We start from the raw sequence: 57671 nt of genomic DNA, 5'->3' as shown, positions 1-57671 counted from the left end.
TTTGCACCGACCGGCCCCCGGGCGTCGGGAAACAGCTGATGGGTGTGGCCGGTCACCAGCGCGTCAATGCCGTCAATCACCGCCAGCGGCACCGCGGCGTCTTCCGTATCGGTGCTGCCGTCTTCCTGGCCGATGCCGGTGTGGCACAGCGCGATGATGATGTCGGCGCCGGCGGCTTTCATTTGCGGTACCCAGGCGCGGGCGGCTTCGACAATGCCCCGGGCGCGCAGCTTGCCGCCCAGTTTCTGGCGGTCCCAGCGGGTGATTTGTGGCGGGGTAAAGCCGATCACGCCGATTTTCAGCGTCTGGCTGTTGCCAGCGGCGTCGGTGAGCTGCCTGGTAAGGATGGTATAGGGGGCGACCAGAAGCGTGTCTTCGGTCGGGCTGGCGCCCTTGCGGGTGGCGATGTTGCAGGACAGTGCCGGAAACGCCGCGCCTGTCAGCGTCGCCTGCAAAAACGGAATGCCATAGTTGAATTCGTGATTGCCCAGCGTCAGCGCGTCATACTCAAGCGTGTTCATCGCCGACATCATCGGATGGCGACGCTGCGCATCCGGCGTCACCTGGGTGGCGAAATAATCCGCCATCGGCGTGCCTTCGAGAAAATCACCGTTGTCGAGCAGAATCGAATTATTGCAGTCTTGGCGCAGCTTGCGGATCAGCGTTCCGGCCAGCGCGAGGCTGAAAGGATTGCCGTAACGGTCCTCGTAATAATTGTAAGGACAGATGTTGTGGTGCAGGTCTGTGGTGGCCAGCACCCTCAGTTTGATCTGAGTGCCGGTGGCTTTGAGTATCAGTTCAGGCTGGTTCAACACTTATAATCCATTCAGAATGAAATGTGCGTCCACTGGGTACTCGGCTGACAGGGTAACTTGACTTCATGGCGGCATTATTGACTGCGTTAAGTTTTGTTACCAGACCCTTTAAGATAAAAATGAAACAAGGCACGCGTCAAGGTTGTATCTGAGGCTGGCTTGTCACCCGGTTGTAATTCATGCGATTGCATGCAGCTATGCGACCCCCAGTCCGGAGTAAACAATGCGCAATGCGGAAACAGTGACTTTTGGCGGTTCAGGTTTGGACCGTGCCGCTGAAAAGAGAAATGAAACCAAAGTGTTGTGGCGTGACAGCCGCACCAGGGTAGTGGTGATGTGGCGGGGAAAACCAGCGCTGCACGGCACCGGGCTTTGCCTGGTTCCGGTGACAAATCCGGCGCTGGACGCGATGGAAGAATCAGCGTTATTTTTAGGCATCGACGCGGAGGGACCGCTGTTTGCGGCGGATATTTCCGGCTGGCAGCCGGAAAGTTTACCTAAGGTCAGCGATGCGTTCACGGATCTGAGCGAAATCCACCATCCGTCGCTGCCTGAAGGTGCGGTTTTCCGCGAATTGCGCCAGGTGATGGCGGCGCTGAGCCCGCGGGACGCGGAACTGAGCGCCACCGCGTCTGCGATGTTTTCCTGGCACAGGACGCACCGGTTCTGCGCCAGGTGCGGTGCGGGCTCAGAAATGGAGGACGGTGGCTGGCGACGGGGCTGCGCCGCGTGTGGCGGTCAGCATTTCCCCCGCACGGATCCGGTGGTGATTATGTTGATCACCCATGGCAATGACGTGTTGCTCGGGCGTTCTCCGGCTTGGCCGGAGGGCATGTATTCGCTGTTGGCGGGATTCGTGGAGCCGGGCGAGCCGATTGAAGCCGCGGTGCGGCGCGAAGTGCGGGAAGAGGCGGGCATTGCGGTCGGCGCGGTGCGCTATCTGGCCAGCCAGCCCTGGCCGTTCCCCAATTCGCTGATGTTTGGCATGGCCGGTGAGGCACTGAGCCGCGAAATCGTGCTGGATGACGAGCTTGAAGATGCGCTTTGGCTCAGCCGGGAGCAGATGCTGGAGGTTGTGGCGGGGCGTCATCCCCGGCTCAAGCCGCCGCGCCCGGGGGCGATTGCAGGGTTTTTGATACGAAATTGGCTTGCGGATTCACTGGATTGATCAAATAAACACATTTAGCCACTATGCGTTTGTAATGTATCAGCCCAACCCTGCCGCTGGCGGGCAGACAGTTCAGGAGTCGCAATGAAACTTTCCACCCGTGTCGATATCGAAGCACCGATTGAATATGTGTTTTCAGTGCTGACCGACTTTGCCAGCCTGGAACGCCAGGCCATGCGCCGCGGGATAGAAGTGACCCGGACAGATACGGCGCCGGCGCGGGGCGCAGCCTGGGATGTGGTGCTGGATTACCGGGGTAAAACGCGGGCGATATCGGCCCGTGTTGTGGAATTCGAAACGCCGGAACATTTGCTGGTGCGTTCCGAAACCAGCGGGGTGCAGATTCTGTTGTCGGTGGAATTGCTGACCCTGAGCCGCAGTCACACAAGGATGATGCTGGCGCTGGACATGCGGGCACAGACATTGCCGGCGCGGGTATTGTTGCAGTCGATGAAATTCGGCAAGAACAAGCTCACGCGCAAACTGTCGACGCGGGTGGGTTCCTGGGGGAAAGACATCGAAGGCCGTTTTTGCGCCGGGCAGACACAGCTGACCTGAAGCGGCGGTTGATGTTGATTCGCTTCTGACGTCGCAGACGTCTGACGCGACTGATGCGGCATGCAACAAAAGGCCGGGCCGTCACAGAAGAACGGGCGGCTACAAAACCGGGCCGCCACACTCGACACCGGCAGCCGGATCCGGCCGCCGGCACGCGCGCCTCCAAAAAAGACACGGTGCGTCCGGGAGCGGCGGCGCGACAGGCGCGACGCCGGGTGTCTTACCTGGTCGCTCAGCCGCGGCGCGGATCGGCCGGGTAGACGCCGAGAACGGAGATTTCCTCGGTGAAATAGGCCAGCTCTTCCATCGCCAGTTTTACCGAAGGGTCCTCCGGGTGGCCTTCGATATCGGCATAAAACTGAGTCGCGGTGAAAGAGCCGTTCACCATATAGCTTTCCAGCTTGGTCATATTGACGCCGTTGGTGGCAAAGCCGCCCATGGCTTTGAACAGCGCGGCAGGGATGTTGCGCACCCGGAACACAAACGAGGTGACCATGCCGTGATCGCCGCGCCGGGCGTGGTTGGCGTCGCGGGACATGATCAGGAAACGGGTGGTGTTGCGGTCATGGTCTTCAATATGGCGCGCCAGGGTGTCGAGCCCGTAGAGTTCGCCGGCCAGATCCCCGGCCAGCGCTGCCTGCGCTGGCACCGCGTTTTCGGCAACGATTTTGGCGGACCCGGCCGTGTCCACGCCGGTGACCGGTTCGATATTATTGTCGCGCAGGAAGCTGCGGCACTGGCCCAGCAGCACGGTGTGGCTGAGGGCGGAGCGCACCTCTTTCAGCGGGGTGCCGGGCACCGCCAGCAGGTTGATATGCACGCGCACAAAGGTCTCATCGATGATGTGCAACCCGGAATTGGGCAGCAGCTGATGGATATCTGCTACGCGGCCATAGGTGGAGTTTTCCACCGGCAGCATTGCCAGATCGGCCTGATTGTTGCGCACTGCGGCGATGGCGTCTTCAAAAGTGCGGCAGGGCAGCGCTTCCAGGTCGGGCCGGGTTTCGTGGCAGGCCTGATGGGAATAGGCGCCGGGTTCGCCCTGAAATGCGATGCGTGCAGTCATTTTTGCGTCCGTTTTATAAATTTCGCGCCAAAGTCGGCTGCTTGCGGGTGTTATACCTTGATAAGCGGCGGGGGAAACGGGTAGATGTCGCCAAAATTCTACACGGTACAGGAACGCGACATGTTCGACACAATGACTCTTACAAAGATTCTCGGCGCCTTCTGTGGCGCCCTGCTGCTTTTCCTATTCGCCAACTGGGCCGGGACCACCCTGTACACGGTTGGCGCCGGTGAACACTCCTATCACAATGAAGAAGTGGCCCAGGGCTATGTCATTGAAGTGGAAGAAACCGAAGCCAGCGAAGCTGAAGTTGAAGAGCAAATCGACTTTGCAGCCCTGGTGGCCGAAGCTGATGCGCTGAAAGGCTCCAAAGTTTTCGCAAAATGTAAGGCCTGTCATTCGCTGGAAGCGGGCAAGAACACCACCGGTCCGACCCTGTTTGGCGTTGTTGGCCGCGACATCGGTTCGGTTGCCGGCTACAGCTACTCCGCCGCGGTGGAAGAGCTTGAAGGTCTCTGGGGTGAAGAAGAGCTGAACGGGTTCCTCGAAAAACCAAAATCCTATTTGCCGGGCACCAAAATGGGTTTTGGCGGTCTGAAGAAAGTCAGTGACCGCGCCAACCTGGTGGCCTATCTGGCGACCATCGGCGGCTGATCGCGTCATTTCCGATTTGAAATTAAAGGCCACCTGTTTCCCGCAGGTGGTCTTTTTTATTGCGCGGTCGCCCTGCGCACGAACTGTTTACCGCTGAATTGTGACAATGGCGCTTGATTGTACCCAGGCGGGCGCACTAGCTTTGAGCAAAGCCATCCGGGCCATGCCCGGCCAGAAAAGAGCCGCAGCAGGAGAGCCGAAGATGTTTAAAAACAGCAGCAAAACCGCAATTTGTGTGATCGCATTTGGGCTTGGCGGTCTCAGCGCCGGCGCTGTGGCGGCGGAAGAGATCATCAAGAGCTACGGGATTTCAACCTTTGGCGAGATGAAATACGCCGCCGATATGAAGTATCTGGACTATGTGAACCCCTATGCGCCCAAGGGCGGCGAAATTTCCACCTGGTCCGGCGGCACGTTTGACAGTTTTAACCCCTATTCCACCAAGGGGCGTGCCGGGGTGTTTTCTTCGGCGTTTTTTGAAAGCATTCTGACCAACGCGGCGGATGAGATCGGCAGCGCCTATTGTTTCCTTTGCACCACGCTGGAATATCCGGAAAACAAAGACTGGGTGATTTTCAACCTGCGTGAGGATGTGACGTTTTCTGATGGCTCTCCGCTGACGGCGGAGGACGTGGTATTCACCTATGATCTGTTCATTGAACAGGGGTTGCCGAGCTATCGCGCGGTGCTGAGCCAGGACGTGCTGAACGCCGAGGTGCTGGACACCTACCGGGTTAAGTTCACTTTCTCACCCGATGCGCCGCGCCGGGGGCTGATTGAAAGCCCGGGCGGTTTGCCGGTGATGTCGAAAGCGTGGTTTGAGCGCACCGGGGCGCGGCTGGATGAAAGCCGTCTGGAGCCGGCGGTGGGCTCGGGGCCCTATGTGCTCGACAGTTATGACATCAACCAGTCGATCACCTACCGGCGCAATCCGGACTACTGGGGCGAAGAGCATCCCTTTTCTATCGGGCGCAATAATTTCGACACCATCCGCTTTGAGTACTTCGGCGATTCAATTGCCGCTTTTGAGGCATTCAAAGCCGGGGCCTACAGTTTCCGCAATGAAAATTCCTCCAAGACCTGGGCCACGGGTTATGAATTCCCCGCCATAAAAGACGGCAGTTTTGCCAAGGTCGCTTTGCCAGATGGCACCATGGCGCCAGGGCAGAGTTTTGTCTTTAACCTGCAGCGCGAAAAATTTCAGGACCCGAAGGTGCGCGAAGCGCTGGCGCTGATGTTCAACTATGAATGGTCCAATGAGACGCTGTTTTACGGGCTGTATGACCGGATCAATTCTTTCTGGGAAAATGGTCCCGGCGAGGCCGTCGGCGTGGCCGAGGGCGCGGAGTTGGCGTTGTTGGAAAGCATTGAGGACCTGTTGCCCGAAGGGGTGATTGGCAGTGAGCCGGTGATGGCGCCCGCATCGGGTGCGCGCCAGCTCGACCGCAAGAACCTGCGCCGGGCCTCTGCGCTGCTGGATGAGGCCGGCTGGCTGGTTGGCGATGACGGGATGCGCCGCAAGAATGGCAAGCTGCTGTCGGTGGAGTTCCTTGAGGACAGCCCCACCTTTGACCGGGTGATCAACCCCTATGTGGACAATCTGCAGGCGCTGGGGGTGAACGCGATACTGAACCGGGTCGATCCCGCCCAGGCCACCAAACGGACCCGGGAAAAAGATTTTGATATGGTGGTGGACCAGTTCCCGATGGGTTTTGAACCGGGCTCGGGGCTGAAACAGTATTTTGGCAGCAAGGGTGCGGAGCAGTCAGTGTTCAACTCGGCCTCACTCAAGAGCCCTGCGGTGGATGCGCTGATTGAGGTGGTACAGAATGCCGAAACCAAAGAAGCGCTGAACGTGGCGATCCGGGCACTGGACCGGGTGTTGCGGGCGGAACGCTTCTGGGTGCCGCAGTGGTACAAGAACGTGCACACCGTGTCTTATCTCGACATCTATGCCTACCCGGACCCGCTGCCGCCCTATGCGCTTGGCACCTTTGATTTCTGGTGGGTGGATCCGGTCAAAGAGGCCGCTTTGCGTGCCGCTGGTAAACTGTAACTACCATGGGAGCTTATATTCTTCGCCGATTGTTGCTGGTCATCCCGACATTGCTGGGGGTGATGATTATCAACTTTGCCCTGGTGCAGTTTGTGCCTGGCGGCCCGATTGAGCAGATCATCGCCCAGCTTGAGGGCGAGGGCGATGTGTTTGAAGGCGTCACCGGTGGTGGCTCGGAAACATTCGAGAGCAATACCGAGAGCAGCTATATCGGCGCGCGCGGCTTGCCGGAGGAGTTTCTGAAAGAGCTGGAGCGCGAGTTCGGCTTTGACAAACCTCCGGTGGAGCGGTTCCTCAACATGATGTGGAACTATATCCGCTTTGATTTTGGTGACAGTTATTTCCGCTCGATCTCGGTGCGCGATCTGGTGATTGAAAAAATGCCGGTGTCGATCACGCTGGGTCTGTGGTCGACGCTGATCGCCTATCTGGTGTCGATCCCGCTGGGCATCCGCAAAGCGGTGAAGGACGGCAGCCGTTTTGACAGTATCACCAGCAGCGTGATTATCGTCGCCTATGCCATTCCCGGTTTCCTGTTCGCGATCCTGCTGATCGTGGTGCTGGCCGGGGGATCTTACTGGCAGATCTTCCCGCTGCGCGGCCTGACCTCGACCAACTGGGACAGCCTGCCGCTGTGGGGCAAAATTACCGATTATCTCTGGCATATCGCTTTGCCGGTGCTGGCCTCGCTGCCGGCGGCTTTTGCGACGCTGACGCTGCTGACCAAGAACTCGTTTTTGGACGAGATCCGCAAACACTATGTGGTGACGGCGCGGGCCAAGGGGCTGAGCGAGAATAAGGTGCTTTATGGCCATGTGTTCCGCAACGCGATGCTGATCGTGATTGCTGGTTTTCCGGGGCTGTTCCTCGGGGTGTTGTTTGGCTCCTCCTTGCTGATTGAGCTGATTTTCTCGTTGGACGGTCTGGGGCGGCTTGGCTTTGAAGCGGCGGTGGCGCGGGATTATCCTGTGGTGTTTGGCACCCTGTTTTTCTTTGGTCTGATCGGGCTGCTGGTCGGCATTCTGTCGGACCTGATGTATGTGTTTGTCGATCCGAGGATCGATTTTGAAGGGAGGGGCAGTTGATGCGCCTGTCACCTCTGAACCAGCGCCGCTGGCGCAATTTCTGTCGCAACCGCCGCGCGGTGTGGTCGGCGATGATCTTTGGCGCGCTGTTTTTCCTCAGCCTGTTTGCCGAATTCATCGCCAATGACAAACCGATCCTGGTGAATTACCGCGGCGAATACCGGATGCCGATTTTTAACTTCTATCCGGAAACCGCGTTTGGCGGCGATTTCAGGACCGAGGCGGTGTACCGCGACGCGGAGGTGAAATGCCTGATCGTGTCCGGCGGGCTGGACAGTTGTTTTGACGATCCGGAAGGCGTCATCGAGGATGCCGCAGACGGGGTGGTCGCCGGCGAAGCTATCGAAAAGGGCTGGGCGATCTGGCCGCTGATCCCCTATTCTTTTGACACCATTTCGGACGTGCGCGGCGTGGCACCATCGCCCCCCGGCAAGCAGCATTATCTCGGCACTGATGATACCAAACGTGACGTGGTGGCGCGGATCATCTACGGTTTCCGTCTGTCGATCCTGTTCACTATCGTGGTGACGCTCTGTACCAGCCTGGTCGGCATCTCCGCCGGTGCGGTACAGGGCTATTTTGGCGGCTGGATTGATCTGATGTTTCAGCGCTTTCTGGAGATCTGGGGCGCGGTGCCCTCGCTCTATGTCATCATCATTCTGTTTGCCATTCTGGGGCGGTCGCTGACGCTCTTGACCTTTATCATCATCCTGTTTGGCTGGCCGGCGCTGGTCGGCGTGGTGCGGGCGGAGTTCCTGCGGGCGCGCAATTTTGAATATGTGCGTGCGGCCCAGGCCCTGGGCGTAAGTGACCGGGTGATCATGTTCCGCCATATGTTGCCCAATGCGATGGTGGCGACGCTGACCATGCTGCCTTTTATCGTTACCGGCACCATCGGCACGCTCGCCTCACTTGATTTTCTCGGCTACGGGCTGCCTTCGTCGTATCCGTCGCTGGGCGAGCTGACGTTGCAGGCGAAACAGAACCTGCAGGCGCCCTGGCTTGGGTTTGCCGCTTTCACCACCTACGCGGTGATGCTGTCGCTGCTGGTGTTTATCTTTGAAGGTGTGCGGGATGCCTTTGACCCGAGAAAGACGTTTCAATGAACATCGCTCTGTCTGAAAACACCGTCCTGCAGGTCAGCGATCTGAATGTGTCTTTCCGCCAGGAGGGTGTAGAAGCGCCAGCAGTGCGCAACGTGTCCTTTCATATTGAGCGCGGCGAGACCGTGGCTTTGGTCGGGGAAAGCGGCTCTGGAAAATCGGTGACGGCGCTCTCGACCGTCGGGCTGTTGCCTGACAGCGCCCGTGTCACCGGATCGACCCGCTGGATGGGCCAGGAAATGATCGGCGCCAGCGAGCGCGATTTACGTCAGGTGCGCGGCAATGACATCAGTTTCATTTTCCAGGAGCCGATGACCTCGCTGAACCCGCTGCATACTATCGAAAAGCAGCTGGGCGAGAGCATTACCCTGCATCAGGGGCTGCGCAATGCGGCTTTGAAGGCGCGCATTCTGGAACTGCTGAATAAAGTCGGCATCATTGATCCGGAAAGCCGGCTGGGCGCCTATCCGCATGAGCTGTCAGGTGGGCAGCGTCAGCGGGTGATGATCGCCATGGCGCTGGCCAACGGGCCGGAACTATTGATCGCGGATGAGCCCACGACGGCGCTGGATGTGACCATTCAGGCGCAGATTCTGGAACTGCTGGCGGAGCTGAAGCGGGACGCGGGCATGTCGATGCTGTTCATCACCCATGATCTTGGCATTGTGCGCAAATTTGCCGACCGGGTCTGTGTGATGAAGGATGGCGAAATCGTCGAAAGTGGTGTCACCGCCGATGTGTTTGACGCGCCGCAGCATGCCTATACCAAAATGTTGCTGGCGGCGGAAACCGTCGGGCGGCCGGTGCCGGTGGATCCCGGCGCTGAGGTGGTATCGAGCGCGCGCGACCTGCGCATCTGGTTCCCGATCTATAAAGGGCTTCTGAAGCGCACGGTCGGCCATGTGAAAGCGGTGAATGCCGCCAGCTTTGAGGTGCGCGCCGGCGAGACGCTCGGCATTGTCGGCGAAAGTGGTTCGGGCAAGACCACGCTGGCGCTGGCGATGATGCGGCTGATTGCCAGCGAGGGCGAAGTGATGTTCCTTGGCAATGATCTTCAGGGTCGGAGCCCGCGGGCGTTGCGCCCGTTGCGGCGCGACATGCAGATCGTGTTTCAGGACCCGTTTGGCTCACTGTCGCCACGCATGAGTGTCGCTGAAATCATCGCCGAAGGGCTGTCGGTGCATCAGGTTGAGGGCAGCGGCAGCAACGCAGAACGGGTGGCTATGATCATGCAGGAGGTGGGGTTGGACCCGGCCACTGCCGGGCGTTATCCGCATGAATTTTCCGGCGGGCAGCGCCAGCGCATTGCCATTGCGCGGGCGATGATCCTGAAGCCAAAACTGCTGGTGCTGGATGAGCCGACCTCGGCGCTGGACAAGACGGTGCAGGTGCAGATTGTGGCGCTGCTGCGCGATCTGCAGGAGCGCCACAACCTGGCCTATCTGTTCATCAGCCACGATCTGCAGGTGGTGCGGGCGCTGAGCCACAAGGTGATTGTGATGCGGCGCGGCGATGTGGTGGAGGCCGGCGATGCGGATGCGGTGTTTGAGGCGCCGGAAAGCGATTATACAAGGGCATTGATGGCGGCAGCCTTTGAGCTGAAAGTGCGCGAGGGCGCCGGGGTCTGAGGGCTTCTGCGCCGGAGCCGGGCTGGGGGCGGCGGTGGCCGCGCTGCGGAACTGAAGCGAACTGCGGCTGATGTGTTCCGACAGTCCGGAGTTATAGTGTTCCGACACTGTTTGTCCCGGCAATACAGGTCTGCCGCAGAATGCCTCTGGCAGGCATCCGGGCGGTGGTTGTGCGCTTGTTGTGCCACAGAGACAGCGTTTCCGCCTGAGACCTAGTGTAGCAGAACTACGTGCACCGTGGCGCCCTGCGCTTGACATCCGCAGTCGGTTGTAGCGGGTTTGCGGGCCGCCCCTGCGCGCGAACTCCAACACCGCAAACGGGCGGTGCCACTGCGGGGGAGGCCAGAATATGTGCCACGCTTTTTGACCTGACAGGGCGAGGGCGGCTTGTATCCCGGATGCGAATCAGATTGTTGCCCTGCGCCCTGCGCCCTGCGCCCTGCGCCCTGCGCCCTGCGCCCTGCGCCCTGCGCCCTGCGCCCTGCGCCCTGCGCCCTGCGCCCTGCGCCCTGCGCCCTGATGAGCGGCAGCTGTATTGTTCTTTCAGGCGGTGCGGATGCGGCGCGAAACGGCTCCCGGTGCCGCTGATCGCCTCCAGGCAGTACCGCAGCCTGCTGCCTGGCGTCGTGACGGTCGTAAAGATTGTGCGCATTGCCCGGGCGTGCTGCCGTGCTGGAAAAAGTCGCGGGCGATGCCCGGTATCTGCCTCCCTGCATCCAGGCCTCTCAACAGGCGGTGCCGCCCTGCGCTTGCGCAGGGCGCGGCCCAACAAAAGGATCGCATCTGTGATGCGGCGCTTTTGGCGGGAGCATTTGCGGAGCGGTGCAAGCCTGAAATCAGTGCGCAATGCCGGCAAAGAAGGCGGCACTGGTGACGGCAGGCTGTGGCCGCCGGCTCAGGAGGGCGGGCCGATCGGGGTGCAGTCCTGGCCTCGGGCGCCCAGGCGGCGGCAGGCCAGTTCGGCGGTTTCGCGCGACAGGCCCATGAAATTGGCGTCAAAACCGCTGCGCCGCTGCACCACTTTGCGCAGGGCGCTGTTCAGCGTGCCCAATTCGCGCAATGCGGTTTTTAACAGCACCCGCTCGGCTTTATAGCGCGAGCCATACTGACCGATATTGATGCCCCAGTAGCGTCCGCCGGAGGTCGAGACCCGGGTCACCACCTCGGCGCCGTCTTCATTCAGCGCGAGGCTGGCAACATCGGGCGCCAGCGAAGCAAGCAACAGCTCTTCGGGTTTCATCTGTGGGGTAATTCTCCGGCTGGGTGTGTTCAGCGCGGCAAGCACATCCGTACCGGAACCGGTGTCTGTGGCGGGCGCGGCAGCGGCGGAGACCTGGGCCACTGCCATCAGGATATTCTGTTCCATTGCCAGCAGCGTGGCGTCGTCAACTGGCGCGGAGACGGCGGCCATGATGGTGCCGGGGCGCAGGTTGGGGCGCGGGCTTTTGGTCATATTGGTTGAGGTGCGCACCACCCGGCCTGCGGGCACATTGACCGCACCGGCGCTGGCCACACGCACCACATCAGAGCTGGAGGACGGGGTGCTGCCTTTGCCGAGATACGGCGGCCTGGAAGGGCGCAGCACCGCGACCTGGGTCGGTGCCCGTTTAAAGCCCATATCGAGCAGCTCAGCGACGCGCGCATTGCGCGTTGCGGTGGAACGGCCGCCAAAGACGGTGGCGATGATACGTTCATTGCCGCGTTTGGCGGAGGCCACAATGTTAAAACCTGAGGCGCGGGTATAGCCGGTTTTGATGCCGTCAGCGCCGCGGTAACTGTTGAGCAGCCGGCGGTTGGTGTGGCTGACCTTGCGCACGCCGGCGTCCACGGTGAGGCGGGAGAACAGCCCGTAATAATCCGGATAATCAAAAAACAGCTGCCGGCCCAGTTTCGTCATGTCGCGCGCAGTGGAGAGGTGGCCACGTTCAGTCAGCCCATGGGCGTTTTTGAATGTGGTGTTGGTCATGCCGATGGCTTTGGCGGTGCGGTTCATGCGCCGGGCAAAGGCGGCTTCAGAGCCTGAGACAGCAATCCCCAGCGCGGTGGCGGCGTCATTGGCGGATTTCACCGCGGCGGCGCGGATCAGGTAACGCAGTTTGATTTTCTGCCCCCGGCGCAGCCCCAGTTTGGAGGGCGGTTCATTGGCGGCTTTGGCGGTGATGGTGATCATCTGATCGAGCGACAGCTCGCCGTTGCTGACCGCTTCAAACACCACATAGAGTGTCATCATTTTGGTAAGCGAGGCCGGGTTCAGCCGTGCGTCTGCGTTGCGCGCATGCAGCACCTTGCCCGAGCGCGCATCTATCACAAACGCAGCATAGGCCGGGTTGCTGGCGGCTTGCGCCGGCAGGGTCATCAGCATCGAAATAACGATCAAAAGCCCGATACGGGCGCACTTTACCAGGCGCGTATTCACGTCGCTCACCTTTTTTCTGCCTCATGGCCGGATCTTGACGCCCGTGCCTTGAAGCAAGCGTAACACAGCACCGGATCTTAGAAAATAGTGAATTTTCAATGGTTTTGGCATAAGTGTGGCAGGGAAATCCTAAATATAGTGGGTGAGATTTCAGGCGCGTGGATATGTAGTATTGTTAACAAATCGTTAATCACGATTGATGTGGGTGATGAGATCGGAAAGCCCGCTCAGATCGGGCAGGCTGTGGTAGCGCGGTTGATTTTGCGGCGGTTCGGCATGTTCCAGCTCCCAGCTCAGCTCAGAGGCTACATAGACGCCATAAGCCCCGGCCTGCAGCGGCGGCAGCACGTCGGAGGCCATGGAATTGCCCACCATCAGAGCGGCATCCGTGCCGCCGGGCAGGGCGGTGAATATGCGCTGATAGATTTCGGGCGTCTTATGGGAGACGATTTCGACCTGATCAAAATAATCACCGAGCCCGGATTGTGCCAGTTTGCGTTCCTGGTCCAGCAGGTCGCCTTTGGTGATCAGCACCAGCCGGTAGTCGCCCGCCAGGCTGGCCACGGTTTCGGCAGCGCCGGGCAGCAGGTGGATCGGGTGTTGCAGCATGTCCTGACCGGCGTCGATCAACTCGCGGATCACTGTGGCCGGCACTTTCCCATCGGTGACTTCAATTGCCACTTCGATCATCGAGAGCACAAAGCCTTTCACGCCGAATCCGTAGTGGCCCAGATTGCGCTTTTCTGCCGCCAGCAGACGTTCCTCCAGCAGCGCTGGGGCGCAGTCATTGGCCAGCAGCGCAGCGAATCGGTCCTGGGTCAGACGGAAGAATGTCTCGGTCTGCCAGAGCGTATCGTCCGCATCAAAGCCAATTGTCGCCAGTTTTGCCGCCATTTAACCCTCTCCTTCTATATTCAATGTAACAGGCCCCCTTTTCCCGGAGCGAGAAGGGTTTATATAGTCGCCTCAACCTGGCCAACAAGCTTTTCGGAGACAGCAGTGATTAAGCACCCGCTCATGATGTCGGACAACGACTCCCGACCCGAGGACGAAGCGGATGTCCTGCTGCAAACCAAGCCCAAAACCAAGCGACCACCGATGTATAAGGTGATGTTGCTGAATGACGATTATACGCCGATGGAATTTGTCATCACCATTCTGGAGCGCTTTTTTCAGATTGGTCACAGCCAGGCCACCGAGATCATGCTGACCGTGCATAAAAAGGGTCTGGCAGTGGTCGGGGTGTTCCATCACGAAATTGCGGAAACGAAAGTCACCCAGGTGATGACTTTCGCCCGCAAACACCAGCATCCGCTGCAATGCGTGATGGAAAAAGAATAGGCCTTTAGGGGGCGATATCATGTCACAACGTCTGGAAATCGCGCTTGAAGCGCAGTCTGTAACCCTGCCTGAGGGCCGGATCGCTGTTTTTGCCCCACGGGGTGATGTCGATCTGTCAGCGCTGGGGCGCGAGCGGGTGCAGGTCATTCAGGGCTTTAAGCCCGATCACGACGCTTTTGCCCGCGCGGGCTATGACTGCACCGTGCAAGCAAGCGGCGAATTTGCCGCCGCGATGGTGTTTCTGCCGCGCTCCAAGACCCAGGCGCGGGGGCTGATCGCTGAGGCTGCCGCGATGGGCGGTCTGGTAATTGTGGATGGTCAGAAGACCGACGGCATTGATTCGATGCTGAAAGCAGTGCGCAAGCGCACGGAGACCGGCGCGGTGGTTTCCAAGGCACACGGCAAGCTGTTCAGTTTTGAGGGCGGCGATTTTTCCGACTGGGTGGCGCAGGACGGGCTTGTGGGTGATTTTGTCACCCGGCCCGGGGTGTTCTCGGCCGATAAAGTTGACCGGGGCTCAGAAGCGCTGATCGCGGCGCTGCCGAAAAAACTGCCCAAACGGGTGGTTGATCTGGGCGCTGGCTGGGGCTTTCTGTCCCGCGCCATTCTGCAGCACGACAGTGTCGAACATCTGGATCTGGTCGAGGCCGATCACGCAGCACTTGAATGTGCGCGGCTGAATGTGACCGATCCGCGCGCCGCGTTTCACTGGGCCGATGCCAACCGGTTCCGCCCCGAAGCCATGGCCGGCGCCGTGATCACCAACCCGCCGTTTCACACCGGGCGCGCCGGTGATCCCGACCTGGGGCGCGCCTTTATCAAAGCCGCCGCCGGGTTGCTGACACCCACGGGCGAGATCTATCTGGTGGCGAACCGGCATTTGCCTTATGAGGCAACGCTTGCCGAGTTGTTCCGCAATGTGGAAGAGCTGCCAGGCAACAGCGGCTTCAAAATCCTGCACGGTTCAAAACTGCTTCGCGGACGTCGCTGATACCGCTAACCTGCCCCGGGGCAGCACCGATTCGGAGATCTGAACTATGGGTTTTTCCATCGCAGGTAAGACAGCGATTGTGACCGGGGCCGCCAATGGCGTCGGGCTGGCGATTGCCCGCCATTTTGCCGACCGCGGCGCCAATGTGATGTTTGCCGATATGGACGAGGCGCGGTTGATGCGCGAAGTCGGCGACGAGGCCAAAAGCGAGGATGGCAATATCCGCATTTTCGCCGGTGACCTGCGGGAGAAGCTGACCATTGCCAATCTGCTCTCCGCCACCATTGATGCGTTTGACGGGGTGGATATTCTGGTCAATGCCAGCCGGCAGATCATGTCCTCCAAACCGCTGAATCCGGAAGAGGATCAGGTGGAGCAGTTGTTGCAGCAGAACCTGATGACCGGGCTGCGGGTCAGCCAAGCGGTGGCAAAACGGATGATTTCCCAGGCCGAAAAAAACGGCAAGGAAGACGGGATGGTGGGCTCGATCATCAACCTGTCCTCAATTGCCGCCCGACGCACGCATGCGGATCTGCTGGCCTATTCGGTCTCTACTGCGGCGGTGGATCAGATGACCCGTTCGCTGGCGGTGGCGCTGGCCCCGGAGCGGATCCGGGTCAATGCGGTGGCTTTTGGCTCGGTGATGTCGGCGTCGCTCCAGGGCACGCTGGCGGGAAATATGGAGTGTCGCGGTGAGATTATTCAGTGTACTCCGTTGGGTCGCATTGCCAGCGCGGGTGAGGTGGCCGAGGCGGCGCAGTTCCTTGCTTCAGATGGTTCGGGGTTCATGACCGGGCAGATCCTGACCATTGATGGCGGCCGCAGCCTGATTGATGCGGTGAGCGCGCCGGCACATTGATCCGGTCTGAGCTGCCAAAAGACTGGCGCAAAACATCGCCTGGGGTGAGCATCGCCTGACGCGAAACCTGCCGGGCATGGCGCCTCGCTGATGTGAGCCTCGCCGGGGCGGGAGATCTGCCTGAAACGGGGGCTGGCTGACGTGACGCAGGCCTGACATGTACCCGGCCAGCCAAAACCCGTTCTGGTGCGAAACCAGTCTGGCCCGGGCTCCGTCTGCTGTGCGCCCCACTTGATGCTTCCCACATGATGTACCTCGCGCGATGCAAAACCGGCCGGACATGGCGCCACCGGGACAAGAACGGGCAGGCGCGAAAGCGGGCTGGCCCGCGTTCCTCCAGCTATGCACCCCATTTGATGCGGCCCACATGATACAGCCAGCGCGATGCGAAATCCGCCGGCCTGACGTTGAACCGGCAAATGCGAGGCCGGGCTGGTGCGCGCGTCAGACTTCTTCCGGATATTGCATCTGACAGGCGCGGATCACCGGTTCTGCCTGCCGCGCCAGGCTTTGACGTTTGACCGTGAGTTGGGCCAGCTTGCGGGCCTCAAGCTCCAGGTCTATCGCCACTGGCACCCGGCGGCTGGTTTTGACCGGCACCCGGCAATAGATCGCTTCACCCAGTTCCGTCTCGCCGCAACGTTCGCGTTCAAAGCTGATTTCGGTGCGCATCTCATAGCCGTAGCCGCGGCTGAGATTGGCGGCGGCGGTGGTCTCAAGTCTGGTGACGGTGCGCAGGTCCTGGGTGTTGCGGGAAATGCAGCGCTGTTGCTCGGTGGCACAGGCGGCGAGGACGGTGAGGGCCACAAGGGCAAGGGGAAAGCGCATAACAGTGTCCACTGGTCACAGGGTGCCTTTGCTGAGGCTTATGGCCACTGTGTCACAGAACGGGTGCATGAGGCAAAATCTGACACTATAGCGCAGGGCTGGGCGCGACTGCGGCTTGGACCTTTGCTGCCGGATCTGATACCCGGTGGGCAACAAATGAGGTTTCCGATGAGCACCGAGATGCAGGACGACATGCCGCACGACATGGAAGACGAAAAAACACGCGCCTCCGGCTGGTTCCGCCAGCTGCGCGACGAGATTGTGACCCGTTTTGAAGCGCTGGAAGACAGTCAGACCGAGGGGCCGTTTGCGGATCAGCCGGCCGGGCGGTTTGAAGTGACGGAAACGCGCCGCGCCTCGGACGACGGGTCCGATGCCGGCGGCGGGCTGATGTCGGTGATGCGCGGCGGCCGGGTGTTTGAAAAAGTCGGTGTCAATGTCTCCACCGTGTATGGAGTGCTGGGCGAACGGGCGCAGAATGCCATGGCAGCGCGCAAGGGCATGCCAGGCATGAAGGATGATCCGCGCTTCTGGGCGGCGGGCATTTCGTTGGTGGCGCATATGCAGAACCCACACGCGCCGGCGGTGCATATGAACACCCGCATGTTCTGGACCCCGCATGGCTGGTGGTTTGGCGGCGGCTCGGATCTGAACCCCTGTCTTGAATACGCGGAAGACACCGCCGCATTTCACGCGGTGCAGCAGGCCCATTGTGACCGGCACAACGTGGCATTTTACCCAAAGTTCAAAGCCTGGGCGGATGAGTATTTTTATGTGCCGCACCGGGGGCGCGCGCGGGGTGTCGGCGGGATTTTCCTCGATGACCACAATTCCGGCGACTGGGAGGCGGATTTCGCCTTTATCCAGGATGTGGGCCGGGCGTTTTTGCCAGCCTTTGTGCCGCTCACGGAAAAACGGCGCAATACGCCCTGGTCTGAGGCGGACAAAGACACGCAGTTGCAGCATCGTGGGCTCTATGCGGAATATAACCTGGTCTATGACCGGGGCACTAAGTTTGGCCTGGAAACCGGCCATGATGCCAATGCGGTGCTGATGAGCCTGCCGCCGATGGCGAAATGGGTATGATCGCGGCGCGGCGCTGACGGGGGCTAGGCGCCGTTAAACAGCCGGACAGTTGCGGTCGGACGGTTGCGGCCTGACAGACGCAACGTGAAGGGCGTGGCGCGGGGGGACTGGCAGGCATACCCGGGAGTGTCGGGCTGCGTGCCGGACAGGAATGCTAAGCGGGAGCGCCGCGCAGCAACCAGAGACCGGGCACCGGAGTACCAACCCATGTCGCTCAGGTCCCGCGTCGCCCCGGGGCATAGTCGTTCCGGAGGCAATTCCGGTTCTGTGTGCCAGCTGTGGCGCCTGTGCTTGCCACCTGTGCCGCGGCCCGTAAGCTTCAGTTCGCGCTGATTGAGATGCGTTTGAATGAGCCGGCGCTGCTGCCGGAGGCTTTAAAAGCGCCGCCACCGAGCCGCACAATCGGTTTGGCACTGGCCTCGGGCGCGCCGGCAGGGGACGCACTGGCGGGGGCCGTTTCTGCGGCCATAGCGCTGGTCGTGGGCTCCGCCAGCGGTTGAGACGCTGTGCTGCTGCCGGACTCAAAGCTGGCGGGTTCTGTGGCAAATGCGGTCAGGGTTTCGGACGTGTCGGGCGCTTCTTCTTTGGTCAACACCAGAAACGTGAATACGCCAACCAGGCCAAGCAGGGCGGGGAGGATTTGATTTGGTTGCACGGGATTTGCCTGTGTTATGTGCGGGCTTTCAGTAAAGGACAGGTTTTGGGCGAGACCAGGGCAAATCGGGTTTCAAATATTTCGAATTGTCCGTGAAAAAAGCCGCCCCCGGCATGGGAGGCGGCTTTTGTTCTGTTTTGTCAGTATTTTAGCCCGGTCAGATCAGCTGCGCACCGTGTCGATCATCAGTTGCACATTTTCCGGGTCCGCATCCGGCGTGATGCCATGACCCAGGTTGAAAATATGCGGGCCTTTGGAAAAGGCTTCGCGGATCGCCAGGGTGTCATCAATCAGGTCCTGGCCGCCCGTAACCATGTGGCGGGAGGCGAGATTGCCCTGAACACAGCCATCACTCTGTACATTACTGGCGCCCCACTCCGGTGAAACTGAATTGTCCAGCGCCACACAGTCCACGCCGGTGGCTTTGGCAAAACCGATATAGTGGTCGCCGGCTTCGCGCGGGAATGCGATGACGGGCACATGTGGGTGCCGCGCTTTCAGCGCTTCGGTGATGACCCGGGTGGGTTCCAGCGCATATTTCAGGAAATCGCTGTCCTTGAGCGAGCCGGCCCAGCTGTCAAACAGTTTCACCACTTCGGCGCCGGCTTCGATCTGGGCCGAGAGGTAGTCGATGGTGGCCTCAGTAATGCGGTTGATCAGCGCGTCAAAAATCTCCGGGTTGCTGTCCTTGAGCGCATGCGCCGGAGCCTGATCCGGGGTGCCGCGACCAGCGATCATATAGGTGGCCACAGTCCAGGGCGCGCCGGCAAAGCCGATCAGTGTGGTCTCTTCCGGCAGATCGCGGGCGAGGATTTTCACCGTTTCATAGATCGGGTTCAGCGTCGCATGGATATCGCCGGGGGTTTTCAGCCGGGCGAAATCTTCGGCGCCGCTGATGGTCGAGAGCCGCGGGCCTTCGCCGGTGACAAACCACAGATCGGCGCCAAGCGCCTGGGGCACCAGCAGAATATCGGCAAACAGGATCGCAGCATCAAACCCGTAGCGGCGGATCGGCTGCAAAGTCACTTCAGCGGCCAGTTCCGGGTTATAACACAGCGACAGGAAATCGCCGGCTTTGGCGCGGGTGGCGCGGTACTCGGGCAGGTAACGACCAGCCTGGCGCATCATCCAGATCGGCGGTGTGTCCAGTGTCTCACCTGCCAGTGCGCGCAGGATTTTCTTTTTCTCAGCCATGGTACGCCTTTTTTGCTTTATCAGGCAGTTGGTGTGCTCCGCGCGTCCTTTTGTCAAGTAACAGACGCTTGTCAGGACCCCGTGACGCAGGTAGGTGGGGGTATGGTTATTGCATTTCCGACCCCCGCTTCGCCCCTGAAAATCGGCACCCGTGGCTCGCCGCTGGCGTTGGCCCAGGCCTATGAGACACGTGCCCGGCTGATGGCGGCGTTTGATCTGGCGGAGGCCGCCTTTGAAGTGGTGGTGATTCAGACCAGTGGGGATCTGATCCAGGACCGGGCGTTGAAAGACATTGGCGGCAAGGGGCTGTTCACCAAAGAGATAGAAGAACAGCTGCTGGCAGGCAGTATCGATATTGCGGTGCATTCGATGAAGGATATGCCGGTGGCGCAGCCTGCGGGGCTGTTGCTCGACACATATCTGCCACGCGAAGATGTGCGCGATGCGTTTGTTTCGCTCGCGGGTGGCGCGCTGAGTGATCTGCCTGAGGGCGCTACGGTCGGCACCTCCAGCCTGCGGCGCAAGGCGCAACTGTTGCACCGGCGCCCCGATCTGAAGGTGGTGGAATTCCGCGGCAATGTGCAGACCCGTCTGCGTAAGCTGGGTGAAGGCGTGGCCGAAGCGACGTTTCTGGCCATGGCCGGGCTGAACCGGCTGGGCGCCGCGGATGTACCGCGCCGCGGCATCGCGCCTGATGAGATGCTGCCAGCGGTGGCCCAGGGGGCGATCGGCATCGAGCGGCGCGCGGATGATGTCCGTGCGCGCGACATGTTGGCGGCGATTCATCACCACGAGACCGGGCTGCGGCTGGCGGCGGAACGCGCGTTTTTGACGGCGCTGGACGGCTCTTGCGAGACGCCGATTGCCGGTCTGGCCGAACTCTCTGGTGACCAACTGCGGCTGCGTGGGGAAATCCTGCGCACCGACGGCTCTGAAGCGCTGGCGGATGAGATCAGCGGTGCCGCTTTGGGCGGTGCTGAAATGGGCCGCAGCCTGGCCGCGCGCCTGCTGGCACGGGCCGGTGACGGGTTTTTCGACTGGAGATAACCGGGCCTGAACCTGAGGCGTCGCGAAGAATTACTGCGCCGGCACCAGCCTGTCTGGTTGCAGGTCAACTTGGGACAGCGGGTTTCTTTTTGGCTTAAATATCCTAGCCGAAGGCCAGAATCTCCTTACCTTACCTTACCTTGTCGCCGGATCTGGGGCGACATCCTGCAAAACACACGCGCCACCCGCCACAGTCACCGGCGTGGCGCAACACGGACCTTGCGTCTGCGTCAGGTTGCGTCGCTCTGATCCGGGATGGTTTTGCCCGGGTTCATGATGGATTTGGGATCGAGCGCGGCTTTGATCGAACGCATCATTGCAAGGGCCACCGGGTCTTTGCGCCGTTTCATCGAGTTGAGTTTCGAGCGGCCAATGCCATGTTCGGCGGAAAAGCTGCCGCGCAGCTCGCTGACCACGTCTTCAACTATTTCGACCATGGCGGATTTGAGCGCCGCATCATCGCGACCCGGATAGATGGTGAAATGCAGATTGCCGTCGCCCAGGTGGCTGACGGTCATCGTGTCGGCCTCGGCATCGAGCTGAGCCAGGCGGGCGTGGGCCATATCCAGAAATACCGCCACCTGATCCAGTGGCACCGCCACATCACTGTTGACCAGTGGGGTGCGGCTGAACGCGACCTCGGCGGCCGCTTCGCGGATTTCCCACATCACAGCGCGCTGGGCTCCCGAGCGGGCAACAGCGGCATCAATGACGGTTTCCGCCTCTAACATCTCACCCAGAATGTCTTCCAGATAGCTGGTGATGGGCACCGATCCATCGTCCTGCGGGGTGGTGTCGCGCGGCGCGGTGGCGCCGACTTCGACCAGAATGTTGACGTCATAGCCGGTGCCAAGCGGCAGTTTCAGATCCGGCCGCAGCTCGCTCAGCCGCTGCATATAAGCGCGCGGCATGAATTCAAACGCCTCCACCGCGCCGCCGGTGGCCTGCTGCAGCTGATTGAGCAGAGCAAGCGCGTCTTTCAGGTCCGGCACTGCCACCATGGCGGTGGCATAGGCGCCGGGTGCGGGCACCAGTTTCAGCACCGCAGCGGTGATGATGCCGAGCGTGCCCTCAGAGCCAATGAACAGGTCGCGCAGATCATAACCTGAGTTGTCTTTGTGCAGGTTGCTCATCAGGTCCATGATCTCACCCGTCGGGGTGACAATTTCCAGCCCGAGACACAGCGCGCGCATATTGCCGTAGCGCAATACGTTGGAGCCGCCGGCATTGGTGGCGAGCGTGCCGCCGATCATCGCCGAGCCGCGGGCGCCAAAAGTCAGCGGGAATTTCAGCCCGGCGGGCTCTGTGGCGTCATGCAGGTCCGCCAGGATCACCCCGGCGCCGGCGATGACGCTGCGGCTGGCGGGGTTGAGGTCGCGGATGGTATTGAGCCGCTCCAGCGAAATCATCAGCGCGCCGTCGTTTTGGGTGGCGCCGCTCAGCCCGGTGTTGCCGCCGACAGGCACCACTGCGGTGCCGGTGTCATGGGCAAGCCGCACCAGGGCGGCCACCTGCTGGGTGTCGGCGGGGCGGGCGACGGCCAGCGGGGCGGAGGCATAGCCGCCGGTCCAGTCACAGGCGTATTTCGCCATGTGTTTGCCGGTAAGGATGTGGTCTGGGCCGGTGATGGTTCTGGCGCGGGCAAGCATCATTTGAACAGGTCCTGATAATTGGCACGCAGCGCGGCCTTTTGTACTTTGCCCATCGTATTGCGCGGCAGGTCCGGCAGTTCAATCAGTGATTTGGGGCGTTTGAAAGGGGCGAGCTGTGTTTTGGCGGCGGCTTTGATCGTTTCCGGGTCAAAGCAGACGCCGGGCTGTGGCACGATAATCGCCACCACCGCTTCGCCAAAATCCGGATGCGGCACGCCGATGACGGCGCTTTCCAGCACCCCGGGCATCACGTCCAGTACCATCTCGACCTCTTTGGGATAGATATTCAGCCCGCCGCTGATGATCAGGTCTTTGCCGCGCCCGACGATGGTGACGTAGCCGTCCGTGTCCTGGCTGGCGAGATCACCGGTGATGAAAAACCCGCAGTCGCGCAGCTCGGTTTTGGTTTTCTCCGGCATCTGCCAATAGCCCTGAAACACATTGGGGCCGCGCACTTCCAGCGTGCCGGTCTCGCCGCGGGGCAGTTCATCGCCGTTTTTGTTACAGATCTTTACCTCAACGCCCGGTAAAGGCAGGCCGACAGTGCCGGCGCGACGGTCGCCGGCATAGGGGTTGGAGGTGTTCATATTGGTTTCGGTCATGCCATAACGTTCAAGGATCCGGTGGCCGGTGCGGACCTCAAACTGCGCATGGGTGTCCGCCAGCAGCGGCGCGGAGCCGGAGACGAACAGGCGCATATGGCTGCTGGTCTCGCGGTCAAAACGCGGATCCGCCAGCAGGCGGGTGTAATAGGTTGGCACCCCCATCATCACCGTGGCGCGGGGCAGCAGGCGCAGGGTGCTGTCCAGATCAAATTTTGGCAGGAACTGCATCGCGGCACCGCTCAGCAGGCAGAGATTGGTGCCGACAAACAGCCCGTGGGTGTGGAACACCGGCAGCGCGTGCAGCAGGCTGTCTTTGCTGCTGAACTGCCAGGTGTCGCGCAGGGTTTCAGCGTTGGACAGCAGGTTGCGCTGGCTGAGCATGGCGCCTTTGGAACGGCCGGTGGTGCCGGAGGTATAGAGCAGGGCGGCGAGGTCATCGAGGCTGCGGGCCTGGGTGTCAAACTGTTCCGGCTGGGTGCGGGCGGCGTCAGAGAACGTGCCCAGGCCAAGGCGGTCCAACGTCATCAGCCTTGCGTCATTGGTTTTGGCCACTGGGCGCAGCGCGGTCTCATCTTCCGGATCACAGAGCAGCAGTTTCGCGCCGGCGTCAGAGACGAAATAGTCGACTTCGCGCGCGGTATAAGCCGGGTTCAGCGGCAGAAACACCACGCCCGCGGACACGCAGGCGGCATAAAGCGCCAGCGCTTCGGGGGATTTGTGGATCTGCATCGCCAGCCGGTCGCCGGGGTCAAGGCCGCAGGCGGTGATGGTATGGGCGAAGCGCGCCGCCTGGCGCAGGAAGGCATCAAAGCTGATGGCGCTGTCGTCTGCCAGGATCAGGAACGGCTGTTCGGATCCGTGATGGGGTTTAAAAAGCGCGTCATAAAGCGGGTTCTGGGCCAAATGATTTCCTCCGTGCCCACAGGTGTAATGCCTGCGGGCCAGGAGGCAAGCCGTCATGTGGCAATAGAATGTCCCGAAGTTTCCATGTCATAGGCGTCAAAGTGGCGCGCGATCATCCGGGTCAGGGGGCGGGCTTTGTCCTTGATGCGGATGGTGTCGCCCGTGATGTCCATCATATCGGGAAAGGCGCTGTCCACCCCATTGGCCAGGCTGTCAAACTCTGCGCGGCTCAGGTTGAACCGTGCAGCCATGTCGGCGTGGCTGACCTGGAAATCACACATCAGGGCTTCGATAATACGGCCGCGCTCCAGGTCGTCGCCGCTGAACGCGTGGCCGCGGGACACCGAAAGTTCGCCGGCGCGCACCCGTTGTTGATAAGCCGAAGTGGCGGGGGCGTTCTGGGCATAGCCCTGGGGGAAGCGTGAAATGGAGGACGCCCCGACGCCGATCAGCGTGGCGTAGCGATCATCAGTATAGCCCTGAAAATTGCGATGCAGGGTGCCGTTGCGCTGGGCAATTTCCAGCCCGTCGCCATGGCGGGCGAAATGGTCGATGCCTATTTCGGCGTAGTTGTCATGAAGGAACAAATCGCGGGCCACGTTGAACAGTTCCAGCCGCTCTTCGGGGCGGGGCAGCGCGTCGGTGGGGATCATATTCTGGCGCCGTGCCATCCAGGGCACATGGGCATAGCCGAACAGCGCCACCCGGTCGGGTGACAGGGACAGCAGTTTCTGCACCGAATCAGCGACTTTTTCCTGAGTCTGATGCGGCAGACCGTAGAGAATATCGGTGTTCAGCGAATAAATGCCGCGCTTTCTCAGCCCGTCGACGGCCTCGGCGGTAATTTCATAGCTTTGCAGCCGGCCGATGGTCTTCTGGATCTCGGGGTCAAAATCCTGCACCCCGATGGAGGCGCGGTTCATGCCGGCGGCGGCCAGCGCATCCATGCGCGCATCGTCAATCTCGCCAGGGTCGATTTCGACCGAAAATTCATAGCCTGCTGCCAGCGGCATCACGTCGAAAATGGCTGCGGCCAAGTCGGTGATCATATCGGGTTCCAGCAGGGTCGGCGTGCCGCCACCCCAGTGAAGATGACCGATTTCAAGCCCTTGCGGGATGTGCCGGCGCAGCAGTTGCAGCTCGGCTTTCAGCGTTTCCAGATAGGCGCGTACCGGGCTGGAGGTAGCGGTGCCCTGGGTGCGGCAGGCGCAGAACCAGCACAGCCGGCGGCAGAACGGGATGTGCACATAAAGCGACACCGGTTCGCCCTGCGGCAATAGGTCCAGCCACCTGGACACTTCATTTGCCCCCAGGGTGGTTTTAAATTGCGGGGCGGTCGGATAACTCGTGTAGCGAGGTACCCGGGCGTCAAAGAGGCCCAGTTGGCGAAGTTGCGTGTGCGTATCCATAGAGGTAGAAATAGTTGTGTACTGCTCAAAAACATTGATTCAGATCAAAGTGACGGGAAACAGAATCCTATGAAAACGCCTGTTCTTGATTTCAAAGATTGTGGCACCTGTCCGATCCGCCACCGCGCGGTCTGTGCGCGCTGTGAGCCTGATGAGTTGTCGCAGCTGGACGCGTTCAAATATTACCGCAGTTATGAGGCTGGGCAGCCGATCATCTGGTCCGGCGACCGGATGGATTTTGTGGCCTCGGTGGTGACCGGGGTGGCGTCGCTGTCTCAGGGCATGGAAGACGGGCGCACCCAGATGGTGGGCCTGTTGTTGCCGTCTGATTTTATGGGCCGGCCGGGGCGGGAACTGGCGCCTTATGATGTGACCGCAGTGTCCAACCTGACGCTCTGTTGTTTCCGGCGCAAACCGTTTGAAAAAATGATGGCGGACACCCCGCATGTCGGCCAGCGCCTGCTGGAGATGACGCTGGATGAGCTGGATGCGGCGCGGGAATGGATGGTGGTTCTGGGGCGCAAAAATGCGCGCGAAAAGATCGCCAGCATGCTGGCAATTATCGCCCGACGCGAAGCCTCGCTTAATCTGGTGCCGACGGCCAACGAATTTGAGCTGCCGCTGACGCGGGAAGCGATGGCGGATTACCTGGGGCTGACGCTGGAAACGGTGAGCCGGCAGATGTCAGCGCTGAAGCGGGATGGCATCATCCAGCTGGCGGGGAAACGGCGGATTATCGTGCCCGATTTCGACCGGCTGCAGTCCGAAACCGGAGACGATATGGACGGCGGTATGGTGGCCTGAAGCCACCGCTCCACCCCCCGCCCGCGCGTCTGAGGATCAGTCGGCGCGCGCATGTTTGGCCGGAATAGCGCCCGGATTGCTGCCCAATTCGCGAGAATCAGATTGCGTACCGGATCGCCGCCGCAAGGCCAGCCGGAGAGCCTGGCGGGGTATTAGCCCATTACGTCCCGGTTTGCAGCCCAGTTTGCGAGAGCCGGAATGTCGCCCCGGGGCCTGAGCGGACACCCGGTCGCAGGGCCTGGCTGATGCTTAGCCCCTTACGCCCCGAAGTGTAGCCCGGAGAGCCGGTCGGATATCGGGCTGGAATTCTGACGGGCATCACGCCGCATATCCCAGGGCTTACCCCACAGAAAACGCTTCACTCAATGGGCCATCAGTGTCGGAATTTCGACCTGTTCCAGCATGTTGCGTGTGGCGCCTCCGAGGATGGATTCGCGGAAACGGGAATGGCCATAGGCCCCCATCACCAGCAGATCGGCGCTTTTGTCGCTCAGGTGACGGCGCAGCACATCGCTGACCCGTGGCATGGTTTTTGCCAGTACCGAGACTTCGGCGCGCACGCCCTGGCGCGCCAGCATCAGCGACAGCGCGCCGCCGGGATCAGAGCGGTCCGGCCCATGGAGGCGCGGATCGATAATGGTGACATCGACAGATTTGGCCTGGCGCAGAAACGGCATCGCGGCACGCACGGCGCGCAGCGCTTCGGCGCTTTCATTCCAGGCGATGACCACCCGGTCAAAGGAGCCGCTGACGGTGCTTCCCTCCGGCACCACCAGCACCGGCATCTGGCCGTTAAACAGCACCGCTTCCAGAATTTCTTCTTCTTCATAGCCGTGGCCTTTGCCATAGGGGCGCGGCAGCACCACCAGATCGGAAAAGCGCACGTGATGGGCGAGAAACGGGGTTAGCCCGCTGGCCTGCACCGCCATCGGAAACGCGGACCAGGAAAAGGCGGCCCCGGTCAACCGGTCCTGAACGCCAGCTTCAATCGCCTGGGATAATTGCTGTGCTTTTTTGAAATTGTCCTGTGAAATCATTGCGCTGGACCCGGCGTAATAAAAACCGGGCTGTGTCCTGTCGAGGCCGAGACAGAATACATCCAGATGTGCGTCCCGCGTTTGGGCCAGGGCAATAGCCATGTCGAGGCAGGGCGGGGCGCTGTGTTCCTGTGTCAGGACGGTAGATATGGATTTGAAGGCCATGGTGCCGTCTCCTGCTGAGTTAACCTGTGGCAAGCCTGTCGCGCTTGCAGATGGAAGTCTTTGATATCGATCAATTCTGGAGCCGGTGACCTTTGGTGTGTCAGGCGGAAATTTCAAGGGCTGCCCTCTGAAAGTTGACTTAGATCAATGTTGCCTCAGGGAAAGGGGGGCAGAAGGAGCGCGTTGACCTGCGCCCGGCGCGGGGAGATCGCCCGTGACCAGGGCTGAAACGAGGGAACGCACATGTGGAATTATATTAAACTGGTGGTCTTGGCGCTGATAACGCTGATGGCCGCCATTGCCGCCAACTTTGCGCGCGATCTGGCTTACCAGGTGCACGCAATCATTATTATCGCGGTGGCGGGCGGCCTGTTCGTGCGCACTCTGCGCAACACGGATGAACCCGTAAGGCCGGCGGAGACCGGTTATATGGACGGGGTGATCCGCTACGGGGTGATCGCGACGGTCGGCTGGGCCATTGTCGGCTTTATGGCTGGCACGTTTATCGCGTTTCAGCTGGCCTTTCCGGCGCTGAATTTTGAATTCCTGCAGGGGATCGGCAATTTTGGGCGGCTGCGGCCGCTGCACACGTCAGCGGTAATTTTTGCCTTTGGTGGCAACGCGCTGATCGCCACGTCGTTCTATGTGGTGCAGCGCACCAGCGCCGTGCGCCTGTTTGGCGGCAACCTGGCCTGGTTTGTATTCTGGGGCTACAACCTGTTCATCGTGCTGGCGGCGAGCGGTTACCTGCTGGGTTCGACCCAATCCAAGGAATACGCCGAGCCGGAATGGTATGTGGACATCTGGCTGACCATCGTCTGGGTCGCCTATCTCATTGTATTCATGGGCACGATCATGCGGCGCAAAGAGCCGCATATCTATGTGGCCAACTGGTTCTACCTGTCCTTCATCGTCACCATTGCGCTGCTGCATATCGTCAACAACCTGTCGCTGCCGGTGTCGGTGTTCGGCTCCAAATCAGTGCAACTGTTTTCCGGGGTGCAGGACGCCATGGTGCAGTGGTGGTACGGCCATAACGCGGTGGGCTTTTTCCTGACCGCCGGCTTTCTTGGCATGATGTACTATTTCGTGCCCAAACAGGCCGAACGTCCGGTGTTCAGCTACAAGCTGTCGATCATCCACTTCTGGTCGCTGATCTTCCTCTATATCTGGGCCGGACCGCACCATCTGCATTACACTGCGCTGCCGGACTGGGCGACCACGCTGGGCATGGTGTTCTCCATCGTGCTGTGGATGCCAAGCTGGGGCGGCATGATCAACGGGCTGATGACGCTGTCAGGCGCCTGGGACAAGCTGCGCACCGATCCGGTGATCCGCATCATGGTGATTTCCATCGGCTTTTACGGCATGTCCACCTTTGAGGGTCCGATGATGTCGATCCGGGCGGTGAATGCGCTGAGCCACTACACTGACTGGACCATCGGGCATGTGCATTCCGGGGCGCTGGGCTGGAACGGTATGATCACCTTTGGAGCGCTGTATTTCCTGGTGCCAAAACTGTGGGGCCGGACCCGGCTCTATTCCCTTTCGCTGGTCAACTATCACTTCTGGCTGGCGACGATCGGTATCGTTCTCTACGCGGCGTCGATGTGGGTGTCGGGCATTATGGAAGGTCTGATGTGGCGCGAAGTGGACGCCAACGGATTCCTGGTGAACTCGTTTGCAGACACGGTCGCGGCCAAGTTCCCGATGAATGTGGTGCGTGGTCTGGGCGGTGTGATGTATCTCTCCGGGGCTCTCATCATGGTTTATAACCTCTGGATGACCGTGCGTCGTGCGCCTGCTGTTGAGACAGCTGCGTCGGCCATGGCTCCGGCAGAATAAGGGGGCCCAGTTATGTCTCTTCTGAATAAACACGGCATTATCGAAAAAAACGCCACCCTGATGATGGTGCTGACCCTGGTTGTGGTCAGCATCGGCGGCATCGTCGAAATTGCGCCGCTGTTCTGGCTGCAGAACACCATTGAAGATGTGGAGGGCATGCGGCCCTATTCGCCGCTGGAGCTGACCGGGCGCGATATCTATATCCGCGAGGGTTGTTATGTCTGTCACAGTCAGATGATCCGGCCGCTGCGCGATGAGGTGGAACGGTATGGGCCTTATTCACTGGCGGCGGAGTCGAAATACGACCACCCGTTTCAGTGGGGCTCCAAACGCATCGGTCCGGATCTGGCCCGGGTTGGCGGACGGTACTCTGACGAGTGGCAAGTGGATCACCTGATTGATCCGCAGTCGGTGGTGCCGGAATCAGTGATGCCGAAATACGGCTTTCTGAGCGAGACGCTGATCCAGCCGACCTATGTGCAGGATCTGCTGCAAGCCCACCGGATGGTCGGGGTGCCTTACAGCGACGAGATGATCGCCGAGGCGCAGGCTGATTTCCGTGCCCAGGCCGACCCGGACAGCGATTTTGACGCGTTGCTGGCGCGCTACCCCAAAGCGCAGGTGCGCAATTTTGACGGTGAGCCGGGGATTTCAGAAATGGATGCGCTGGTCTCCTATTTGCAGATGTTGGGCACGCTGGTTGATTTCTCGACCTTCATTCCTGACGCAAGCCGCTGAGGGGGGCACGATATGTATACGATACTGCGTGAATTTGCGGACAGCTGGTTCCTGCTGGCGATGTTCGCCTTTTTCATTGGCTGCATCCTATGGGCCTTCCGCCCCGGCAGCCGAAAGATCCACCGCGACACTGCCGACATTCCGTTTCGCAATGAAGACCAACCCGCCGGCACCGGGGCCTCGGCCCGGGCGCATTCTGAGGAGGCGCGGCCATGAAAAAGAAACCTGAAAAACAAGAGGTCAAAACCACCGGCCATGTCTGGGACGGTATTGAAGAGTATGACAATCCGATGCCGCGCTGGTGGCTCTATGTGCTCTATGCCACCATTGTCTGGGCGGTGCTTTATACCATCGCCTATCCGGCCTGGCCGATGCTGAGCCGGGCGACGCCGGGTCTGCTTGGGTATTCGACCCGGGGCGAGGTGGCGGCGGATATTCAGACGTTCGCCGAGGCCAATGCGGCGATTGAGGCCGAACTGGCGGCCGTGGATCTGACAACGGTCGCACCGGGCGGTCCGCTGGCGGATTATGCGGTCAATGCGGGGGCTTCGGTGTTTCGCAACAATTGCTCGCAATGTCACGGTTCAGGCGCGGCCGGTGCCAAAGGCTATCCCAACCTCTTGGACAATGACTGGCTCTGGGGCGGTGATATCGAAAACATCGCCTGGACGATCAACGACGGGGTGCGCAACGAGTCTGATGATGCGCGTTATTCGGAAATGCCGAAATTTGGCGTCGATGAGCTGTTGGAAAAGGAAGAGATCGATCAGGTGGTGCAATATGTGCGCCAGATTTCCGGTCAGGAGTTTGAGGCGAACCTGTCTGAGCCCGGTGCGCTGGTTTTTGGCGACAATTGTGCTGCCTGCCACGCGGATGACGGCACGGGGGACCGCGATCAGGGCGCTCCGGATCTGACCGACGCGATCTGGCTCTATGGCGGCGATACCGCCACCCTGACCGAGACCGTGGAAAAGGCCCGTTTCGGGGTGATGCCGGCCTGGGGTCAGCGGCTGACACGTGCGGAAGTCAACGCGGTGGCGCTTTATGTGCACGGGCTTGGCGGCGGCGAATAACGCGGGCGGCGCCGGGGACACCTGCCGCGCGTGCGGCGGGCCGGCGGTGTCAGCCAAGCGCATCGGCCGCGGCGGCGCGGCTCTCGTGTCGCCGTTCATCTTCCCGCGTGCTCCAGACTGCCGCGGCGAAGAACACGGAGATATAGATCAGCCCGGTCAACAGCACGATTTCGCCCGGGATCGGTCCGATGTCCGCGCGGCCGACAAAGATCTGCCAGGAGCTGGCGCCGATCGGGTGGATGGTCAGCTTGCCCAGATAGGCCATCAGCTGGATGAGCAGGATCCACAGGTAATTGCGTTTGATGCGTCGGGCCAGCGCGGTGGCAAAACTGATGTGATAGACCGGGCGCAGGTAATCCGTGGCCAGAACCCGTTGCCAGTTTTCTTCGGTGTGCAGATCGCCGTCCAGCAGCATGGGCGCGAAGAAATGTTGTTCCATCCAGCGCGAGCGGGCGCTCCAGACGTTGAAATAGCGGTAGCGCCGGGCTTCCAGCGCCAGAAAAAACAGGATCAGAACCCCCACGAGGATCAGTGGCACCGGCGAGGCTTCGGGGCTGGCAAAAGTGACCGACAGCGCCACGCCGAGCGTCACCACCGCCCAGTTTGTGGTGGTGTCCAGCCGGCTGCGCCAGACCGTACTGCGGTAGACATCGCCCCGGTACAGATGAGAAAGGGCGGTGATTTCGGCGCTGCTGAATTCCTGGAGCCCGTCGGGCCTGCGTTTTTCGGTCACAGTGCCTCCTTGGTTGAACTGATGCAAAATCAGAAAACATGCAATCGTCGCACATCAATTGACATAGGTCAAAACGCTGCGGCCTCAAACCAGGCTATGAGCAGCAGATGACAAAGACCTCCGGAGAGCACAGATGAGCACTTCTTCCCCCCCTCCTTCGCTTTACGCGGCACGCGAGCCGGTGTTTCCGCGCCGGGTGAAAGGTACCTTCCGCAATCTGAAATGGCTGATCATGGCGGTGACGCTGGGGATCTATTATCTGGCGCCCTGGATCCGCTGGGACCGGGGGCCGAACCTGCCGGATCAGGCGATCCTGGTCGATCTTGCCAGTCGGCGGTTTTTCTTTTTCTGGATCGAAATCTGGCCCTATGAGTTCTATTTTGTCGCCGGTCTGCTGATCATGGCGGGGCTGGGGCTGTTCCTGTTCACCTCGGCGCTGGGCCGGGTCTGGTGCGGCTATACCTGCCCGCAGACGGTGTGGACGGATCTGTTTGTGCTGGTCGAGCGCTGGATCGAAGGCGACCGCAACGCGCGGGTACGGCTGTGGAAACAGAAGTGGAATGCGCGCAAGGTCCGGCTGCGCATTGTCAAATATATTGCCTGGGTGGTGATTGGCATGGCCACCGGCGGCGCCTGGGTGTTTTATTTCACCGATGCTCCGCAGCTGGCGGTTGATCTGGTGACGCTGAACGCGCATCCGGTGGCCTATACCACCATCGCCATTCTGACCGGCACCACCATTCTGTTTGGGGGCATCGCGCGCGAGCAGGTCTGTATCTACATGTGCCCCTGGCCGCGCATTCAGGCGGCGATGATGGATGAAGAGACGCTGACCGTGGCCTATCGCGACTGGCGTGGTGAGCCACGCGGCAAACCGCGCAAGACGGCGCCGCATGCAGGGGCGGATGCGGGGGCGGAGCTGATCCTCGGCGATTGCATCGACTGTATGGCCTGCGTGAACGTCTGTCCGATGGGCATCGACATCCGCGAGGGGCAGCAGATGGAGTGCATCACCTGTGCCCTGTGTATTGACGCCTGCGACGACGTGATGGACCGGATCGGTAAACCCCGGGGGCTGATCGATTACCTGGCGCTGACCGATGAAACTGCGGAACGGGCGGGGGCGGTGCCAAAACCGGTGTGGCAGCATGTGCTGCGCTCGCGCACGATGATTTACACTGCGCTGTGGTCGGCGGTGGGCATCGGGCTTGTCTGGGCGCTGTTTGCCCGGCCGCAGGTGGATATGACCGTCGCTCCGGTGCGCAACCCGACTTATGTTATGCTGTCAGACGGGGCGATCCGGAACACCTATGAGCTGCGGCTGCGCAACAAACACGGTGAGCCACGCCCGTTTCAGATTTCGCTGACCGCGGCAGAGGGGCTGCAGGTCGGGCTGGAAGGGGTTGCGGGCAACACGGTGATGGTGCCGGCGGATGCGGTGCTGCAGCAGCGGGTCTATGTCGTCGCCCCGGCGCGCAGTGCGCAAGCCACCACCGACAGCACCGGATTTCGCTTCTGGGTGGAAGATGCGGACAGCGGGCATCGCGCATTTAAAGACACCGTTTTCAACGGGAAAGGGCAATAGAATGGCGGGCAAAGAACTGACCGGACGCAAAGTGCTGATGATCACTGTTGGCGCATTTGCGGTGATTATCGGCGTCAATCTGATACTGGCCTATAAGGCGGTCACCACGTTTCCGGGGCTGGAGGTGAAAAACACCTATGTGGCGTCGCAGAATTTTGACCGGGACCGGGCGGCGCAGGTGGCGCTGGGCTGGGATGTGTCGGCACGCTATGACGGCGATGCCCTGGTGCTGTCGATCCGGGACAAGGATGGCGCGCCGGTGAAAGCGGCGGTGCTGGAGGCGGTGCTGGGGCGTTCCACAACCATTGCTGATGATCAGATCCCGGCGTTTACCTACCAGGGCGGCGACTATGTGACCACTGCAGATCTGACGCCGGGCACCTGGAATATCCGCCTGCTGGCCACCTCTGAGGATGGCACACTGTTTCGCCAGCGCGTGGCGTTTAACGTCAAAGCCAAGGGCTGAGCATGAGCAGGCAGCCACATATTGCCGCCTGCCCGGCCTGTGTTGCCCTGCCTGACACGGCGGCGATTGCGGCGCAGGATGCGGGCCGGGACAGGGCGCACGGGCAGGGAGCAGGGGCGGGCGAGGCGCCTTTGCTGCTGTCGCTGCCCGGCATTCACTGTGCCGGCTGTATCTCCGGCGTGGAGGGTGCTTTGACGCGCCAGCCCGGGGTGATTTCGGCCCGGGTGAACCTGACCCTGAAACGGGTCTCGGTCCAGGCGGCAGAAGGCGTGAGTGCGCTGGATCTGGCCGCGGTGCTGACTGCGGCCGGCTATGAGGCCTGGGAGCTGGACGCGGCCTCGCTGTCAATGACGCAGACCGATGCGCGCGGGCGGTACCTGCTGACCCGGCTGGCGGTGGCGTTTTTTGCGATGATGAATGTGATGTTGCTGTCGGTGGCGGTCTGGTCCGGGGCCACTGACGCCACGCGCGATATGTTTCACTGGATTTCCGCGGCGATTGCACTGCCCGCAGTGGCGTTTTGTGCGCAGCCCTTTTTCATCTCGGCCTGGGCGGCGCTCCGGGGGCGGCGGCTGAATATGGACGTGCCGATCAGCCTGGCGATCCTGTTGGCGGCGGGCATGTCACTCTATGAGACCAGCCAGGGCGGTGAGGCCGCCTATTTTGACGCGGCGCTGTCTTTGACCCTGTTCCTGCTGGCCGGGCGGTATCTGGATCACCGCACCCGCTCTGTCGCGCGCTCAGCCGCGCAGCATCTGGCGGCGCTGGAAGTGCCGCGCGCGCTGCGCGCCGATGGCGAAAGTGTGGCGCTGAGTGACTTAAAACCTGGCGATCTGGTGCGGGTGCTGCCCGGCACGCGGGTGCCGGTGGACGGGGTGGTGACAGAGGGCGCCTCAGAGGTGGACCGCTCGCTGCTGACCGGGGAAAGCCTGCCGGTGCGGGTCTCGGTTGAGGCGGCTCTCAGTGCCGGTGAAGTGAACCTGACCGGGCCGCTGCTGGTGCGGGTCACGGCGGCGGGGGCGGACAGTTCGCTGCACCGGATGGCCGACCTGGTGGCGATGGCGGAAAGTGCCCGCACCCGCTACACCTCGCTGGCGGACCGGGCGGCGCGGATCTATGCGCCGGCGGTGCATCTGCTGGCCTTGCTCGCGTTTGCCGGCTGGCTCTGGCTCAGCGGTGACATCCGGCTGGCGCTGAACATTGCGGTGGCGGTGCTGATTATCACCTGCCCCTGTGCTTTGGGTCTGGCAGTGCCGGCGGTCAGCACAGCGGCCTCCGGGCGTCTGTTTAAGGACGGGATGCTGATCAAGGATGCCACTGCGCTGGAGCGGCTGGCCGAGGTCGATGTGGTGGTGTTTGACAAGACCGGCACCCTGACCCGGGGCCAGCCGGAGCTGGTAATGCCGGGCGGGAACGCAACGGCGGGCTCCGGAGCGGGGCGCGTCGAGGGATCTGGTGAGGCGCACAGAACAGAGCTCAGGACAGAGTACACAGAGGCGCAGAGCGAAGCGCCTGGCGACGGTGCGGTGGCGCATGCGGCGGCGGGCGCGGTGCAAGTTGCCAGGCAGGGCGAAGCTGCTGGCGCGGGGCTTGCTGCGGGATACGGCGAGGGCCACGCTGAAGGGCAAGGTGACGGACACAGTGAGGGACACAGTGAGGGGCATGCTGAAGAACTGGTTGTGCCGTGGGACCACTGGGGCGCGTGGCGACGATGCGATCTGGAAATCACCCTGGCGCTGGCGCAGGGTTCCGCCCATCCGCTGTCGCGCGCGCTGGCCGGGGCTTTGACGCAAGCGGGTGTGGTCGCCGCAGATCTCAGCGCGCTGCGCGAAGTGCCGGGCGACGGTATCGAAGCGCTCTGGCAGGACACGCGCGTGCGGCTGGGCCGGGCGGCCTGGCTTGGTGCAGTCGTAACAGAGCAGACCGCGACCTGGTTGCAGATCGGGACATGTGCGCCCGTTATGTTCCCCTTCCGCGATCATCTGCGCGAGGGCGCGGCGGAGGCGGTGTTTGCGCTGCAGGATATGGGCCACGAGGTGTTGTTGCTGTCAGGCGATGTGCCAGCGGTGGTGTCTGATCTGGCGGCGCAGCTGGGTATTTCGCGCTGGCAGGCCGGGGCTTCGCCTGCGGAAAAAGCGGCGCAGGTCACGGCGTTGAAACAAGCGGGCCACAAAGTGCTGATGGTCGGGGACGGCTTGAATGACACTGCGGCGCTGGCGGCGGCCCATGTCAGCATTTCGCCGGCCTCGGCGCTGGAGGCGACCCGGGTGGTGTCTGATATCGTGCTGCTGGGCACCAGTCTTGCGCCTTTGGGGGCTGCGCTGCGCACGGCGCGGGACGCAACCCGGCGCATCCGGGAGAATTTTGCCATTGCCGCCGGGTATAATGCGATTGCGGTGCCGCTGGCGCTGGCCGGGTTTGCCACGCCGCTGGCGGCGGCGTTGGCGATGTCCAGCAGTTCGGTGCTGGTGTCGCTGAACGCGTTGCGCTTGCGGGGGCGTGGGCGCGCGCGGGCTGTGGCCGGCGAGACTGCCGGGCGCGGGAATACTGTGGGGAGCGTGTCAAGCGGGCAAAGTTTTGGCGGGCAGGCTCCTGGCAGACAGAGCGTCGGAGGGGAAACACAATGAATGTGCTGGTCTATCTGATTCCGGTGTCTTTGGTGTTGGGAGGTCTTGGGCTTGTGACGTTTTTCTGGGCTCTGCGCAGCTCACAGTTTGAGGACCCGGAGGGCGACAGCCGGCGTTTTCTGTCGCCTGACTATGACGACCACCCCAAAGAGTGACCTCTCTGAGGGTGATCCGGGATGGGCCGCGCTCTGCCCGTTCCGGATATCTGGCTGCGGCGGGCGATACACCCCGTGGTGGCGTTATCGCAGCCAGAATGGCGTGGCGTGGCGTGGCCGGGACCAGGCGACCTGGTTGACTGCGCGGCGGTGTGGCGGCTGAGTTAAGCCCCCCGGCAATGGGCGTCCGGGACAGGGCAACCGGATCACGCCAGCCGGGGCAGAGGCCCCGGCGCGGCCCAACGGGAAGGTCAGGGCATGTCCCGCAGGGACAATGGCCGGGGCTGACGGGCGGGAGAGCCCCCTCAGTCCAGTCACCACATCACCACCCGGTCGCGTTGTGCCGGTCGCGTTGTGCCGGTCGCGTTGTGCCGGTCGCGTTGTGCCGGCCGCGTTGTGCCGGTTGCGGTGATGCCGCAGGCAGGACCCGGCGCAGGTCTTGCGTCTAATGTGCGGTATTCGCGATCAGTTGCCGCACCGAGGGGCCCATGTCTCTGACAATGCGTTTCACGCCCTCGGGATTCGGGTGCAGCCCGTCGTCCTGTACAAAGGCCGCGGTGTTGGTGCCCGGGGTCTGCAGCGACTGCAGAAAACTGTCATAAAGCAGCGTGTCATATTCTGCGGCCAGATCCGGGTAGATCGCCTGAAACGCGCTTTTGTATTCAGCGCCGAAATTACCCGGCGCGGTGATGCCGACCAGCAGCACCGGCAGGTCTTGCTGCCGCGCCACGTCGAGGATCGCAGCCAGGTTGTCGCGCGCCGCCGCAGCCGGCAGACCACGCAGCACATCATTGCCGCCCAGTGCCAGGATCAGCGCGTCCACATCGGGCGTCATGGTCCAGGCGGCGCGGGATTTGCCCCCCGCGGTGGTATCGCCGGAGACGCCGGCATTGATCAGCACCACCTCTTCGCCCTGCTCAAGCAGCCAGCTTTCCAGCTGGGGCACAAAGCCGTCGTCGCGGAGCAGGCCGTAGCCCTGGGTCAGGCTGTCCCCAAGTGCAGCAATCGTCACAGTTTCCGCCTGCGCGGCGGAGAATGTGAAAAGCACAACCGCTGCGGTCTTGCCCATCCGGCGCGCGACCCCATATCCATGGCAGAGCATAAAAAGGACCGCCCCCGTGAACACAGCCGTAACCGACCCGATTATCCGTCTGAAAGACATGAGTTTAACGCTGGAGGCCAATGCGGGGCCGGTCGATATTCTGCGCGGCATCAGCATGGAAGTGACTGCGGGGGAAACTCTGGGGCTGATCGGGCCTTCGGGGTCGGGCAAATCGTCTCTCCTTATGGTTCTGGGCGGGCTGGAACGGGCCAGCAGCGGGCTGGTCTCGGTGGTGGGTCAAAATCTGAGCGATATGGGCGAAGACGCGCTGGCGCGCTTCCGCATGGACCATATGGGGGTGGTGTTCCAGTCTTTCCACCTTATTCCGACAATGACGGCGCTGGAAAATGTTGCAACCCCGCTGGAACTTGCCGGCAAGCCGGATGCGTTCGCGCGCGCGGCGGAAGAGCTTGAGGCGGTGGGACTGGGCGCGCGCATCCATCATTACCCGGCGCAAATGTCGGGCGGCGAGCAGCAGCGGGTGGCTTTGGCGCGGGCGGCGGCGCCCCGGCCCAAGATCCTGCTGGCGGATGAGCCCACCGGCAACCTGGACGGGGTCAACGGCGAGGCAATTATGGACATGCTCTTTGGTCTGCGCGACCGCCACGGGTCAACACTGGTGCTGGTCACCCATGCGCCGGAACTGGCGGCGCGCTGTGACCGGGTGGTGGCGCTGCGTGATGGTCTGCTGGACCCGGATGCGGAACAGCTGGGCCGGGTGGCGCAATGAGGTCGCTGGTCACTGCGGCCCGCTTCGCGCGGCGTGAGTTGCGCGGCGGCCTGCGCGGCTTCTGGGTGTTTCTGTCCTGTCTGACGCTCGGGGTGGCGGCGATTGCGGCTGTCGGCACTGTACGGGCCAGCATTGAAGCGGGGCTGTTGCAGGAAGGCTCAATCCTGCTTGGCGGCGACGCCGAGATTGAGCTGAGCTATCGGTTTGCCAGTGAGGCGGAACGGGCCTGGATCGATGAGACTGCGGTGGCGGTGTCCGAAATCGTTGATTTCAGATCTATGGCGGTGGCTGGCGCTGGCGAGACCGCCGAGCGTGGCCTGACCCAGGTGAAAGCGGTGGACAATGCCTATCCGCTGACCGGGGTGATACAACTGGAACCTGAGATTGGGTTTGACGCAGCGCTGGCCGGTCAGGACGGCATGCCGGGCGCGGTGATGGATCAGGTTCTCATCGCGCGGCTGGGCCTGCAGGTGGGGCAGCAATTCCGGCTCGGGGCGCAGGCGTTTATTCTGATGGCGGCGCTGGAGGTTGAGCCGGACAGTGCCTCCGCGGGATTTGGTCTGGGGCCACGCACGATTGTCGCCACCGGGGCGCTGGCCGACTCCGGATTGCTGGGGGCTGGCACCGTGTTTAACGCGGCCTACCGGATGATGTTGCCCGAGGGCACCGACCCGGACGCAACCCGTGCGGCGGCGGAAGAGGCTTTTGGCGGAGCAGGGTTCCGCTGGACCGACTGGCGCAATGGTGCGCCGGGCACGGCGCGGTTTGTGGAGCGGCTGGCGGCCTTCCTGGTGCTGGTCGGCCTGGCCGGCCTGGCGGTCGGCGGTGTTGGCGTTTCGGCGGCGGTGCGGGCGTATCTGGACGAAAAAACCCAGGTGATCGCCACATTGAAAACGCTCGGCGCGGCCTCAAAGGTGATTTTCCTGACCTATTTCATCCAGATCGGCGTGCTGACCTTTATCGGTGTGGCGGCGGGGCTGGTGTTGGGCGCGGGCGTGCCGCTGCTGCTGGCGCCGGTGCTGTCGGCGCTGTTGCCGTTGCCCGTTGTGGACGGCGTGTTCGCCGGACCATTGATCGAAGCCGCGGTCTACGGGTTTCTGACCGCGTTGATCTTCACCCTGTGGCCGCTGGCGCGCGCCAGTGATGTGCGGGCGGCGACGCTGTTTCGTGACGCGGATCTGGGATCCGGGGCCTGGCCACGCTGGCCATGGGTGCTGGTCACGGCGCTGCTGCTGGCGCTGCTGGTGGCACTGGCGGCCTGGCTGACCGGGGTGGCGGAGCTGGCGCTGTGGTCGGCGCTGGGCATCTTCGGGGCGTTCACGCTGCTGGTGGGTGCGGCCTGGGGCATCCGGCGTCTGAGCCGCTGGCTGGCGCATCTGCCTTTGGTGCAGGGCCGGGTGGCGCTGCGCCTTGCGCTTGGCGCGGTGGGCGGTCCGGGCGGCGAGACCCTGTCGGTGGTGCTGTCGCTGGGGCTTGGCCTGTCGGTGCTGGCAGCGGTGGGGCAGATTGATTCCAATCTGCGGGGTGCGATTGCGCGCGATCTGCCGGATGTGGCACCGTCGTTTTTTGTGGTCGATATCCAGCGCGATCAGCTTGATCCGTTGCGGCAGCGGGTGGAGCAGGACTCGGCGGTGTCCCGGTTTGAGTCCGCGCCGATGCTGCGCGGCGTGGTCACCGAGATCAACGGCAGACCGGCCGCAGAAGTATTGGGTGATCACTGGGTGCTGCATGGGGACCGTGGTCTGACCTATGCGGATGCCAAACCAGACAATGCCAAAATTGTCGAAGGCGAATGGTGGCCCGAAGGCTATGAGGGGCCACCCCTGATGAGTTTTGCCGCAGAAGAGGCGCGCGAAATGGGCTTGAAGCTGGGCGACACGGTGACGGTGAATGTGCTGGGGCGTGACATCACTGCGACTCTGACCAATTTCCGGGAAGTTGACTTTTCGGAGGCGGGTATGGGGTTTGTGATGACCTTTAACGAGGCGGCGCTGGTGGCGGCGCCGCACAGTTATATCGCCACGATCTATGCGGAGGAGGCAGCGGAGCCCGCCTTGCTGCGCGATATCAGCAGCACCTGGCCCAACATCACCGCCATCCGGGTGCGCGATGTGATCGCGCGGGTGGCAGAGCTGATGACGGGGATTGCGGCGGCGACCACCTTTGGCGCCATGGCGACGCTGATCACCGGTGCGGTGGTGCTGATCGGCGCGGCGGCGGCGGGCGCACGCGGGCGGGAGTATGAGGCGGCGGTGCTGAAAACTCTGGGCGCCAGCCGGGCTCGCATCCTGGCCAGCTTTGCCTTGCGTTCGGTGCTGACCGGCGCGGCGGCGGGTATTGTGGCCACGGGGGCCGGGGCGCTGGCGGGCTGGGCAGTGACGACCCGGGTGATGGAAAGCAGTTTCACCTTTGAACCGGTGTCAGCGCTGTTGATTATCGCCGGGGGGATTTTGCTGACGCTTCTGACCGGGCTTGGGTTTGCCTGGCGGGCTCTGGCGGTGCGCCCGGCGCAGGTCCTGCGCGCCCGGGACTGACGGGGTGGCGCTGCACCGGGCTGACGCTTTGAGCTGCCGTGTGGGCCCGGTACGGTGGCCTGACATGTCGCCCCGGCACGGTGACGATACCGGGTGGTTTGACGCGTAGGCCGACGCGTGACCCGACGCGTGACCCGACACGTGGGCCGGAGTGTAGGCTGGCGCCCGGGCCGGAAAATGGCCCTACACGCGGGCCAGGATATGGCCTGACACGCGGGCTGGAATGTGGGCCTGATGTGGGCGGAGGCGGCATTCTGAAACGTGTGCGGACCTGGTGGGCGGGTACGGTACATCGTGCCGGTAACCTGTCACAGCCGGGCGGCAAACAGAAAAAAGGGCGCCCCGGGGCGCCCTTTTTTAGTGATCAGAAGTCTTCCCAGCCGCCGCTGTTGGCATTTACCGGCGCCGGCGGGCTCTGGTTCACCGCCATTTTGACCGGGGCTGGCGGGGCCGGCGGCGCGGTCGGGGCCGCGGTTCTGGGCGCGGTTTTGGCCGGGATTCCGGCCCGTGGCGCGGGTTTCGCCTGTGGCTTGTGGGGCGGCAGTGCGGTCGCCTGTGGTACAGCTGTTGCTACGTTGCCAGTGTTGAAACGCGCCACCGTCTTGCCAAGGCTTTCCGCCTCGCGGGTGAGCGCATGGCTGGCGGCGGTGGTTTCTTCAAACATGGCCGCATTCTGCTGGGTCACCTGATCCAGCTGATTCACCGCCGCGTTGATTTCAGCCAGACCGCTGGACTGTTGTTGCGCGGAGACTGCGATTTCTTCGACATGAGAGGCGATTTCGGTGACCGAGGTGACGATACCGGCCAGCGCTTTGCCGGTGGCATCCACAAGGCTGACGCCGCTTTGCACGTGGGTGCCGGATTTGGCGATCAGGTCGTTGATCTCGCGGGCGGCGTCTGAGGAACGCTGCGCCAGCGCCCGCACCTCAGATGCCACCACCGCGAAACCGCGGCCGGCGTCGCCGGCACGGGCGGCTTCCACCCCGGCGTTCAGCGCCAGCAGGTTGGTCTGGAACGCGATGTCATCGATCACCGACGTGATCCTGGAGATCTGGCTGGAAGAGGTTTCGATCTGGCCCATGGCTTCCACCGCCTGTTGCACCACCCGGCCGCCCTCTTCGGCATTCGCTTTGGCTTCGGAGACCATTTTTGAGGCGAGGCCGGCGCCGCCCGCGGCGGAGCGGACTGAGGAGGTGAGCTCGTCCAGCGCGGTTGCGGTTTCTTCGAGTGTGGAGGCCTGCCGTTCGGTGCGTTTGGACAAATCATCCGCCGCGCCGGAAATCTCGGAGGCTTCGCCGCGGATCATGTCCGCGTTGTCCACCACAGAGGACATGGCGTCGCGCAGATGGGTGATGGCCAAATTGAAATCCACCCGCAGGCTTTCGTAATCCGCTTCGAAACTACTGTCGATGGTGGCGGTCAGGTTGCCGGTGGACAGGGATTTGAGACTGCGGCGGAGGGTTTCCACCACATCGGCCTGGGCGGCCTGGCTGGCGATGCGTTCTTCTTCGGCGGCGGCCAGGGCTTCGCGTTCGCGGGTCACGTCTTTGGCCAGCAGGATGACACCAAAGGGATCGCCGGCGCTGTTGTTGACCGGGCTGAACGTGCCTTCGATCAGATGTGGGGTGCTGCCGATGCCGGGCACTGCAAAGGTGCCGCTGATGGTTTTACCCTTCAGAACCTGTTCCCAGACCGTGCCATTTTTCGCGGCCAGCGCCTGATCAAAGGAGATCAGCTGGTCTTTGTTTTTGCCCACGATTGCATTGGGTCTGATCCCCACCAGGGCGCTGAAATTTTTATTGGCCTTCAGCGCGACCCCATCGAGATCGAATTCTGCTTTGCACTGGGCGGCATCAAGCGCGTCGATCAGCGCCATTGCGGTGCGGACTTCAGTGACGTCTTTCCATTCCAGCAAATAACCGATGTGGTGGCCGCGACGGTTGCGCACCGCGTTCACATCGAGTGAAAAATAGCTGTTTTCAATGCGGATTTCAGCGCTGTGTGGCAGGTTGTCGGTGTTTTCAAGCAAGCGACGGTTGCGTGCAGGGTCCTGGTGAAAAATATCGATAGAACGCCCCACCAGTTTATCGACATCGAAACCGGAGACAAGTTTGGACATTTTATCGTGGTTTTCAGTCATCAGATCGGTGGTGGCCTGGTTCAGATCGGTGATGTCAAAATCGGTATTGGCGATCATCATCGCGGCCGAGGTGCCCTCGAAAGCGGCGCCTTTAAAGGCGCTTTCACGCCGGGCCTGGTCGCCGTCGGCGAGGTCTTTGCGGAACATGTCCAGCGCTTTGGCGATCACACCGACCTCGTCCGTGCGGTCCAGTGCGGGTACATTGGTGTCAAAGACCGAAGCAGAAATATCCTGCATCGCACTTGAGACTCCGATCAGGGGCCGGGTTACCATCCGGCGCACCAGCCAAACGGTCAGGATGGTGCCGAGGGTGAACATCAGGAGCGCGATAAGGAAAGAATGCATCGCAGTTTCCTGCAAAGATGCGCGCAGCGGTGCGGTGGTCCAGGAGGTGGCAATGACGCCATTCAGCGGGCCGTCTTCCATATCCCGGACCGGAACCACAACCAGCAAACCTTCTGGGGAAATGGTGATTTCACCGGTGTTGATGGCTTTTTGCGCCAGGTTGTTCAACGCGCTGCTTTGCGGGCCATCCACCGCGAGCAGAATGCCGGCGCGGTCAAAGATGGTGACGGTCACCAGTGTTTCGCCGGACTCAACGCGCACTTCGGCAAGTTCTTCGGTAATGGCTTCTTTGTCGCGCAACTGCAGCAGCGTCGCGATTTCATGGGAGACCAGAGAGGTGACTTCAGCGGCGCGGTCGGTCAGAACTTTTTCAGCCGTGGTTTTGGCTGTCTGAAACTCAAACAGGATGAGCGGCACCAGAATCAGCGTGGTCACCGCGCCGAAAATCGCGGTGATTTTGAACAAGATTGACCTGGTAACTGATATTTTTGATGCGTTTAGGTCTGACATTGTGTTGGCCTTTGCTGTCCGGGCCGTTCCCCGGATCGTGGTCTCTAAAAGTGTCTGTCTGTCGGGTGCGGTCCCGGTTCTGCGCTGTAGTCTGCGACTGCGGCATCCGGGCAGGGGGTGACAGCCTGGCTCAGGTTCTGGCGAATCCGGTCGGGCGGCGGTGCGGCAGAAAGTGCTGCCGGCGCCAAGGATCAGCGGCTGGTGTAGGTGTCTCCGTCATGCGTTGCCCCTTTTGCAATTTTCCATGTGGTCCGCCAAATCGGTGCCGGTGCCTGATGATTAGGAATGAAATCTTGACCCGGTCTTAATCTGCGCGGGGCAGGTCTTTGTTTTCGCACAGATAAGTTCGGGAATTCGCATTTTGGGAAGTAATAACAAATTGCAATTTAATGATTGTGTTGTGCAAATTGGGCTCACGTTGACGTTGGGGAAGCTTGGGGGTGCTGAAAACTAAAGAGTTTTTTTCGGCCCTGCAATCAAGGCGTGTGTCGTGACCATTTCGATCTGCTTTTTTGCTCTGAAACTGCGGGCGGTCGCAGGGGGCAGGCAAAATTTTTCCTGCCCCGGCCCCGACGGTCAGTTGTTTACACGCACAGCGGGAACATGGTTTCCCCCCCCCCGCGCACAGCGCGAGCGCGGCAGATCTACAGAGAATCACTTGCCGGAGCGGCAGACCCGCCCGCGCGGGGCCGAAAGCGCTGCGGCCTCCGCCCTGACGGGGTCCGCGCTGCCAGACCCTTTGGCCTAGATCGAATATAGGTTCGGCGATTAATAGACAAAAAATACAGCGCTGGTTACCCTGGCAACGGGGCGCAGTGCTACTTTTTATGCACCATAACGCAGGGCATCGGGGTGTCGTGTCATGCGTTGAAGGCCAATGAACATTCAGGACGCAGCGTGCGGCGAGGGGAACTTCCCTGGTCACAGATCAGCTGCGGACATGGACAAGAGTACCGGTGCACGTCCTTGGGGGATGAAGTGAATGGTTTATCAGATAACGGATCTGCACCGTTTGTTACGCAAGCGGCGCCGGGGTTGGGTTAAGCAAAAAACTGTCGTTGTACCCGGAGGGGCCGGTTTCCTTGGCTCGCATCTCTGTGCCCGCAAACTGGCGCAGGGGCACCGGGTCATCTGCGTGGATAATCTGCAGACCGGGCGGCTGGCCAATATCGCCGGCATGATCGGCACCGAGGGATTTTCCTTTTTCAAACATGATGTGACGGAGCCGCTGCGCATCGAAGGCGCTGTGGACGAAATTTTCAATCTGGCCTGCGCGGCGTCGCCGCCAAAATATCAGATCGATCCGGTGCATACGTTCCGCACCAATATCTGGGGGGCGATGAACCTGCTGGATCTGGCGCGTGAAAAAGACGCCCGTATTCTTCAGGCGTCTACTTCAGAGGTCTATGGCGACCCTGAGATCGAGCAGCAGGACGAGACATACTGTGGCCGGGTGAATGCGGTGGGACCGCGCGCCTGTTATGACGAAAGCAAGCGTGCCGCCGAAACGCTGTTTTACGACTATCACCACCTCTATGGGGTGGAGACCCGCATCATCCGCATCTTTAACACCTACGGGCCGCATATGGATCCGGGGGACGGCCGGGTGGTGTCCAATTTCATTGTCCAGGCGTTACGGGGGCAGGATCTGACGCTCTATGGCGACGGCTCGCAGACCCGGTCCTTTTGTTATGTGGATGATCTGCTGGACGGGATGGAGGCCTTGATGGCGCTGCCGCACGACTTTCCGGGGCCGGTGAACATCGGCAACCCGGCGGAGTGTTCGGTGCGGGATCTGGCGCAGCTGGTGCTGGAGCTGACCGGGACCGGGTCTGGCCTGGTCGAAAAAGCATTGCCGCAGGATGATCCGCGCCGCCGCCGGCCCGATATCACCCTGGCGCAACGCACGCTTGGCTGGGCACCGCAGGTGGCGCTGCGCGACGGGCTGCAGCATACGATTGAATATTTTATCGCTGAACTGGAACGCGGAAGCGCTGGGGTGAGGGTGAAAACAACATGAAACCATCGCGGCGCATATTGGTCACCGGCGGGGCTGGTTTCATCGGCTCACACACGTGCAAGCTGCTGTTTCAGTCTGGCTATGAGCCGGTGGTGGTGGACAATCTGAGTACCGGGCACCGCCGCGCGGTGAAATGGGGGCCGCTGATTGAATGTGATCTGCGCCAGACAGACGTTCTCACCGATATGATCGTGGCCTGGGACATCAGCACGGTGATCCATTTTGCCGCCAGCGCCTATGTCGGGGAATCGGTCAGGGATCCGGAGAAATACTATGGCAACAACGTCGGCGGGCTGCTGTCGCTGCTTAAAGCCTGCCGCGCCACCTCAGTCGACCGGGTGATTTTTTCTTCGAGCTGTGCCACCTACGGCAATCCGCTGCAACTTCCGGTCAGCGAATCCTGTGCGCAGATACCGATCAGCCCTTACGGGCGCACAAAGCTGGTCTGCGAACAGATCCTGCAGGATTATCAGGCGGCCTATGGTCTGCATCATGTGAGCCTGCGCTATTTTAATGCCTGCGGCGCGGACCATGACGGGGCGCTGGTTGAGGATCACCGGCCGGAGACCCATCTGCTGCCGCGCGCCTTGCTGGCCGCCGCGGGGGCGCGCTCGCATCTGGATATTTACGGCACCGATTATGACACGCCGGACGGCACTGCGGTGCGCGATTATATTCACGTTGAGGACCTGGCACGTGGTCATGTGATGGCGCTGCGCTATCTGGAGGCAGGTGGCAGCAGCCAGGCGGTGAATCTCGGATCCGGCCAGGGGCATTCGGTACTGGACGTGCTGGCAGTGATCCGGGAGGTGACCGGCCGCCAGGTGCCGGTGCAATATAGCGGGCGGCGGCCGGGAGATCCGCCGTTGCTGGTCGCGGATCCGGCGCTTGCGCAATCCGTGCTGGGTTTTGTGACAACGCGTTCGGATCTGGCAACGATCGTTGCCGATGCGGCGCCCTCATTCGGAGCGCCACGGTATGACCCGGTCGCCGTCTGAATACCTGGAACCGGCGTTCACGCCGGCCCAATGGCGGGGCTATAGTACTGCCGTTGCCCTCTGGGCAGCGCTGGTTCTGTGGTTTGCATTCTGGTGGTTTCAAACGGGGCATAATATTGGCACCGGACGGTTTGTTTTAGTCAGTTCAGGGCTTGTTTGGCTGTATTTCCTGCAAGCCTGGTTTTTATACTTTTTCCTGCGCGCCTGCCGTCCGCGGAGCAGGTCCAATGTCGTGGGTCCCTATCGGGTGGCAATGATCGTGACCAAAACCCCCTCAGAGCAATTTATGCTCTTACAGGTTACGCTCAGAGCCATGTTGGCGCAGGATATGACCCACGACACCTGGATTGCAGATGAAGACCCGGACCCGGAGGTGATCTCCTGGTGCCGGGCACATGGGGTGCGCATATCCTGCCGCAAAGATGTGGAGGGATATCACCGGCAGAGCTGGCCGCGCCGCAAGTGCTGCAAAGAGGGGAACCTGAGTTATTTTTACGACCACTACGGTTATGCAAACTATGATCTGGTGGTCCAGCTGGATGCGGATCATGTGCCGCAGCCAGGTTATCTGCGCGCAATGCTGGCGCCATTTGCGGACCCTGGGGTTGGTTATGTCTCGGCCCCCAGTATCTGCGCGCAGAACGAAGATAAAAGCTGGGCTGCGCGCACCCGGCTTTATGCCGAAGCCTTGTTTCATGGTGGCTTGCAGGCGGGGTACAGCAATGGCTGGGCACCGATGTGCATTGGCTCGCATTACGCGGTGCGCACGCGCGCGCTCTGCGCTGTGGGCGGGCTGGGGCCGGAACTGGCCGAAGACCATTCCACCACGATGATCCTGAACGCCGGCGGTTGGCGCGGCGTGCATGCCAGCGATGCCATCGCAATCGGCGCCGGTCCGGCCACATTCGCCGATATGGTGACCCAGGAGTTCCAGTGGTCGCGCAGCCTGATGACGCTGCTGCTGCGCTATACGCCCCGCTATCTGGGGGCGCTGCCGGCGCGTCTGAAGTTTCAGTTTGTCTTTTGCCAGCTGTGGTACCCGCTGTTTGCCCTGTTCATGGCGATGATGTTTGTGTTGCCGGTGGCGGCGGTGTCGTTTGACATGCGCTTTGTCGGCGTCACCTATCCGCAGTTTCTGGCCCATGCGGTGCCGCCGGTTCTGGTGCTGCTCTTGATCGTGGCGCAGATGCGGCGGGACGGATTTTTCCGCCCGGCGGGGGCGCGGGTGATCAGTTGGGAGCGCATCCTGTTTACGCTGGCGCAATGGCCCTGGGTGCTCTGGGGCTGTGCCGTGGCGCTGTGGGACCGGGCGACGGGGCGCTATGTGGCGTTCCGCATCACTCCCAAAGGCGGCGCAATGGTGCCACACCTGCCCTGGCGGGTGCTCATGCCCTATGGCGTGCTGTCCGCGGTGTCGCTGCTGCCGGTGGTGTTTGTCGATGATGTGCGCGAAGCGGCGGGGTTCTATCTGCTGGCGCTGGTGAATGCGTGTTTCTACACCGTGTTGTTCATTGCCATTCTGGCGCTGCACCGGCGCGAAAACCACATCGCGCTGCGGCTGCGGCCCTGGAGCTATGGCAGTCAGGCGGCGGTGGCACTGTTGTTGCTGGCATTGGGCGCCACCGGGTTCAACCTGCGCACGGTGCAGAGCGTACATGCGCTGGCACAGGGGCTGGGGCCGCTGGTGCTGACGCGCGAGGTTTATCCGGTGTCCGGTGCGGGTCAGGCGCCGCCGGGATCGGTGTATTATCAGTTTGATCTGCGTTGGAACTAATCCGGCATCCGGGCAAAAGGAGGAGGGGAAAATGACGGTTAAAGAGGAGGGGAAAATGACTGTTCTACATATGAAATCCGGCCTCTGCGCTGCCTTCATCGCGGCGGTGGTGTTTCTGGCGCCCTCGGCGGCGGCGGCGCCGCCAGGGGATATGCCGTTCGGGGCCTATGATCCCGACGGGGTGTTTTCTGACGACACCGGCCTGCAGATTGAACATCTGTTTCTGCCCTGGGAGGACGTGTTTCTGGGCACGCTGATCGAGGCAGATGGCTATGCGCATGATCGCGGTCGCGAGGTGCTGGTGACGATTGAGCCCTGGACCTGGACCCGGGATGCGCGCAACACGCCGCAGGTGCTGATCAACGGCATCCGCACCGGGCAATATGATTTCAACATGCTGGCGATCTGCTCGATTTTGAGTGGTTTCGAAAGCCCGGTGACCGTGCGCTGGGCCCAGGAAATGGAAGACAAAAGCGGCCAGTTTATCTGGGCCAACTGGGAGCCTTCGGTCTATATCAACGCCTTTCGCCGGGTGATCAATATCTGCCGGTCGGTGGCGCCTGATGTGCGGGTGATGTGGTCGCCGCTGGGCTATGAGGGGCTCGAGGCCTATTACCCGGGCGATAATTATGTCGATGTTGTCGGCCTGTCGGTGTTTGGCCTGCAGGACTGGGAGCGCTCTGTACTGGGGCGGGAGCTGACGTTCACCGAGATCCTCGGGCCGCGTTATGCGCGGGCGGCGCAGTTTGGCAAGCCGGTGATGGTGGCGGAACTGGGCTATGTCGGCGACGAGGCCTATGTGAACGCCTGGGAAAATACCGTGCGTCAGGATTACGCAGATTTTCCCAATCTGATCGGCGTGGTCTATTTCAATCAGAAAGAAGTGCATCCCTGGCCCGATGGCTTTGGCTTTCCGGACTGGAAGGTTGCGGAACGTATCACCCGCTGACAGTGACGCGGGCGGCGTGTTTTTGCCTGGTGCGCCGATCTGTCCGGTCATGTGCCGGTGCCGGCGTGATTGTGATTTACCAGCAAGTGCTTAGCGCTCCGGATCGCGGCGGTGACCGGAGAAAGCGGGAGGCGGGTGCGGATTCTGGCTGATCCGCTCGCCAGTCGGTAACCGGTTGAGATCCCCTGATTTTTGCATATCCCCCTTATTTTTAGAGTTCCGCCGCCGTCCGGGCGGTGTTTTCGGGTGCGCAGGTGAATGGTCAAAATTGTCTTTTTTCGCTAATAATAGCTTAGCCAGCCTTTAACGGGCGGCGGAGTAGAAATCCTTGTGGCCATCTCAGATGGTGAAAAAACAGGGTATTTGAGGCAGGAGACAGTGATGCCGGTGACCGGAACCGTGAGAACGCGCGCCTTTGGCGTGGCGGTAAGAATGTTGAGCGCAGCCGTGATTGTGGCTGGGATGGGCTTTTACAGTGCAGATGTGGCGATGGCGGGCAACGGGGTGAAAACCGTGAGCTCGAGCAAAACGCCTCTGGTGGTGGCCTCCACCAACAGCAACGGGCGCACCACGTGGATTTGCTCGCCAGCTGGGTTTGGCCGCAAATCACAGTGTTTCGCCCGCTGAAGCACCTGCACGACCGTAGCTTGATCGGTGCGGTGCGCAGATCGTGAACGGCGTGCTTGTTCAGCTCAGGCGATAGCGGGGCAGGATCCTGAACGGGTCTGCGCGGGCTGTGTCGTCCGGCGCAGTGCTGAGATGATCTGCGGACAGCGCCTGGTCGCGGCCCGTTGCCAGGCAGGCATTCCGGCGCGGTTTTGGCACTAACAAAAACGACCGGCGGCAGAGTAATCTGCCGCCGGTCGTTTTTCTTTGTATGTGCCCTCCGCGGGCCAGGCCAGCGCAGGCGCAGGTGAGCGGCTGCTTCAGTCGATGCGCTGACCGGTATTGACGTCAAACACGTGCACCGATCCGCCATCAATCGACAGGAATTTTGCGTCATCCCCGATGATCGCTTCTTCATGGGTGTGCACGATGAAACGTTCGCCGCCGAGCAGGCCATGCACCAGTTTGACCGCGCCGAGGTCTTCGGTGAACTCATAGGTAAAGGGCAGCGCACCGGGGGTTTCCTCGGCCTGGAGCGTTACTTTTTCCGGGCGGATGCCGATGGAGACCGGGCCGTTGGCGCCGTGGCTGTGATGGGGGATAACACCGCCGCCCGAGAGCGTCAGGGTGCCGTCCTTAAACCCGCCCTCCAGCATGTTCATTGGCGGCGCGCCCATGAATGTGGCGACAAAGACCGAGGCCGGCGACTGGTAGATTTGCGCCGGGGTGCCGATCTGTTCGATTTTACCGGCGTTCAGAACCACGATGCGGTCGGCCATGGTCATGGCTTCGACCTGGTCATGGGTCACATAGACCGAGGTCACACCAAGGTCGCGCTGCAGGCGGCGCACTTCAATGCGCATCTGGCTGCGCAGCTTGGCATCGAGGTTGGAGAGCGGCTCATCAAACAGGAACAGTTTCGGGCTGCGCACGATGGCGCGGCCCATGGCAACCCGTTGACGCTGACCGCCGGACAACTGGCTGGGCTTGCGGTCCAGCAGCGGTGTCAGATCCAGCATTTTGGCCACTTTCTGCACCGCGATCTCGATGTCTTCTTTCGACTTTTTGGCGCGTTTCAGACCGTAGGCCATGTTTTTATAGACCGTCATATGCGGGTAGAGCGCATAGTTCTGGAACACCATGGCGATGTCGCGCTGCGCCGGATCGACATCATTGACCACCCGGTCATCGATGGCGATTTCGCCGGTGGAGATGTCCTCGAGTCCGGCGAACATGCGCAGCAGTGTCGACTTGCCACAGCCGGAGGGGCCGACCAGGACGATGAATTCACCGTCTTTGATGTGGAAATCGGCGTCTTTGACGGCGTGAAATCCGTTGGGATAGATTTTATTGACGGAGGAGATGGTGACTTGTGCCATTTCTCAGATACCTTATTTCTCGGATTCCACCAGGCCCTTGACGAACCAGTTCTGGAAAAGAATGACGATCAGGACGGGCGGGGTCATGGCGATGATCGCCAGGGCCATTGCCACACCGTAATCGGGAATATTTGCGCCGATCCAGACCTGCATGATCTGTTTGATACCGCGCACAAGGGTGAACATGTTCTCATCTGTGGTCATCAGCGTGGGCCAGAGATACTGGTTCCAGCCATAGACAAACATGATGATAAAGATCGCTGCGATCATGGTCTGGGACACCGGCACCAGGATGTCAAAAAAGAAGTGTATCGGACCGGCGCCGTCGATCCTGGCGGCTTCCAGCGTTTCTTCAGGTACAGATTTGAAGAACTGGCGGAAGTAGAACGTGCCTGTTGCCGAGGCAATCAGCGGCACAATCAGACCGGTATAGGTGTTGAGCAGGCCGAGGCTCTGCACCACCTCATACGAGGGCAGGATGCGCACTTCCAGGGGCAGCAGCAGCGTGGTGAACACGATCCAGAAGGCGAACGTGGCAAAGCGGAAGCGGAAATAGACGATGGCATAGGCGGCCATCATCGAGATGACAATTTTGCCGATCGCAAAGCCGAGGCCCAGGATCAGCGAGTTGGTCATCATTTTCATCCCGTCAACCACCTGGGAAAAGCCGCTCTTTTCGAACAGCGCTTTCTGGTAGTTGCGGAAGGCGTCTTCACCGATGGAATACTGAATGCCACCGGTGTGGATGGTGACATTGTCCCAGGTCGAGGTCAGCAATGTCAGCACCACCGGCAGCAGCATGAACATGGAACCGAGGATCAGAATCACGTGGTCAAACACCCGGTTCCAGCGGATTTTCCTGCGGCGCACCGGGGGCTGGGCAATGGCAGTGGTAATATCAGTCATGAGATCAGCCCTCAGGTATAATGCACGCGCCGTTCCATGAAGCGGAACTGCACGACGGTGAGAATAAGAACAAGGACCATCAAGATCACGGACTGGGCCGAAGAGCCGCCAAGATCGTTGCCACGGAACCCATCGAGATACACTTTGTAGACCAGGGTGACAGGGTTGTTGCCCGGCTCGCCCTTGTGCAGGATGTCGATGATGCCGAACGTATCAAACAGCGCGTAGGTGATGTTGATGATCAGCAGGAAAAACGCCGTTGGCGCCAGCAGCGGGAAAATCACATGGAAGAACCGGCTCGGGCCTGACGGGTCGTCGATCAATGCAGCTTCACGCACCGCCATCGGCACGGACTGCATGCCGGCGAGGAAGAAGATGAAATTGATCGGGATCTGTTTCCAGACGGCGACAATCACCATGGCGGTGGCGGAGTCCCAATAGTTTACCCCCAGTTTGAAGTCCCAGCCGATGGACTGGGCAATTTTGGTGAACGGGCCGATGGCCTGGTCAAACAGCAGGATGCCAAACAGACCGGCCACAGGGGGCGCGATCGCATAGACCCACATCAGCAGGGTGCGGTAGGTCTTGGCGCCGCGCAGAACGGAATCCGCTTTGACGGCCAGCAACAGCGCCAGGGCCAGCGAAAAAAACGCCACAACAGCGGTGAAGCCGAGGGTGAATTTTGCGACCGAGACATATTCACTGCCGGTGACGGTGTCGGTGTAATTGTCCATGCCAACATAGGTGGAGGAGAAGCCGAACGGGTCTTCGAGATAGAAGGATCCGCGGATCGCCTCCCCGGCGGGCCAGTAGAAGAACACGGCGATGATTGCCAGCTGTGGGATCAGCAGCAGGAAGGGAAAGATGGGGCGGCGGAATTGCACGCGTTTCATTGGGGGGCTCCGTGAGGGTGCGGTGAAACGAAAAAACCGGCGGCCCCCGGGAGGGGCCGCCAGCCAGAAGATATCAGGAGATCAACCCTGGGTTCTTGCGAAGCGGGCCAGAAGTTTGTTGGCTTCTTCTTCGATGGTTGCGAATGCGTCATCAACCGATTTTTCGCCGGCAAGCAGCTTGCCATATTCACGGTTCATCACGTCGCGGATCTGAACATAAAAGCCCATACGGTACCCTTTGGTCCATTCGCCGCCTGGCAGTGTCAGCTGTTTGATGCCGATTTCTGCCGCCGGTTTAATGTCGTAATAGCCATCAGCCTGCGCCATTTCGTAAGCCGCATTGGTGATCGGCACATAACCGGTTTCTTTATGCCAGAAATACTGGGTCTTGGCAGAGGTCAGGAAGCGGAAGAACTCAGCGGTTGCTTTGTTGGCTTCAGCCGATTTGCCGGACATTGCGAACAGAGCAGCACCACCGATAAAGGTGTTGGTAGGCTCTGTGGTCACGCTTTCCCAGTAAGGCAGATAGGTGGCGGAGAATTCAAAGTCAGCCGATTGGGACAGACCGCCGAACGAGCCGGAAGAACCGAGCCACATGGCGACTTCCTGGCGTTCAAACGGCGCCTGGTTGTCACCCCAACCGGTGCCATAATAGCCAAACAGCCCGTCATCAATCCAGGATTTCATCGACGCGAAGTGCTTTTTGATTGCGTCGTTGTTGATCAGGATCTTGGTTTCACCGTCGCCGTAACCATTGTCATTGGTTGCGAAAGGCAGGTTGTGACGGGAAAAGAAGTTCTCCGTGAAGATCCAGGGCATATGCGACTGGGCCATCGGGATGTAACCGGCGGATTTCAGCGCCGGGGCGGTGACCGATTGGAACTCTTCCCAGGTCTTAGGCGCGGTCACACCGGCTTTTTCCAGCGCCGCGACATTGTAATACATGATCGGGGTCGAAGAGTTGAACGGCATGCCGATCATTTTGCCAGCTGCATCGGCGTAGAAGTTGCGCACGCCGGAGATGTAATCATTGCTGTCAAACGGAACGCCATTGTCTTTCAGCAGGTCTTCAACCGGGACGATCGCGCCTTTGGCACCGATGATGGTCGCTGCGCCGGCGTCAAACACCTGCATGATGTCGGGCTGTTCGCCACCGCGGAAGGCTGCAATACCCGCTGTCAGGGTTTCTTCGTAGTTGCCCTTGTACACAGGAGTCAGTTTGTAATCCGACTGCGAGGCGTTAAAATCAGCAGCAATCTCGTTTACAACTTCGCCAAGACGGCCGCCCATAGCGTGCCACCAGGTGATATCAGTTTGTTGAGCAAATGCGGGCGCGGCGACAGCCGTCGACAGCGCAGCAGCCGCAGCAAGTTTACGGAAGTTCATGTTTTTGGTCCCCTAATTCTTGTGTTCCGCGAAAGTCGGCGGAATAAGGCTTCAACTAAAGACGATTTGTTTCAGTTGAATGACAAAGCGATGACAGGTTTGCAAAACTGCTTTCGCTTGTCAATTTTTGTATCCGTTTGATTTATCAGGATGATATCTTATCAGCCGAGGCGAAAATTGCGTGATAAATCCAGATGTACATCGCGGATTGGTATGTAAACTATTGTTATGGAAGGAAATTTTTGCACACGGTTGCAAGGATCCGTGCGCTTTCGTTAATCCGCGTACTTGTTCTTTTATGTGCGAATTATACCCGGTAAGTTCGGCAAAGTTTCGGTTTGTTCCAAAGTTTCAGCAAGTTAGGCGCGGTATTGATTTTTTTTCCTTTTCGCGCTGAATACCAGCGAATGCTGCAGTGCAGAAGCTAGGGTATACTGAACAGATCCGCCTGTTCTGCTGCAGACCCGTTGAGGCGCCGGACCGCTTTGCGCGAGGTCATCCTGAGATGTGGACTGCGGCGCCAGGAGGTTGAAAGGATCGCAGCCCGGCGAGGGGATCGTTTGGTGATACGCGTATAACCCATTGACCTGTAGGTATAACATTTCGGGATCAGCACCCGGGCATAGCAGTTTTTTCCTGTGGCTCACTGGTGGCCGGCGGTTTTCGTCTGTATTTGTTTTTGTTTCGTTCTGTTCGTAAACTGCCTGTTTTTGATGCAAACGCTGGCCAGGTTCCGCGAAATGGTCAGAATGGAGCCATGCGAAGCCCGAAATGGGATTCGTCGTGAATAAAAGCAATACTGACGGGAGGAATATTAGATGACGAAATATACAAAAATTATCCTGGCTGGTCTGTTCTCCAGCACGATGCTTGTGGCGCCGGCCCTGGCCAGCAATGTGCACCCGGTCACCGGGGAAGCGCTGGCGCATGACCAGACATTTACCTACCGCATGCTGGATGAAGCTTCGTCCTTTGATCCGCAGATTGTGGAAGACGTCGACGGATCTGCCATCGTGCGTGACCTGTTTGAAGGTCTGATGAACGAGGACGAAGACGGCAACCTGGTGGCTGGCGTGGCCACTGGTTACACCACCAATGAGGCCAAAACCGTTTATACGTTCACCCTGCGTCCGGACGCGAAATGGTCCAATGGCGATACGGTCACCGCCGGCGATTTTGTTTACGCCTGGCGCCGTGCTGTCGATCCGGAAACCGCTTCGCCCTATGCCTGGTATATGGAGTTGATGTCGCTTGAGAATGCGGGCGATATCGTCGCCGGCAACGCAGCAGCAGACACCCTGGGGGTTTCGGCGATCAATGATACCACGCTGGAAGTGCGGCTCACCGCTGCGCTGCCGTATTTCGCCCAGATGACCACCCATGCCACCACCTTCCCGTCGCCGCAGAACGTGGTGGAAGAATTTGGCTCCGAGTGGACGCGGCCGGAAAATATTGTCGGCAACGGCGCTTATAAGCTGGCCGAGCATCTGCCAGGCGAGCGGTCGGTGCGGGTGCGCAATGACATGTACTGGAACAATGACGAAACCATCCTCGACACCGTCGTGGCGCTGGTCATCAATGATGAAAATACTGCGCTGACACGGTATCTGTCCGGTGAACTTGACCGCACCGATATTCCGGCAGGCCAGTATCCACGCCTGGTGAAGGAATATCCCGAAGAAGCGTTGAGCTTCCCGCGTCTGTGTAACTACTATTACACCTTCAACTTGTCGGACTCCGGCCCTGAGGCGTTCAAAGATGTGCGCGTGCGCCGGGCTCTGTCGCTGGCGGTGGACCGCAAGATCATCACCGAGAACATTCTGGCAGGTGGCCAGCCTCAGGCCTTTACCTTCACCCCGGAAGCCACCGCTGGTTTTACGGTGCCAGAGGTTGAAATGGCCTCGATGTCTCAGGCGGAACGTGATGCGGCGGCCAAAGAGCTGCTGGCAGAAGCCGGTTATGGCGCCGACAATCCGCTGGAGCTGAACCTGATCTACAACACTTCTGAAGCACATAAGAAGATCGCTGTGGCGGTGACCCAGATGTGGAAGCAGAAACTGGGCGTGAAAGCAACGCTGGGCAATATGGAGTGGAAGACGTTCCTCAACGAGCGCGGCCAGCAGAACTTTGAACTGGCACGTGGGGCGTGGTGTGGCGACTATAATGAAGCCTCCACCTTCCTTGATCTGATGATGTCCAAATCCGGTTATAATGACGGCAAGTTCAACAATGCCCGGCTGGATGAGCTGATGGCGATGGCCAAGACGGCGGATGATACCACGCCGATCTATACTGAGGTGGAGCAGATCATTGCCTCGGAAGTGCCGATCATCCCGGTCTATCATTATGCTGGCGTCTATATGATGGACACTGATCTGGCCAACTGGCCGGTGAGCAATGTTCAGCAGAACTGGTACTCGCGCAACCTTTACAAACTGGCCGAATAATCCGGCACCTCTGCTATCATTGACAGCGCCCCTGCTATTGCCGGGGCGCCGTTACCCCGTTTGTAAGAGGCGTCTATGCTGAACTATTCAATCCGGCGGGTCTTGTCCGCCATTCCGACCCTGCTGGTGCTGGTGATCGCCTCGTTTCTGATGATCAAGGCCGCGCCCGGGGGGCCGTTCACCTCGGAACGACCGTTGCCGCCTCAGGTGCTGGCCAATATTGAGGCCCGTTACGGGTTGGATCAACCGGAGTGGAAGCAGCTTTGGGACTATGTCACCGGGATCCTGTTCAACTTCGATTTCGGCCCCTCGTTCAAATTCAAAGACCGCGACGTCAATGACATCATCGCCCAGGGTTTCCCGGTGACGCTGACCTATGGCACCTTGTCGTTCCTGGTCGCCTCCACCGTGGGCATTGCGCTTGGGGTGGCTGCCGCGATCCGGCACAACACCTGGCTGGATTACCTGGCTGTTGGCATCAGTTTTGCCGCCCAGGCCCTGCCCAACTTTGTGATGGCGCCGCTGCTGGTGCTGATATTCACCTATAAGCTTGGCTGGCTGCCCGGCGGCGGCTGGTATGGCGGTCAATGGCAATATCTGATCCT

General features: G+C 60.8%; 48 protein-coding genes (2 of these 48 running past the window's edge). 30 read left to right on the top strand and 18 right to left on the bottom strand.

Annotated features, from left to right (window positions below; all coding sequences use genetic code 11):
* On the bottom strand, window positions 1-812 hold the 5' end (the start) of the coding sequence (locus tag DWA01_RS01600) for a bifunctional 2',3'-cyclic-nucleotide 2'-phosphodiesterase/3'-nucleotidase (RefSeq protein ID WP_160115938.1). Its footprint begins 1096 nt before the window's first position; only the first 812 of its 1908 coding nucleotides appear in the window; its start codon is at window positions 810-812; its stop codon lies beyond the left edge, outside the window.
* Between the two features lie 226 nt (window positions 813-1038).
* Between DWA01_RS01600 and nudC the strand changes: the two genes are divergently transcribed.
* Together nudC and DWA01_RS01590 are read left to right on the top strand one after the other, a co-directional pair.
* Window positions 1039-1983 carry an NAD(+) diphosphatase gene (gene nudC / locus DWA01_RS01595; RefSeq protein WP_114283859.1) on the top strand — a complete coding sequence of 315 codons (945 nt, stop codon included), beginning with the start codon at window positions 1039-1041 and terminating at the stop codon, window positions 1981-1983.
* An 84-nt stretch (window positions 1984-2067) separates the two neighbouring features.
* A complete protein-coding gene (locus DWA01_RS01590; protein WP_114283857.1) occupies window positions 2068-2541 on the top strand; it encodes an SRPBCC family protein in 474 nt (157 codons plus the stop codon).
* A gap of 232 nt (window positions 2542-2773) precedes the next feature.
* Here DWA01_RS01590 and DWA01_RS01585 read toward each other — a convergent pair whose 3' ends face one another.
* Complete coding sequence (locus DWA01_RS01585; protein ID WP_114283855.1) at window positions 2774-3607, bottom strand: prephenate dehydratase; 834 nt, start codon at window positions 3605-3607, stop codon at window positions 2774-2776.
* 84 nt (window positions 3608-3691) lie between these two features.
* Between DWA01_RS01585 and DWA01_RS01580 the strand changes: the two genes are divergently transcribed.
* The 5 genes from DWA01_RS01580 (at window position 3692) to DWA01_RS01560 (ending at window position 10133) form a co-directional block, all read left to right on the top strand.
* Window positions 3692-4261 (top strand): c-type cytochrome, encoded by a 570-nt coding sequence (locus tag DWA01_RS01580; protein WP_235008393.1) that lies wholly within the window; start codon window positions 3692-3694, stop codon window positions 4259-4261.
* A gap of 202 nt (window positions 4262-4463) precedes the next feature.
* Window positions 4464-6317, top strand: a complete 1854-nt coding sequence (locus tag DWA01_RS01575; RefSeq protein ID WP_235008392.1) for an extracellular solute-binding protein — start codon at window positions 4464-4466, stop codon at window positions 6315-6317.
* Between the two features lie 5 nt (window positions 6318-6322).
* Entirely contained in the window at window positions 6323-7402 is a 1080-nt protein-coding gene (locus tag DWA01_RS01570) for a microcin C ABC transporter permease YejB (RefSeq protein ID WP_114283852.1), read from the top strand.
* On the top strand, window positions 7402-8508 hold the full coding sequence (locus DWA01_RS01565) for an ABC transporter permease (protein ID WP_114283851.1): 1107 nt from the start codon (window positions 7402-7404) through the stop codon (window positions 8506-8508). The genes DWA01_RS01570 and DWA01_RS01565 overlap by 1 nt, the downstream gene beginning before the upstream one ends.
* Entirely contained in the window at window positions 8505-10133 is a 1629-nt protein-coding gene (locus DWA01_RS01560; protein WP_114283849.1) for an ABC transporter ATP-binding protein, read from the top strand. The genes DWA01_RS01565 and DWA01_RS01560 overlap by 4 nt, the downstream gene beginning before the upstream one ends.
* An 895-nt stretch (window positions 10134-11028) precedes the next feature.
* Here DWA01_RS01560 and DWA01_RS01550 read toward each other — a convergent pair.
* Together DWA01_RS01550 and DWA01_RS01545 are read right to left on the bottom strand one after the other, a co-directional pair.
* Window positions 11029-12495, bottom strand: a complete 1467-nt coding sequence (locus tag DWA01_RS01550; RefSeq protein WP_114283908.1) for a D-alanyl-D-alanine carboxypeptidase family protein — start codon at window positions 12493-12495, stop codon at window positions 11029-11031.
* A gap of 240 nt (window positions 12496-12735) precedes the next feature.
* Window positions 12736-13443, bottom strand: coding sequence for an HAD family hydrolase (locus DWA01_RS01545; RefSeq protein ID WP_114283847.1), 708 nt, complete (start codon window positions 13441-13443; stop codon window positions 12736-12738).
* Window positions 13444-13569: 126 nt separating this feature from the next.
* On the opposite strand from DWA01_RS01545, the gene clpS reads away from it, so the two are divergent.
* The 3 genes from clpS to DWA01_RS01530 are packed head-to-tail and all read left to right on the top strand — an operon-like array spanning window position 13570 to window position 15740.
* Window positions 13570-13890, top strand: a complete 321-nt coding sequence (clpS, locus tag DWA01_RS01540; RefSeq protein WP_200832484.1) for an ATP-dependent Clp protease adapter ClpS — start codon at window positions 13570-13572, stop codon at window positions 13888-13890.
* A 19-nt stretch (window positions 13891-13909) separates the two neighbouring features.
* A complete protein-coding gene (locus DWA01_RS01535; RefSeq protein ID WP_114283844.1) occupies window positions 13910-14881 on the top strand; it encodes a class I SAM-dependent methyltransferase in 972 nt (323 codons plus the stop codon).
* 46 nt (window positions 14882-14927) lie between these two features.
* Window positions 14928-15740, top strand: a complete 813-nt coding sequence (locus tag DWA01_RS01530; RefSeq protein WP_114283843.1) for an SDR family NAD(P)-dependent oxidoreductase — start codon at window positions 14928-14930, stop codon at window positions 15738-15740.
* Window positions 15741-16184: 444 nt separating this feature from the next.
* On the opposite strand, the gene DWA01_RS01525 is transcribed toward DWA01_RS01530, so the two are convergent.
* Complete coding sequence (locus tag DWA01_RS01525; protein ID WP_114283842.1) at window positions 16185-16568, bottom strand: hypothetical protein; 384 nt, start codon at window positions 16566-16568, stop codon at window positions 16185-16187.
* Between the two features lie 192 nt (window positions 16569-16760).
* Between DWA01_RS01525 and hemF the strand changes: the two genes are divergently transcribed.
* A complete protein-coding gene (gene hemF / locus DWA01_RS01520; RefSeq protein WP_114283907.1) occupies window positions 16761-17654 on the top strand; it encodes an oxygen-dependent coproporphyrinogen oxidase in 894 nt (297 codons plus the stop codon).
* A 319-nt stretch (window positions 17655-17973) separates the two neighbouring features.
* Here the strand turns inward: hemF and DWA01_RS01515 are convergent, their stop codons facing one another.
* Complete coding sequence (locus DWA01_RS01515) at window positions 17974-18309, bottom strand: hypothetical protein (RefSeq protein WP_114283841.1); 336 nt, start codon at window positions 18307-18309, stop codon at window positions 17974-17976.
* A 162-nt stretch (window positions 18310-18471) separates the two neighbouring features.
* Complete coding sequence (gene hemE / locus DWA01_RS01510) at window positions 18472-19503, bottom strand: uroporphyrinogen decarboxylase (protein WP_114283840.1); 1032 nt, start codon at window positions 19501-19503, stop codon at window positions 18472-18474.
* 102 nt (window positions 19504-19605) lie between these two features.
* Between hemE and hemC the strand changes: the two genes are divergently transcribed.
* Window positions 19606-20550 carry a hydroxymethylbilane synthase gene (hemC, locus tag DWA01_RS01505; RefSeq protein ID WP_114283839.1) on the top strand — a complete coding sequence of 315 codons (945 nt, stop codon included), beginning with the start codon at window positions 19606-19608 and terminating at the stop codon, window positions 20548-20550.
* Between the two features lie 230 nt (window positions 20551-20780).
* Here the strand turns inward: hemC and DWA01_RS01500 are convergent, their stop codons facing one another.
* The 3 genes from DWA01_RS01500 to hemN are packed head-to-tail and all read right to left on the bottom strand — an operon-like array spanning window position 20781 to window position 25119.
* On the bottom strand, window positions 20781-22199 hold the full coding sequence (locus DWA01_RS01500; protein WP_114283906.1) for an FAD-binding oxidoreductase: 1419 nt from the start codon (window positions 22197-22199) through the stop codon (window positions 20781-20783).
* Window positions 22199-23710, bottom strand: coding sequence for a malonate--CoA ligase (locus DWA01_RS01495; protein ID WP_235008391.1), 1512 nt, complete (start codon window positions 23708-23710; stop codon window positions 22199-22201). Before DWA01_RS01495 ends, DWA01_RS01500 begins: the two co-directional genes overlap by 1 nt.
* Window positions 23711-23763: 53 nt before the next feature.
* Complete coding sequence (gene hemN / locus DWA01_RS01490; RefSeq protein WP_114283837.1) at window positions 23764-25119, bottom strand: oxygen-independent coproporphyrinogen III oxidase; 1356 nt, start codon at window positions 25117-25119, stop codon at window positions 23764-23766.
* 69 nt (window positions 25120-25188) lie between these two features.
* Between hemN and fnrL the strand changes: the two genes are divergently transcribed.
* The gene (gene fnrL, locus DWA01_RS01485; protein WP_114283836.1) at window positions 25189-25923 is read left to right on the top strand and encodes a transcriptional regulator FnrL; all 735 of its coding nucleotides are present in this window, start codon (window positions 25189-25191) and stop codon (window positions 25921-25923) included.
* Window positions 25924-26285: 362 nt separating this feature from the next.
* Here the strand turns inward: fnrL and DWA01_RS01480 are convergent, their stop codons facing one another.
* On the bottom strand, window positions 26286-27125 hold the full coding sequence (locus DWA01_RS01480; RefSeq protein WP_114283835.1) for a universal stress protein: 840 nt from the start codon (window positions 27123-27125) through the stop codon (window positions 26286-26288).
* Between the two features lie 243 nt (window positions 27126-27368).
* On the opposite strand from DWA01_RS01480, the gene ccoN reads away from it, so the two are divergent.
* Genes ccoN through ccoP form a run of 4 tightly spaced genes read left to right on the top strand, consistent with a single transcriptional unit; the run spans window position 27369 to window position 30781 of the window.
* The gene (ccoN, locus tag DWA01_RS01475; protein ID WP_114283834.1) at window positions 27369-28970 is read left to right on the top strand and encodes a cytochrome-c oxidase, cbb3-type subunit I; all 1602 of its coding nucleotides are present in this window, start codon (window positions 27369-27371) and stop codon (window positions 28968-28970) included.
* A gap of 12 nt (window positions 28971-28982) precedes the next feature.
* Window positions 28983-29708, top strand: coding sequence for a cytochrome-c oxidase, cbb3-type subunit II (gene ccoO, locus DWA01_RS01470; RefSeq protein WP_114283833.1), 726 nt, complete (start codon window positions 28983-28985; stop codon window positions 29706-29708).
* 12 nt (window positions 29709-29720) lie between these two features.
* Window positions 29721-29924 (top strand): cbb3-type cytochrome oxidase subunit 3, encoded by a 204-nt coding sequence (locus DWA01_RS01465; protein ID WP_114283831.1) that lies wholly within the window; start codon window positions 29721-29723, stop codon window positions 29922-29924.
* Window positions 29921-30781, top strand: a complete 861-nt coding sequence (ccoP, locus tag DWA01_RS01460) for a cytochrome-c oxidase, cbb3-type subunit III (RefSeq protein WP_114283830.1) — start codon at window positions 29921-29923, stop codon at window positions 30779-30781. Before DWA01_RS01465 ends, ccoP begins: the two co-directional genes overlap by 4 nt.
* Before the next feature lie 49 nt (window positions 30782-30830).
* Here the strand turns inward: ccoP and DWA01_RS01455 are convergent, their stop codons facing one another.
* Window positions 30831-31514 carry a DUF2270 domain-containing protein gene (locus tag DWA01_RS01455; RefSeq protein WP_235008390.1) on the bottom strand — a complete coding sequence of 228 codons (684 nt, stop codon included), beginning with the start codon at window positions 31512-31514 and terminating at the stop codon, window positions 30831-30833.
* 133 nt (window positions 31515-31647) lie between these two features.
* On the opposite strand from DWA01_RS01455, the gene ccoG reads away from it, so the two are divergent.
* Genes ccoG through ccoS form a run of 4 tightly spaced genes read left to right on the top strand, consistent with a single transcriptional unit; the run spans window position 31648 to window position 36347 of the window.
* Window positions 31648-33099: a cytochrome c oxidase accessory protein CcoG gene (gene ccoG, locus DWA01_RS01450; protein WP_114283829.1), complete on the top strand. Its 1452-nt coding sequence runs from the start codon at window positions 31648-31650 to the stop codon at window positions 33097-33099.
* A gap of 1 nt (window position 33100) precedes the next feature.
* Window positions 33101-33565 (top strand): FixH family protein, encoded by a 465-nt coding sequence (locus DWA01_RS01445; protein WP_114283828.1) that lies wholly within the window; start codon window positions 33101-33103, stop codon window positions 33563-33565.
* A 2-nt stretch (window positions 33566-33567) separates the two neighbouring features.
* The gene (locus DWA01_RS23405; RefSeq protein ID WP_235008389.1) at window positions 33568-36192 is read left to right on the top strand and encodes a heavy metal translocating P-type ATPase; all 2625 of its coding nucleotides are present in this window, start codon (window positions 33568-33570) and stop codon (window positions 36190-36192) included.
* A complete protein-coding gene (gene ccoS, locus DWA01_RS01435) occupies window positions 36189-36347 on the top strand; it encodes a cbb3-type cytochrome oxidase assembly protein CcoS (RefSeq protein WP_114283827.1) in 159 nt (52 codons plus the stop codon). The genes DWA01_RS23405 and ccoS overlap by 4 nt, the downstream gene beginning before the upstream one ends.
* A gap of 445 nt (window positions 36348-36792) precedes the next feature.
* Here ccoS and DWA01_RS01430 read toward each other — a convergent pair whose 3' ends face one another.
* The gene (locus tag DWA01_RS01430; RefSeq protein WP_235008388.1) at window positions 36793-37359 is read right to left on the bottom strand and encodes an arylesterase; all 567 of its coding nucleotides are present in this window, start codon (window positions 37357-37359) and stop codon (window positions 36793-36795) included.
* Window positions 37360-37507: 148 nt separating this feature from the next.
* Between DWA01_RS01430 and DWA01_RS01425 the strand changes: the two genes are divergently transcribed.
* The gene (locus DWA01_RS01425) at window positions 37508-38179 is read left to right on the top strand and encodes an ABC transporter ATP-binding protein (protein WP_114283904.1); all 672 of its coding nucleotides are present in this window, start codon (window positions 37508-37510) and stop codon (window positions 38177-38179) included.
* Window positions 38176-40713, top strand: coding sequence for an ABC transporter permease (locus DWA01_RS01420; RefSeq protein ID WP_114283826.1), 2538 nt, complete (start codon window positions 38176-38178; stop codon window positions 40711-40713). The genes DWA01_RS01425 and DWA01_RS01420 overlap by 4 nt, the downstream gene beginning before the upstream one ends.
* 364 nt (window positions 40714-41077) lie before the next feature.
* On the opposite strand, the gene DWA01_RS01415 is transcribed toward DWA01_RS01420, so the two are convergent.
* Window positions 41078-43708, bottom strand: a complete 2631-nt coding sequence (locus DWA01_RS01415; RefSeq protein ID WP_114283824.1) for a methyl-accepting chemotaxis protein — start codon at window positions 43706-43708, stop codon at window positions 41078-41080.
* A 982-nt stretch (window positions 43709-44690) separates the two neighbouring features.
* Between DWA01_RS01415 and DWA01_RS01410 the strand changes: the two genes are divergently transcribed.
* The 5 genes from DWA01_RS01410 (at window position 44691) to DWA01_RS01390 (ending at window position 50076) form a co-directional block, all read left to right on the top strand.
* On the top strand, window positions 44691-45728 hold the full coding sequence (locus tag DWA01_RS01410) for a UDP-glucuronic acid decarboxylase family protein (RefSeq protein WP_114283823.1): 1038 nt from the start codon (window positions 44691-44693) through the stop codon (window positions 45726-45728).
* Complete coding sequence (gene galE / locus DWA01_RS01405) at window positions 45725-46726, top strand: UDP-glucose 4-epimerase GalE (protein ID WP_114283822.1); 1002 nt, start codon at window positions 45725-45727, stop codon at window positions 46724-46726. The genes DWA01_RS01410 and galE overlap by 4 nt, the downstream gene beginning before the upstream one ends.
* Window positions 46727-47012: 286 nt before the next feature.
* Window positions 47013-48500 (top strand): glycosyltransferase family 2 protein, encoded by a 1488-nt coding sequence (locus tag DWA01_RS01400; protein WP_235008387.1) that lies wholly within the window; start codon window positions 47013-47015, stop codon window positions 48498-48500.
* Between the two features lie 55 nt (window positions 48501-48555).
* The gene (locus tag DWA01_RS01395; protein ID WP_419186974.1) at window positions 48556-49449 is read left to right on the top strand and encodes a glycoside hydrolase family 26 protein; all 894 of its coding nucleotides are present in this window, start codon (window positions 48556-48558) and stop codon (window positions 49447-49449) included.
* A gap of 381 nt (window positions 49450-49830) precedes the next feature.
* Entirely contained in the window at window positions 49831-50076 is a 246-nt protein-coding gene (locus DWA01_RS01390) for a hypothetical protein (protein WP_114283820.1), read from the top strand.
* 299 nt (window positions 50077-50375) lie between these two features.
* Here the strand turns inward: DWA01_RS01390 and DWA01_RS01385 are convergent, their stop codons facing one another.
* From DWA01_RS01385 to DWA01_RS01370, 4 genes are all read right to left on the bottom strand, one after another.
* Window positions 50376-51434, bottom strand: a complete 1059-nt coding sequence (locus DWA01_RS01385) for an ABC transporter ATP-binding protein (protein ID WP_114283819.1) — start codon at window positions 51432-51434, stop codon at window positions 50376-50378.
* Window positions 51435-51446: 12 nt separating this feature from the next.
* Window positions 51447-52340 carry an ABC transporter permease subunit gene (locus tag DWA01_RS01380; RefSeq protein WP_114283818.1) on the bottom strand — a complete coding sequence of 298 codons (894 nt, stop codon included), beginning with the start codon at window positions 52338-52340 and terminating at the stop codon, window positions 51447-51449.
* An 11-nt stretch (window positions 52341-52351) separates the two neighbouring features.
* Window positions 52352-53233: an ABC transporter permease subunit gene (locus DWA01_RS01375; RefSeq protein WP_114283817.1), complete on the bottom strand. Its 882-nt coding sequence runs from the start codon at window positions 53231-53233 to the stop codon at window positions 52352-52354.
* An 81-nt stretch (window positions 53234-53314) separates the two neighbouring features.
* Window positions 53315-54619, bottom strand: a complete 1305-nt coding sequence (locus tag DWA01_RS01370; RefSeq protein ID WP_114283816.1) for an extracellular solute-binding protein — start codon at window positions 54617-54619, stop codon at window positions 53315-53317.
* A gap of 818 nt (window positions 54620-55437) precedes the next feature.
* Here DWA01_RS01370 and DWA01_RS01365 point away from each other — a divergent pair.
* On the top strand, window positions 55438-57066 hold the full coding sequence (locus DWA01_RS01365) for a peptide ABC transporter substrate-binding protein (RefSeq protein WP_114283815.1): 1629 nt from the start codon (window positions 55438-55440) through the stop codon (window positions 57064-57066).
* Between the two features lie 75 nt (window positions 57067-57141).
* A protein-coding gene (gene oppB / locus DWA01_RS01360) for an oligopeptide ABC transporter permease OppB (protein WP_114283814.1) crosses the window boundary here: on the top strand, window positions 57142-57671 show its 5' portion. The gene runs 394 nt beyond the window's last position; the window shows 530 of its 924 coding nt (coding positions 1-530); the start codon lies at window positions 57142-57144; its stop codon lies off the right edge, out of view.

The sequence above is a fragment of the Candidatus Halocynthiibacter alkanivorans genome (assembly GCF_003333265.1).
In the GTDB taxonomy this organism is placed as follows: domain Bacteria; phylum Pseudomonadota; class Alphaproteobacteria; order Rhodobacterales; family Rhodobacteraceae; genus Halocyntiibacter_A; species Halocyntiibacter_A alkanivorans.
Note: the sequence above shows the minus strand (reverse complement) of the source record. Positions and strands in the feature narration are given on the sequence as shown.

Excerpts from the sequence above, each read along its gene's own strand:
- DWA01_RS01530 (WP_114283843.1), top strand. The coding sequence starts at position 14,928 with ATGGGTTTTTCCATCGCAGGTAAGACAGCGATTGTGACCGGGGCCGCC.
- ccoN (WP_114283834.1), top strand. The coding sequence starts at position 27,369 with ATGTGGAATTATATTAAACTGGTGGTCTTGGCGCTGATAACGCTGATG.
- DWA01_RS23405 (WP_235008389.1), top strand. The coding sequence starts at position 33,568 with ATGAGCAGGCAGCCACATATTGCCGCCTGCCCGGCCTGTGTTGCCCTG.
- hemN (WP_114283837.1), bottom strand. The coding sequence starts at position 25,119 with ATGGATACGCACACGCAACTTCGCCAACTGGGCCTCTTTGACGCCCGG.
- DWA01_RS01480 (WP_114283835.1), bottom strand. The coding sequence starts at position 27,125 with ATGGCCTTCAAATCCATATCTACCGTCCTGACACAGGAACACAGCGCC.
- DWA01_RS01400 (WP_235008387.1), top strand. The coding sequence starts at position 47,013 with ATGCTCTTACAGGTTACGCTCAGAGCCATGTTGGCGCAGGATATGACC.
- hemE (WP_114283840.1), bottom strand. The coding sequence starts at position 19,503 with ATGGCTGAGAAAAAGAAAATCCTGCGCGCACTGGCAGGTGAGACACTG.
- DWA01_RS01500 (WP_114283906.1), bottom strand. The coding sequence starts at position 22,199 with ATGCTTGCCCGCGCCAGAACCATCACCGGCCCAGACCACATCCTTACC.
- ccoO (WP_114283833.1), top strand. The coding sequence starts at position 28,983 with ATGTCTCTTCTGAATAAACACGGCATTATCGAAAAAAACGCCACCCTG.
- DWA01_RS01585 (WP_114283855.1), bottom strand. The coding sequence starts at position 3,607 with ATGACTGCACGCATCGCATTTCAGGGCGAACCCGGCGCCTATTCCCAT.
- DWA01_RS01550 (WP_114283908.1), bottom strand. The coding sequence starts at position 12,495 with ATGCTGATGACCCTGCCGGCGCAAGCCGCCAGCAACCCGGCCTATGCT.
- fnrL (WP_114283836.1), top strand. The coding sequence starts at position 25,189 with ATGAAAACGCCTGTTCTTGATTTCAAAGATTGTGGCACCTGTCCGATC.
- DWA01_RS01390 (WP_114283820.1), top strand. The coding sequence starts at position 49,831 with ATGCCGGTGACCGGAACCGTGAGAACGCGCGCCTTTGGCGTGGCGGTA.
- DWA01_RS01445 (WP_114283828.1), top strand. The coding sequence starts at position 33,101 with ATGGCGGGCAAAGAACTGACCGGACGCAAAGTGCTGATGATCACTGTT.
- nudC (WP_114283859.1), top strand. The coding sequence starts at position 1,039 with ATGCGCAATGCGGAAACAGTGACTTTTGGCGGTTCAGGTTTGGACCGT.
- ccoP (WP_114283830.1), top strand. The coding sequence starts at position 29,921 with ATGAAAAAGAAACCTGAAAAACAAGAGGTCAAAACCACCGGCCATGTC.
- DWA01_RS01590 (WP_114283857.1), top strand. The coding sequence starts at position 2,068 with ATGAAACTTTCCACCCGTGTCGATATCGAAGCACCGATTGAATATGTG.
- hemF (WP_114283907.1), top strand. The coding sequence starts at position 16,761 with ATGCCGCACGACATGGAAGACGAAAAAACACGCGCCTCCGGCTGGTTC.
- hemC (WP_114283839.1), top strand. The coding sequence starts at position 19,606 with ATGGTTATTGCATTTCCGACCCCCGCTTCGCCCCTGAAAATCGGCACC.
- DWA01_RS01535 (WP_114283844.1), top strand. The coding sequence starts at position 13,910 with ATGTCACAACGTCTGGAAATCGCGCTTGAAGCGCAGTCTGTAACCCTG.
- ccoG (WP_114283829.1), top strand. The coding sequence starts at position 31,648 with ATGAGCACTTCTTCCCCCCCTCCTTCGCTTTACGCGGCACGCGAGCCG.
- DWA01_RS01410 (WP_114283823.1), top strand. The coding sequence starts at position 44,691 with ATGGTTTATCAGATAACGGATCTGCACCGTTTGTTACGCAAGCGGCGC.
- DWA01_RS01575 (WP_235008392.1), top strand. The coding sequence starts at position 4,464 with ATGTTTAAAAACAGCAGCAAAACCGCAATTTGTGTGATCGCATTTGGG.
- DWA01_RS01545 (WP_114283847.1), bottom strand. The coding sequence starts at position 13,443 with ATGGCGGCAAAACTGGCGACAATTGGCTTTGATGCGGACGATACGCTC.
- DWA01_RS01365 (WP_114283815.1), top strand. The coding sequence starts at position 55,438 with ATGACGAAATATACAAAAATTATCCTGGCTGGTCTGTTCTCCAGCACG.
- DWA01_RS01415 (WP_114283824.1), bottom strand. The coding sequence starts at position 43,708 with ATGTCAGACCTAAACGCATCAAAAATATCAGTTACCAGGTCAATCTTG.
- DWA01_RS01420 (WP_114283826.1), top strand. The coding sequence starts at position 38,176 with ATGAGGTCGCTGGTCACTGCGGCCCGCTTCGCGCGGCGTGAGTTGCGC.
- DWA01_RS01425 (WP_114283904.1), top strand. The coding sequence starts at position 37,508 with ATGAGTTTAACGCTGGAGGCCAATGCGGGGCCGGTCGATATTCTGCGC.
- DWA01_RS01375 (WP_114283817.1), bottom strand. The coding sequence starts at position 53,233 with ATGAAACGCGTGCAATTCCGCCGCCCCATCTTTCCCTTCCTGCTGCTG.
- DWA01_RS01465 (WP_114283831.1), top strand. The coding sequence starts at position 29,721 with ATGTATACGATACTGCGTGAATTTGCGGACAGCTGGTTCCTGCTGGCG.
- DWA01_RS01565 (WP_114283851.1), top strand. The coding sequence starts at position 7,402 with ATGCGCCTGTCACCTCTGAACCAGCGCCGCTGGCGCAATTTCTGTCGC.
- ccoS (WP_114283827.1), top strand. The coding sequence starts at position 36,189 with ATGAATGTGCTGGTCTATCTGATTCCGGTGTCTTTGGTGTTGGGAGGT.
- DWA01_RS01560 (WP_114283849.1), top strand. The coding sequence starts at position 8,505 with ATGAACATCGCTCTGTCTGAAAACACCGTCCTGCAGGTCAGCGATCTG.
- clpS (WP_200832484.1), top strand. The coding sequence starts at position 13,570 with ATGTCGGACAACGACTCCCGACCCGAGGACGAAGCGGATGTCCTGCTG.
- DWA01_RS01525 (WP_114283842.1), bottom strand. The coding sequence starts at position 16,568 with ATGCGCTTTCCCCTTGCCCTTGTGGCCCTCACCGTCCTCGCCGCCTGT.
- galE (WP_114283822.1), top strand. The coding sequence starts at position 45,725 with ATGAAACCATCGCGGCGCATATTGGTCACCGGCGGGGCTGGTTTCATC.
- DWA01_RS01570 (WP_114283852.1), top strand. The coding sequence starts at position 6,323 with ATGGGAGCTTATATTCTTCGCCGATTGTTGCTGGTCATCCCGACATTG.
- DWA01_RS01370 (WP_114283816.1), bottom strand. The coding sequence starts at position 54,619 with ATGAACTTCCGTAAACTTGCTGCGGCTGCTGCGCTGTCGACGGCTGTC.
- DWA01_RS01395 (WP_419186974.1), top strand. The coding sequence starts at position 48,556 with ATGACTGTTCTACATATGAAATCCGGCCTCTGCGCTGCCTTCATCGCG.
- DWA01_RS01385 (WP_114283819.1), bottom strand. The coding sequence starts at position 51,434 with ATGGCACAAGTCACCATCTCCTCCGTCAATAAAATCTATCCCAACGGA.
- DWA01_RS01380 (WP_114283818.1), bottom strand. The coding sequence starts at position 52,340 with ATGACTGATATTACCACTGCCATTGCCCAGCCCCCGGTGCGCCGCAGG.
- DWA01_RS01580 (WP_235008393.1), top strand. The coding sequence starts at position 3,692 with ATGTCGCCAAAATTCTACACGGTACAGGAACGCGACATGTTCGACACA.